The organism is Streptomyces sp. NPDC091292 (assembly GCF_044757265.1).
Taxonomy (GTDB): domain Bacteria; phylum Actinomycetota; class Actinomycetes; order Streptomycetales; family Streptomycetaceae; genus Streptomyces.
Genome location: NZ_JBIVUQ010000018.1, coordinates 1 through 56,069, shown reverse-complemented (window position 1 = coordinate 56,069; position 56,069 = coordinate 1). Strand labels below are relative to the sequence as shown.

The 56,069-nt window shown below is 72.3% G+C and carries 52 protein-coding genes (1 of these 52 running past the window's edge); 28 read left to right on the top strand and 24 right to left on the bottom strand.

The features are described 5' to 3' along the window. The 5 genes in view from ACIQNU_RS34205 to ACIQNU_RS34185 are tightly spaced (each overlapping or abutting the next) and all read left to right on the top strand, a layout consistent with a single transcriptional unit that may run on beyond the window. Window positions 1-1,020, top strand: the 3' portion of a protein-coding gene (locus tag ACIQNU_RS34205; RefSeq protein WP_401373795.1) for an L-fuconate dehydratase. 339 nt of this gene lie to the left of the window's left edge; 1,020 of the gene's 1,359 nt are visible here — the last part of the coding sequence; its start codon lies beyond the left edge, outside the window; its stop codon occupies window positions 1,018-1,020. Continuing rightward, window positions 1,017-1,805 carry an SDR family NAD(P)-dependent oxidoreductase gene (locus tag ACIQNU_RS34200; protein ID WP_401373793.1) on the top strand — a complete coding sequence of 263 codons (789 nt, stop codon included), beginning with the start codon at window positions 1,017-1,019 and terminating at the stop codon, window positions 1,803-1,805. The genes ACIQNU_RS34205 and ACIQNU_RS34200 overlap by 4 nt, the downstream gene beginning before the upstream one ends. Then, the gene (locus ACIQNU_RS34195; protein ID WP_401373792.1) at window positions 1,802-2,830 is read left to right on the top strand and encodes an aldo/keto reductase; all 1,029 of its coding nucleotides are present in this window, start codon (window positions 1,802-1,804) and stop codon (window positions 2,828-2,830) included. The genes ACIQNU_RS34200 and ACIQNU_RS34195 overlap by 4 nt, the downstream gene beginning before the upstream one ends. Beyond that, window positions 2,827-3,138 (top strand): L-rhamnose mutarotase, encoded by a 312-nt coding sequence (locus ACIQNU_RS34190; protein ID WP_401373790.1) that lies wholly within the window; start codon window positions 2,827-2,829, stop codon window positions 3,136-3,138. The genes ACIQNU_RS34195 and ACIQNU_RS34190 overlap by 4 nt, the downstream gene beginning before the upstream one ends. Then, window positions 3,138-4,013 carry an amidohydrolase family protein gene (locus tag ACIQNU_RS34185; protein WP_401373788.1) on the top strand — a complete coding sequence of 292 codons (876 nt, stop codon included), beginning with the start codon at window positions 3,138-3,140 and terminating at the stop codon, window positions 4,011-4,013. The genes ACIQNU_RS34190 and ACIQNU_RS34185 overlap by 1 nt, the downstream gene beginning before the upstream one ends. Here ACIQNU_RS34185 and ACIQNU_RS34180 read toward each other — a convergent pair. After that, window positions 3,986-5,428 (bottom strand): lipase maturation factor family protein, encoded by a 1,443-nt coding sequence (locus ACIQNU_RS34180; RefSeq protein ID WP_401373787.1) that lies wholly within the window; start codon window positions 5,426-5,428, stop codon window positions 3,986-3,988. The two genes, ACIQNU_RS34185 and ACIQNU_RS34180, sit on opposite strands and share 28 nt — an antisense overlap. 110 nt (window positions 5,429-5,538) lie before the next feature. Here ACIQNU_RS34180 and ACIQNU_RS34175 point away from each other — a divergent pair, with 110 nt between their 5' ends. Continuing rightward, entirely contained in the window at window positions 5,539-7,614 is a 2,076-nt protein-coding gene (locus ACIQNU_RS34175) for a SpoIIE family protein phosphatase (RefSeq protein WP_401373786.1), read from the top strand. 63 nt (window positions 7,615-7,677) lie between these two features. On the opposite strand, the gene ACIQNU_RS34170 is transcribed toward ACIQNU_RS34175, so the two are convergent. Beyond that, window positions 7,678-7,842: a hypothetical protein gene (locus tag ACIQNU_RS34170; RefSeq protein ID WP_401373784.1), complete on the bottom strand. Its 165-nt coding sequence runs from the start codon at window positions 7,840-7,842 to the stop codon at window positions 7,678-7,680. A 222-nt stretch (window positions 7,843-8,064) separates the two neighbouring features. Here ACIQNU_RS34170 and ACIQNU_RS34165 point away from each other — a divergent pair, with 222 nt between their 5' ends. Next, window positions 8,065-9,231, top strand: coding sequence for a sensor histidine kinase (locus tag ACIQNU_RS34165; RefSeq protein ID WP_401373783.1), 1,167 nt, complete (start codon window positions 8,065-8,067; stop codon window positions 9,229-9,231). Further along, the gene (locus tag ACIQNU_RS34160; protein WP_401373782.1) at window positions 9,219-9,872 is read left to right on the top strand and encodes a response regulator; all 654 of its coding nucleotides are present in this window, start codon (window positions 9,219-9,221) and stop codon (window positions 9,870-9,872) included. Before ACIQNU_RS34165 ends, ACIQNU_RS34160 begins: the two co-directional genes overlap by 13 nt. 20 nt (window positions 9,873-9,892) lie before the next feature. Here ACIQNU_RS34160 and ACIQNU_RS34155 read toward each other — a convergent pair whose 3' ends face one another. Further along, window positions 9,893-12,475, bottom strand: a complete 2,583-nt coding sequence (locus tag ACIQNU_RS34155; RefSeq protein ID WP_401373780.1) for an ABC transporter permease — start codon at window positions 12,473-12,475, stop codon at window positions 9,893-9,895. 8 nt (window positions 12,476-12,483) lie between these two features. Beyond that, window positions 12,484-13,284: an ABC transporter ATP-binding protein gene (locus ACIQNU_RS34150; protein WP_401373778.1), complete on the bottom strand. Its 801-nt coding sequence runs from the start codon at window positions 13,282-13,284 to the stop codon at window positions 12,484-12,486. A 170-nt stretch (window positions 13,285-13,454) separates the two neighbouring features. Here ACIQNU_RS34150 and ACIQNU_RS34145 point away from each other — a divergent pair, with 170 nt between their 5' ends. After that, window positions 13,455-14,315: an Fpg/Nei family DNA glycosylase gene (locus ACIQNU_RS34145; RefSeq protein ID WP_401373776.1), complete on the top strand. Its 861-nt coding sequence runs from the start codon at window positions 13,455-13,457 to the stop codon at window positions 14,313-14,315. A gap of 27 nt (window positions 14,316-14,342) precedes the next feature. Here ACIQNU_RS34145 and ACIQNU_RS34140 read toward each other — a convergent pair whose 3' ends face one another. Both ACIQNU_RS34140 and ACIQNU_RS34135 read right to left on the bottom strand, forming a co-directional pair. Then, entirely contained in the window at window positions 14,343-15,038 is a 696-nt protein-coding gene (locus ACIQNU_RS34140; RefSeq protein ID WP_401373774.1) for an anti-sigma factor family protein, read from the bottom strand. Window positions 15,039-15,221: 183 nt separating this feature from the next. Beyond that, on the bottom strand, window positions 15,222-15,680 hold the full coding sequence (locus ACIQNU_RS34135; RefSeq protein ID WP_401373951.1) for a hypothetical protein: 459 nt from the start codon (window positions 15,678-15,680) through the stop codon (window positions 15,222-15,224). 708 nt (window positions 15,681-16,388) lie between these two features. On the opposite strand from ACIQNU_RS34135, the gene ACIQNU_RS34130 reads away from it, so the two are divergent. Continuing rightward, the gene (locus ACIQNU_RS34130; RefSeq protein ID WP_401373772.1) at window positions 16,389-17,657 is read left to right on the top strand and encodes a CapA family protein; all 1,269 of its coding nucleotides are present in this window, start codon (window positions 16,389-16,391) and stop codon (window positions 17,655-17,657) included. On the opposite strand, the gene ACIQNU_RS34125 is transcribed toward ACIQNU_RS34130, so the two are convergent. Then, complete coding sequence (locus ACIQNU_RS34125) at window positions 17,654-18,301, bottom strand: TetR/AcrR family transcriptional regulator C-terminal domain-containing protein (protein WP_401373771.1); 648 nt, start codon at window positions 18,299-18,301, stop codon at window positions 17,654-17,656. The genes ACIQNU_RS34130 and ACIQNU_RS34125 overlap by 4 nt on opposite strands. 158 nt (window positions 18,302-18,459) lie before the next feature. On the opposite strand from ACIQNU_RS34125, the gene ACIQNU_RS34120 reads away from it, so the two are divergent. After that, a complete protein-coding gene (locus tag ACIQNU_RS34120; protein WP_401373769.1) occupies window positions 18,460-19,953 on the top strand; it encodes an FAD-dependent monooxygenase in 1,494 nt (497 codons plus the stop codon). Window positions 19,954-20,006: 53 nt separating this feature from the next. Next, a complete protein-coding gene (locus ACIQNU_RS34115) occupies window positions 20,007-20,426 on the top strand; it encodes a RidA family protein (protein ID WP_401373768.1) in 420 nt (139 codons plus the stop codon). 30 nt (window positions 20,427-20,456) lie between these two features. On the opposite strand, the gene ACIQNU_RS34110 is transcribed toward ACIQNU_RS34115, so the two are convergent. Then, a complete protein-coding gene (locus ACIQNU_RS34110; protein WP_401373767.1) occupies window positions 20,457-20,918 on the bottom strand; it encodes a universal stress protein in 462 nt (153 codons plus the stop codon). A 108-nt stretch (window positions 20,919-21,026) separates the two neighbouring features. Between ACIQNU_RS34110 and lysX the strand changes: the two genes are divergently transcribed. After that, on the top strand, window positions 21,027-24,332 hold the full coding sequence (lysX, locus tag ACIQNU_RS34105) for a bifunctional lysylphosphatidylglycerol synthetase/lysine--tRNA ligase LysX (RefSeq protein WP_401373765.1): 3,306 nt from the start codon (window positions 21,027-21,029) through the stop codon (window positions 24,330-24,332). A 92-nt stretch (window positions 24,333-24,424) separates the two neighbouring features. After that, entirely contained in the window at window positions 24,425-25,288 is an 864-nt protein-coding gene (locus ACIQNU_RS34100; protein ID WP_401373764.1) for a polysaccharide deacetylase family protein, read from the top strand. 51 nt (window positions 25,289-25,339) lie between these two features. On the opposite strand, the gene ACIQNU_RS34095 is transcribed toward ACIQNU_RS34100, so the two are convergent. Then, window positions 25,340-26,002, bottom strand: a complete 663-nt coding sequence (locus ACIQNU_RS34095; protein WP_401373762.1) for a class F sortase — start codon at window positions 26,000-26,002, stop codon at window positions 25,340-25,342. A gap of 344 nt (window positions 26,003-26,346) precedes the next feature. On the opposite strand from ACIQNU_RS34095, the gene ACIQNU_RS34090 reads away from it, so the two are divergent. Then, window positions 26,347-26,844, top strand: coding sequence for a hypothetical protein (locus ACIQNU_RS34090; RefSeq protein WP_401373760.1), 498 nt, complete (start codon window positions 26,347-26,349; stop codon window positions 26,842-26,844). A gap of 111 nt (window positions 26,845-26,955) precedes the next feature. Here the strand turns inward: ACIQNU_RS34090 and ACIQNU_RS34085 are convergent, their stop codons facing one another. The 4 genes from ACIQNU_RS34085 to ACIQNU_RS34070 all read right to left on the bottom strand — a co-directional run bounded on the left by ACIQNU_RS34085 (window position 26,956) and on the right by ACIQNU_RS34070 (window position 29,440). Continuing rightward, window positions 26,956-27,561: a hypothetical protein gene (locus tag ACIQNU_RS34085; protein WP_401373759.1), complete on the bottom strand. Its 606-nt coding sequence runs from the start codon at window positions 27,559-27,561 to the stop codon at window positions 26,956-26,958. 166 nt (window positions 27,562-27,727) lie between these two features. Further along, on the bottom strand, window positions 27,728-27,997 hold the full coding sequence (locus ACIQNU_RS34080; protein ID WP_401373757.1) for a hypothetical protein: 270 nt from the start codon (window positions 27,995-27,997) through the stop codon (window positions 27,728-27,730). A 97-nt stretch (window positions 27,998-28,094) separates the two neighbouring features. After that, window positions 28,095-28,859, bottom strand: a complete 765-nt coding sequence (locus ACIQNU_RS34075) for a hypothetical protein (protein WP_401373755.1) — start codon at window positions 28,857-28,859, stop codon at window positions 28,095-28,097. Between the two features lie 17 nt (window positions 28,860-28,876). Continuing rightward, a complete protein-coding gene (locus tag ACIQNU_RS34070) occupies window positions 28,877-29,440 on the bottom strand; it encodes a hypothetical protein (protein ID WP_401373754.1) in 564 nt (187 codons plus the stop codon). 284 nt (window positions 29,441-29,724) lie between these two features. Between ACIQNU_RS34070 and ACIQNU_RS34065 the strand changes: the two genes are divergently transcribed. The 3 genes from ACIQNU_RS34065 to ACIQNU_RS34055 all read left to right on the top strand — a co-directional run bounded on the left by ACIQNU_RS34065 (window position 29,725) and on the right by ACIQNU_RS34055 (window position 33,920). Then, on the top strand, window positions 29,725-30,678 hold the full coding sequence (locus tag ACIQNU_RS34065; protein WP_401373752.1) for an SCO0930 family lipoprotein: 954 nt from the start codon (window positions 29,725-29,727) through the stop codon (window positions 30,676-30,678). A 291-nt stretch (window positions 30,679-30,969) separates the two neighbouring features. Beyond that, entirely contained in the window at window positions 30,970-31,782 is an 813-nt protein-coding gene (locus ACIQNU_RS34060) for an SAM-dependent methyltransferase (protein ID WP_401373750.1), read from the top strand. Continuing rightward, window positions 31,779-33,920, top strand: coding sequence for a putative bifunctional diguanylate cyclase/phosphodiesterase (locus ACIQNU_RS34055; protein WP_401373748.1), 2,142 nt, complete (start codon window positions 31,779-31,781; stop codon window positions 33,918-33,920). Before ACIQNU_RS34060 ends, ACIQNU_RS34055 begins: the two co-directional genes overlap by 4 nt. Before the next feature lie 156 nt (window positions 33,921-34,076). Here ACIQNU_RS34055 and ACIQNU_RS34050 read toward each other — a convergent pair whose 3' ends face one another. Then, window positions 34,077-34,973, bottom strand: coding sequence for a LysR family transcriptional regulator (locus ACIQNU_RS34050; RefSeq protein ID WP_401373747.1), 897 nt, complete (start codon window positions 34,971-34,973; stop codon window positions 34,077-34,079). Window positions 34,974-35,067: 94 nt separating this feature from the next. Between ACIQNU_RS34050 and ACIQNU_RS34045 the strand changes: the two genes are divergently transcribed. The 5 genes from ACIQNU_RS34045 (at window position 35,068) to ACIQNU_RS34025 (ending at window position 40,368) form a co-directional block, all read left to right on the top strand. Then, a complete protein-coding gene (locus ACIQNU_RS34045; RefSeq protein WP_401373745.1) occupies window positions 35,068-35,775 on the top strand; it encodes a succinate dehydrogenase in 708 nt (235 codons plus the stop codon). Between the two features lies 1 nt (window position 35,776). Continuing rightward, window positions 35,777-37,723, top strand: a complete 1,947-nt coding sequence (locus ACIQNU_RS34040; protein WP_401373743.1) for a fumarate reductase/succinate dehydrogenase flavoprotein subunit — start codon at window positions 35,777-35,779, stop codon at window positions 37,721-37,723. Next, a complete protein-coding gene (locus ACIQNU_RS34035) occupies window positions 37,720-38,469 on the top strand; it encodes a succinate dehydrogenase/fumarate reductase iron-sulfur subunit (protein WP_401373742.1) in 750 nt (249 codons plus the stop codon). The genes ACIQNU_RS34040 and ACIQNU_RS34035 overlap by 4 nt, the downstream gene beginning before the upstream one ends. Window positions 38,470-38,686: 217 nt before the next feature. After that, window positions 38,687-39,478, top strand: coding sequence for a GNAT family N-acetyltransferase (locus ACIQNU_RS34030; protein WP_401373740.1), 792 nt, complete (start codon window positions 38,687-38,689; stop codon window positions 39,476-39,478). Beyond that, entirely contained in the window at window positions 39,475-40,368 is an 894-nt protein-coding gene (locus tag ACIQNU_RS34025; protein ID WP_401373739.1) for a lysophospholipid acyltransferase family protein, read from the top strand. The genes ACIQNU_RS34030 and ACIQNU_RS34025 overlap by 4 nt, the downstream gene beginning before the upstream one ends. Before the next feature lie 22 nt (window positions 40,369-40,390). Here ACIQNU_RS34025 and ACIQNU_RS34020 read toward each other — a convergent pair whose 3' ends face one another. Then, on the bottom strand, window positions 40,391-41,410 hold the full coding sequence (locus ACIQNU_RS34020; protein WP_401373737.1) for an MsnO8 family LLM class oxidoreductase: 1,020 nt from the start codon (window positions 41,408-41,410) through the stop codon (window positions 40,391-40,393). Window positions 41,411-41,516: 106 nt separating this feature from the next. Here ACIQNU_RS34020 and ACIQNU_RS34015 point away from each other — a divergent pair, with 106 nt between their 5' ends. Further along, a complete protein-coding gene (locus ACIQNU_RS34015; protein WP_401373736.1) occupies window positions 41,517-42,005 on the top strand; it encodes a hypothetical protein in 489 nt (162 codons plus the stop codon). Between the two features lie 16 nt (window positions 42,006-42,021). On the opposite strand, the gene ACIQNU_RS34010 is transcribed toward ACIQNU_RS34015, so the two are convergent. Further along, window positions 42,022-42,237 (bottom strand): dodecin, encoded by a 216-nt coding sequence (locus ACIQNU_RS34010; RefSeq protein ID WP_401373734.1) that lies wholly within the window; start codon window positions 42,235-42,237, stop codon window positions 42,022-42,024. A gap of 194 nt (window positions 42,238-42,431) precedes the next feature. Between ACIQNU_RS34010 and ACIQNU_RS34005 the strand changes: the two genes are divergently transcribed. After that, on the top strand, window positions 42,432-43,694 hold the full coding sequence (locus tag ACIQNU_RS34005) for an extracellular solute-binding protein (protein ID WP_401373732.1): 1,263 nt from the start codon (window positions 42,432-42,434) through the stop codon (window positions 43,692-43,694). Window positions 43,695-43,772: 78 nt separating this feature from the next. On the opposite strand, the gene egtD is transcribed toward ACIQNU_RS34005, so the two are convergent. The 7 genes from egtD to ACIQNU_RS33970 all read right to left on the bottom strand — a co-directional run bounded on the left by egtD (window position 43,773) and on the right by ACIQNU_RS33970 (window position 50,807). Further along, entirely contained in the window at window positions 43,773-44,735 is a 963-nt protein-coding gene (gene egtD / locus ACIQNU_RS34000; protein ID WP_401373731.1) for an L-histidine N(alpha)-methyltransferase, read from the bottom strand. Beyond that, the gene (gene egtC, locus ACIQNU_RS33995; protein ID WP_401373729.1) at window positions 44,732-45,487 is read right to left on the bottom strand and encodes an ergothioneine biosynthesis protein EgtC; all 756 of its coding nucleotides are present in this window, start codon (window positions 45,485-45,487) and stop codon (window positions 44,732-44,734) included. Before egtC ends, egtD begins: the two co-directional genes overlap by 4 nt. Continuing rightward, window positions 45,487-46,851 carry an ergothioneine biosynthesis protein EgtB gene (gene egtB, locus ACIQNU_RS33990; protein WP_401373727.1) on the bottom strand — a complete coding sequence of 455 codons (1,365 nt, stop codon included), beginning with the start codon at window positions 46,849-46,851 and terminating at the stop codon, window positions 45,487-45,489. Before egtB ends, egtC begins: the two co-directional genes overlap by 1 nt. Next, complete coding sequence (egtA, locus tag ACIQNU_RS33985; protein WP_401373725.1) at window positions 46,848-48,131, bottom strand: ergothioneine biosynthesis glutamate--cysteine ligase EgtA; 1,284 nt, start codon at window positions 48,129-48,131, stop codon at window positions 46,848-46,850. Before egtA ends, egtB begins: the two co-directional genes overlap by 4 nt. A 232-nt stretch (window positions 48,132-48,363) precedes the next feature. Then, window positions 48,364-48,834 (bottom strand): type II toxin-antitoxin system PemK/MazF family toxin, encoded by a 471-nt coding sequence (locus ACIQNU_RS33980; protein ID WP_401373724.1) that lies wholly within the window; start codon window positions 48,832-48,834, stop codon window positions 48,364-48,366. Window positions 48,835-48,883: 49 nt separating this feature from the next. Beyond that, window positions 48,884-50,404 (bottom strand): flotillin family protein, encoded by a 1,521-nt coding sequence (locus ACIQNU_RS33975; protein WP_401373723.1) that lies wholly within the window; start codon window positions 50,402-50,404, stop codon window positions 48,884-48,886. Window positions 50,405-50,588: 184 nt separating this feature from the next. Continuing rightward, on the bottom strand, window positions 50,589-50,807 hold the full coding sequence (locus tag ACIQNU_RS33970; protein ID WP_401373722.1) for a hypothetical protein: 219 nt from the start codon (window positions 50,805-50,807) through the stop codon (window positions 50,589-50,591). Window positions 50,808-51,345: 538 nt separating this feature from the next. Between ACIQNU_RS33970 and ACIQNU_RS33965 the strand changes: the two genes are divergently transcribed. Continuing rightward, a complete protein-coding gene (locus tag ACIQNU_RS33965; RefSeq protein WP_401373950.1) occupies window positions 51,346-52,332 on the top strand; it encodes a LacI family DNA-binding transcriptional regulator in 987 nt (328 codons plus the stop codon). A 92-nt stretch (window positions 52,333-52,424) separates the two neighbouring features. Then, entirely contained in the window at window positions 52,425-53,861 is a 1,437-nt protein-coding gene (locus ACIQNU_RS33960; RefSeq protein WP_401373947.1) for an aldehyde dehydrogenase family protein, read from the top strand. An 84-nt stretch (window positions 53,862-53,945) separates the two neighbouring features. Here ACIQNU_RS33960 and trxA read toward each other — a convergent pair whose 3' ends face one another. Then, window positions 53,946-54,335 carry a thioredoxin gene (gene trxA, locus ACIQNU_RS33955; protein WP_401373720.1) on the bottom strand — a complete coding sequence of 130 codons (390 nt, stop codon included), beginning with the start codon at window positions 54,333-54,335 and terminating at the stop codon, window positions 53,946-53,948. A 159-nt stretch (window positions 54,336-54,494) separates the two neighbouring features. Here trxA and ACIQNU_RS33950 point away from each other — a divergent pair, with 159 nt between their 5' ends. Then, window positions 54,495-55,919, top strand: a complete 1,425-nt coding sequence (locus tag ACIQNU_RS33950) for a dihydrolipoyl dehydrogenase family protein (protein WP_401373719.1) — start codon at window positions 54,495-54,497, stop codon at window positions 55,917-55,919. Window positions 55,920-56,069: the final 150 nt, after the last annotated feature.

Genomic DNA, 56,069 nt, shown 5'->3' with positions numbered 1-56,069 from the left:
CCCGAGAAGGGCGTGATGCACATGGCGATCGGCGCCGTCGTGAACGCCGTGTGGGACCTCGCCGCCAAACGCGCCGGCAAGCCCCTGTGGCAGCTACTCGCCGACGCCGAACCGGCCTGGCTGGTCCGGCAGATCGACTTCCGCTACATCACCGACGCGCTCACCCCCGAAGAGGCCCTTGACCTGCTCACCCGGGGCAAGGAGGGCGCCGCCGCACGCGCCGAAGCGCTTCTGCGGCGCGGCTACCCCGCGTACACCACCTCACCGGGCTGGCTCGGCTACAGCGACGAGAAGCTGACCCGGCTCGCCGCGCAGGCGGTCGCCGACGGCTTCACGCAGATCAAGCTGAAGGTCGGCGCGGACCTCGACGACGACGTACGGCGCTGCCGGGTCGCCCGGTCCGTCATCGGGCCCGATGTGCGGATGGCGATCGACGCCAACCAGCGGTGGAACGTGGACGAGGCGATCCGCTGGACCAAGGCGCTCGCCGAGTTCACGCCCTACTGGGTCGAGGAGCCCACCAGCCCCGACGACATCCTCGCCCACGCCGCCATCCGGCGGGCCGTGGCGCCCGTCAAGGTCGCCACCGGAGAACACGTGCAGAACCGCATCGTGTTCAAGCAGCTCCTCCAGGCGGGCGCCATCGACGTCCTCCAGATCGACGCGGCCCGCGTCGGCGGCGTCAACGAGAACCTGGCGATCCTGCTGCTCGCCGCGAAGTACCGCGTCCCGGTCTGCCCGCACGCGGGCGGTGTCGGCCTGTGCGAACTCGTCCAGCACCTGTCGATGTTCGACTACGTGGCACTCACCGGTACCACCGACGACCGCGTCATCGAGTACGTGGACCATCTGCACCAGCACTTCCTCGACCCGGTCGTGATCCGTGACGGTCACTACGCGGCACCGACCGCGCCCGGATTCTCGGCCACCATGCGGCCGGAGTCCATCGCGGAGTTCACTTTCCCCGGCGGCACCTTCTGGACCGCCGACCTCGCCCAGCGGAAGGGAGCGGCGGCATGAGCCGGCCCCGAGACCTGCACGATGCGCAGCCCCAGGACTTCACGGGTCTGTCGGCCCTCGTCACCGGCGGCGCCTCCGGCATCGGCCGCGCCACCGCCGATCTGCTCGCGGCGCGCGGCGCCCGGGTCGCCGTACTCGATCTGAATCCGGAGCAGGTCGACAAACCGCTCACCGCATTCCGCGCCGACGTCTCAGACGACGCGTCCGTCCGCGCCGCCGTCACCGAGGCGGTCGCCGCACTCGGCGGCCTGGACATCCTCGTGAACAATGCGGGCATCGGCGCCCAGGGCACCGTCGAGGACAACGACGACGACCAGTGGCACCGCGTCCTCGACGTGAACGTCCTCGGCATCGTCCGCACCACCCGCGCCGCACTCCCCGCGCTGCGCGCATCGGACCGCGCCGCGATCGTCAACACCTGCTCCATCGCCGCGACCGCCGGACTGCCGCAGCGCGCCCTCTACTCCGCGTCCAAGGGCGCCGTCCTCTCCCTCACCCTCGCCATGGCCGCCGACCACGTACGCGAGGGCATCCGCGTGAACTGCGTCAATCCAGGCACCGTCGACACCCCGTGGGTCGGCCGGCTCCTCGACGCGGCGGACGACCCGGACGCCGAACGCGCCGCCCTCGCCGCCCGCCAGCCCACGGGGAGGCTCGTCTCGGCCGGTGAAGTCGCGGGCGCCATCGCCTACTTGGCGAGCCCGCTGTCCGGCGCGACCACCGGCACCGCGCTCGCCGTCGACGGCGGGATGCAGGGGCTGCGGCTGCGGCCCGTGGGCCAGTGACCGGCGTGCGGACCCGGACCCTGGGCCGCAGCGGCGTCGAGGTGACGGACCTGTCGTTCGGCGCCGCCGGTATCGGCAACCTGTACACGGCCGTGGACGACGCCCAGGCCGGGGCGGCGCTCCGGGCGGCCTGGGACGAGGGCGTCCGGTACTTCGACACCGCCCCGCACTACGGCATCGGCCTGTCCGAACGGCGCGTCGGCGCGGCCCTGCGCGACCGGCCCCGGGACCGGTACACCCTCTCCACGAAGGTCGGCCGCCTCCTCGAACCCGTAGAAGGAGGTGCGGCGTACGGGGACGACCTGGCCCACGGATTCGCCGTCCCCGCGACCCACCGCCGCGTGTGGGACTTCAGCGCCGACGGCGTCCGCCGCTCCCTGGAGGACAGCCTCACCCGGCTCGGCGTGGACCGCGTGGACGTCGTCTATCTGCACGACCCCGACGACCACGCCGAGCAGGCGTTCCGCGAGGGCTATCCGGCGCTGGAGAGACTGCGCGCCGAAGGGGTCGTCGGCGCGATCGGCGCCGGGATGAACCAGACCGCGATGCTGACCCGGTTCGTGGTCGACACCGATGTGGACGTGGTCCTCTGCGCGGGCCGCTACACCCTCCTCGACCAGCGCGCCCTGTCCGACCTGCTGCCCCGGGCCGCCGAACGCGGCACCTCCGTCGTCGTCGGCGGCGTGTTCAACTCGGGCCTCCTGGCCGACCCGCGCCCCGGGGCCACGTACGACTACGCCGCCGCGCCCGGCGACATCCTGGACCGCGCCTACCGGCTGCGGGACATCGCCGCCCGGCACGGCACCACCCTGCGCGCCGCCGCGCTCGCCTTCCCGAGGGCGCATCCCGCCGTCGCCAGCGTGCTGGTGGGCACCCGATCGGCCGCCGAAGTCCGGGACACGGCCGAGCAGTTCCGGGCCGGGGTGCCCGCCGGGTTCTGGGACGAACTGCGCGCGTCCGGACTGCTGCCCGAGGACGCCCCTGTACCCGTAACCGGACCCGTCCCCCCGGAGGAAGAGTCGTGAGAGTCGCCCTGCACACCAAGGTCCGCGCCGACCGCGTCGAGCGGTACGAGGCCGCCCACCGCGAGGTCCCCGCCGAACTCACCGCCGCGATCCGGGCCGCCGGGGCCACCTCCTGGACCATCTGGCGCAGCGGCACCGACCTCTTCCACGTCCTGGAGTGCGAGGACTACGCCCGGCTGCTCGCCGAACTGGAGCCGCTGCCCGTCAATGTCGCCTGGCAGGCCCGGATGACGGAACTCCTCGACGTCGCCCACGACTACTCGGCGGACGGCGCCGATGCGGGCCTGCCCGTCGTCTGGGAGCTGTGATGGCCACCCGGACGAGCCCACGGGTCATCGACGCCCACCACCATGTGTGGGACCTGTCCGTGCGGGACCAGGAGTGGATCACCGGCCCGGACATGGCGCCGATCCGGCGGTCCTTCTCGCTCGCCGACCTGGCACCCGAGGCACGGGCGGCCGGGGTCGACGCCACGGTTCTCGTCCAGACGGTCACGGTCGCCGACGAGACCCCGGAGTTCCTGGCGCTCGCGGCGGACAGCGACCTGGTCGCCGGAGTCGTCGGCTGGACCGATCTGACCCGGCCCGACATCGCCGACACGCTCGCCGCGCTGCTGGAACTGCCGGGCGGGGAGCGCCTGGTGGGCATCCGGCACCAGGTCCAGGGCGAGCCCGACCCCGAGTGGCTGCTGCGCGCCGACGTCCACCGGGGACTGACCGCCGTCGCCGAGGCGGGCCTCGTCTACGACCTGCTGGTCCTGCCCCACCAACTTCCCGCGGCCGTCCGCGCAGCCGCGTCCCTGCCCGGCCTCACCTTCGTCCTCGACCACGCCGGGAAACCGCCCGTCGCCGCCGGTGACCTCACCCCCTGGGCCGACCACGTCCGTGCCCTCGCGGCCCTGCCGCACACGGTCTGCAAACTCTCGGGGCTGGTCACCGAGGCCGACTGGCACACCTGGACCACCGACCGGCTGCGCCCGTACGCCGACACCGTCCTCGACGCCTTCGGCCCCGGCCGGGTGATGTTCGGCTCCGACTGGCCGGTGTGCACCCTGGCCGCCTCGTACGGCCAAGTCGCCGACGCGGCAGGGGAGTTGACCGAGGAGCTGGGCGCCGACGAACGCGCGCTGGTCTTCGGCGGGACCGCCGCCCGCGTCTACGGCCTCGGAGACGGCCCTCGGTGAGCCGTGGACTCCAGCCGGGTCGGCGGCAGGAAGTCCCGTACGTACGTCCGCTCCCAGCAGGCGCCGGTCGCCCGCAGCTCCCGCCACGTCGTGAACCGGTAGCGGAACAGCCGGGCGCGGACGTACACGGGCGGCGCGTCCGGCGGGAAGGGCGAGCGGTGCAGCAGCCGCAGTGTGTCCTGGTCGTTCTCCAGAAGCCGCTCCACCAGGGGCCCGAACCAGGACCGGGCATAGGCGGGCGAGAGCGCCGCGAACCACATCATCCAGTCGAGCCGCAGATGGTAGGGCGCGAACTGCCGGGGCCACCGCCGTACGTCACCGGGCTTGCCCTTGAACTCGTACGGGCGCCAGTCCCCGTCCTCACGTGCCACCGGGTCCGCCGTGCCCTCGACGACGATCTCCTGCCGGATCCGGCTGATGCTGCCGAACGCGCCGTAGGCGTTGACGAGGTGCAGCGGGTCGAAGGAGTAGTTCATCAACTGGCGGCGCGCCACCAGATTGCGCGCCGGACGGTAACTGAGCGTCACGACGAGCGCGGTCACCGCGAGGACGACGATCTCGTACCAGAGCGGTGCTTCCGGCAGTGAGTGGGCGCCGGTGAGCGGGGAGAAGTCGATGGCGGACAGGGCCAGCGCGATCGTCGTCCAGTTCAGCCAGGAGAAGTTCCCCGACAGGACCAGCCACAACTGGGTGAGGACCATCAGGGCCGCCGCGCCGGACGCGATCGGCTGCGGAGTGAACAGCAGCAGGGGTACGACCAGTTGCGTGACGTGGTTCGCCGCCACCTCCGCCCGGTGCAGCGGCTTCGGCAGCCGGTGGAAGAACCAGCTCAGCGGCCCCGGCATCGGCTGGGTCTCGTGGTGGTAGTACAGACAGGTCAGCTTCCGCCAGCAGGTGTCGCCGCGCATCTTGATCAGGCCCGCGCCGAACTCGACACGGAACAGCACCCACCGCAGCAGGAAGAGGACCAGGACCGGCGGCGCCACCTCGTCATTGCCGAGGAACACCGCCAGGAAGCCCGTCTCCAGGAGCAGGGACTCCCAGCCGAAGCCGTACCAGGTCTGCCCGACGTTCACGATCGACAGGTACAGCACCCACGGCACCGCCCACAGCAGCATCGCGCCCCACAGCGGCAGCAGCCCGTCCACGCCCGCGAGCAGCGCCGCCGCCACCGCGCAGCCCGCCCAGGCCCAGAGCGCGAAGAACCGGTCCGAGTAGTGCAGTTGGAACACGCTCGGCGCCCGCCGGGCCGGGGTACGGGCCACATACCGGGGCACCGGCAGCATCCCGCGCTCCCCGATCAGCGCCCGGAACTGGAGCGCGGCCCCCAGGAACGCGGTGAGGTACACCGCCGCGAGCGTCCGCTGGAACAGCAGCCGGGCGAGCCAGTAGTCGGGTGCCGTGAACCACTCCACACCCCCATTGTGATCCACTCCCGCCGGGTGCCACCTGCCCGCGACCGCCCGTGGGTCCACTCGGACCCGGACAAGTCGAAGAATCGGACAAGGGGTGACAAAGTGGCCCCATGGTTGATCGGGGAGCGAGTGACCTGTCACTCCCGGACGACTGGCCCGCTCACCCGGCACCGATCCTGGCGCTCAACCGCATGGGCAGTTGGGACTGGGACCTCGACAGCGGCGCCATGCACCTGGACGCCATGGCGTACGAGCTGTTCGACATGGAACCGCACGAGTTCGACGGCCGCCCCGCCACGCTGGCCACCCGGGTCCCGTCGGGCGACGCGCACCGCCTCGACGCCCGGGTCGCGCAGGCCCTGAAGAGCGGCGGTGTGCTCTACGGCGCCTACTTCCGGGTCCGCCGCCGCGACGGCACCCTGCGCTGGACCCGCACCCAGGCGTACATCAGCCGCGACGCCACCGGTCGGCCCCGCCGTATCGTCGGGATCGTCCGCGACGCCACCCACGAGCTGAGCGACAGCACCGTCCGCCGGGAGCGCACCGCGCAGGACGCGGGGCGGCGGCGCAGGACCAGCGTCGCCCAGGTCGCCACCGCCGCGCTCGCCCACGCCAGGACCGTCAAGGAGGTCATCGACGTACTCAAGGACACCCAGAGCCTCACCCATCTGGGCGTGACCAGCCTGGTCATGGGCCTGGTCGAGGCCGGCCGGATCAAACTCGTCGCCGAGGGCCCGTCCGGCAGCTTCGTCCCGGGCACCCGGGTGACCCGCGTCGAGGAGCCGTACCCCATGGGCGAGGTGGTGCGGACCCTCGCGCCCCGGTTCATCGAGTCGCCGGAGGACTTCGCCGAGTCGTACCCGGTGCTGTGGCCGCACATCACCGACCTCGGCATCACCTCGGCCGCGTACCTCCCGCTCATCGCGCAGGCCCGGCCCATCGGCGCGCTCGGGCTGCTCTACCACGACAAGTACGGCTTCACCGAGGAGGAGCGGGACGTCCTCGTCACGCTCGGCAGCAGCATCGCGCAGAGCCTCCAGCGGGCCATGTTCTACGAGCAGGACAAGGACCTCGCCGAAGGGCTCCAGCAGGCGATGCTGCCCCGCACCATCCCGACCGTGCCCGGCGCCGACATCGCCGTGCGCTACCGCGCCGCGTCCATCGGGCGGGACATCGGCGGCGACTGGTACGACGTGATCCCGCTGCCCGGCGGCCGGGTCGGCGCCGTCATCGGCGACGTCCAGGGCCACGACACGCACGCGGCGGCCGTCATGGGCCAGCTCAGGATCGTGCTGCGCGCCTACGCGGCCGAGGGCCACCACCCCGCGACGGTCATGGCCCGCGCCTCCGTCTTCCTGCACGAACTGGACACCGACCGCTTCGCGACCTGCCTGTACGCGGAGGTCGACCTGTCGACCGGGGTCGTCCAGTTCGTCCGCGCCGGGCACCTCGACCCGCTGGTCCGGATGGTCGACGGCACCTGCCGCAGGGTCCCCGTGGACGGCGGGCTGCCACTCGGTCTCTCGGCGGAGTTCGGCCGCCTCGACTACCCGGTCGGCACCCTCGAACTCGACCCGGGCCAGACCCTGCTGCTCTGCACCGACGGGCTCGTGGAACAGCCGGGCGCCGACCTCGACGACGGACTTCAGGCGCTCACGACGCTCGTCGGCGCCGGATCCCGCGATCTGCGGCGCCTCGCCGACGAGCTGTGCCAGGCCGCCGACGACTGGAGCGCCGAGGACGACGTGGCCCTGTTGCTGCTGCGCCGCCGGGGCACCGGAGCCCCGCAGTCCGGCGGCCGGCTGCGCCAGCACGTCGAGCCCGGGGACCCCGGGGCGCTCACCGGGGCCCGGCACATGATCAGGGCCGCCGTACGGGCCTGGGGCGCCGGGGAGCGCGCCGATGACATCGCACTCGTCGCCGACGAGCTGATCACCAACGCCCTCGTCCACACCGAGGGCGCCGCCGTCGTCACCCTGCGCGTCATCACCGGGGCCGATCGGCGGCTGCGCGTCGAGGTCGAGGACGCCTCCAGCGCCCTGCCGCGCCGCCGCGACGCGGGCGACGCCGGTGTGTCCGGCCGGGGCCTGCTCCTGGTCGACCGCCTGGTCGACGCGTGGGGCGTGGAGGCGCGGGGGACCGGCAAGTGCGTGTGGTGCGAGTTCACGGTGCCGCCCCGGCGCTGACCGGCGTGAACGGTTCGGTGGCTCGCCGCCGAGGGCCGCCGGCGATGTCTGCCGCCGCCGGACTCAGGACCGCTTCGGACGCGTCAGGTACAGCGCCAGCCCCGACGCGAGTGCCACCACTCCGGTGCCGATGCTGAGCAGCGCCTGCTGCGTTCCGTCGAAGAGGATGCTGGTGGAGATGTTGACGGCGACGGCCGCGAGGAGCAGCAGCCAGAGCAGGGCCTTCATGAGGGTCCTTTCACCAGGGGTGTCGTGTCACCGGGGGTGTCGTGGTCGAGATCCGGTCATGGAAGGTTCTGTGGAAGGTTCCGTGACCGGGGTCAATCCTGCCCGGAGCGGCACGGGACCTTCGATGGGGTGCCCCACCCGACCCGTGGTGTAGCGCGCTACACCCTCCAGGGGGAGCCCGCTCTCCTCCGCCGCCCCGACCAGTCGTTTAGCCTCGTCTGCATGTGGGAGACGGTGCGGCGGGCGGGGGCGGCGACACGGCTGCTGATGGTGTCGGCGGCGCTCGCGATCTCCTCGTACCTCTTCCTCGCGGTGCTGATGTTCACGGCGGTCGCCACGGTCATCGTCATCGGCGCGGGCGCCCTGCCGGAGACGGTCCTGATGCTGCGCCGGATCGCCGGGATCAAACGGCGCCAGATCGCCGACGCGACGGGCGTCCCGGTCCCCGAGGCGTACGCACCGCTCACCGGCGGCCTCAGCGAACGCATCCGCGCCGCGCTCAGGGACCCGGGCACGTACCGCGATCTGCGCTGGCTCTGCGCCCACTTCGTCTACGGGCTCTTCCTCGCGTACTTCTCGCTGGTCGTCTGGTCCGTCGGCCTGTTCGTGGACGGTGTGTGGTGCGGGCTGCTGCGCCGCCGCGCCGTCGTACTGCCGCTGATCGGGCGCCTCGCCGACCTCAGCGTCTTCTGGTCGCGCGCCCTCCTGGAACCCTCACCGGAGGCCCGCCGCAGCGCCGACCTCGCCGCGCGCGTGGCGGAACTGACCGTCACCCGTGAGGGCGCCGTCGCCGCGCACGGCGCCGAACTCCGCCGGATCGAACGGGACCTGCACGACGGTACGCAGGCCCGCCTGGTCGCCCTGTCGATGCGGGTCGGCCTGGCCCGCCGCGCGTACGACACCGACCCCGCCATGGCGCGCAAGCTGCTGGACGACGCCCAGGACCAGGCCGAGGAAGCCCTCACCGAGCTGCGCCATGTCGTACGCGGCATCCATCCGCCGATCCTCACCGACCGGGGACTCGTCGGCGCGGTCCGGGCGCTCGCGGCGGGCAGCGCCCTGGACGTCGAGGTCGCCGAGAGCGGTCTGGAGGGCGAGGCGCGCGCTCCGGCGGGTGTCGAGGCGGCGGCCTACTTCGTCGTCGCCGAGGCGCTGACCAACGCCGCCAAACACAGCGGAAGCCCGCGCGCCCGGGTGGAACTCGCGCGCCTGGACCGCGCGTTGAGGATCACGGTGCGGGACGAGGGGCGGGGCGGTGCGGACGAGTCGGCGGGCAGTGGGCTGCTCGGGATGCGGCGCCGGGTCGCCGCGTTCGACGGCACCGTGGAAGTGACCAGCCCCGCCGGGGGCCCGACCGTGATCGAAGTGGAGCTGCCGTGCGTGTGGTGATCGCCGAGGACAACACCCTGCTCAGAGAAGGCATGGTGCTGCTGCTGACCTCGGTGGGCCATGAGGTGGTGGCCGTCGCGTCCAGCGGCCCCGAGGTGCTGCCCGCCCTGCTCACGCACCGCCCGGACGCCGCCGTCCTCGACGTCCGGATGCCGCCGGGCTTCCGCGACGAGGGGCTGCGCGCCGCGCTCGACGCGCGCCGCGAGATCCCCGGACTGCCGGTCCTGGTGCTCTCGCAGTACGTGGAGGAGACGTACGCCGCCGAACTCCTCGGCGGCGGTGCGAGCGGTGTCGGCTATCTGCTGAAGGACCGCGTGGGGCGCGTCGACGAGTTCCTGGACGCCCTGGAGCGGGTCGCCGCCGGCGGCACCGCGCTGGACCCGGAGGTCGTCACGGAACTCATGGCGCGCCGCCGCGACGACCCCCTCGACTCGCTGACCCCACGCGAGCGCGAGGTGCTGCACCTCATGGCGGAGGGCCGCGACAACTCCACCATCGCGACCCTCCTGGTGGTGACCGAGCGCGCCGTCAGCAAGCACATCGGCAATGTCTTCGCCAAGCTGGACCTGCCGCCCAGCGACAGCGGACACCGACGGGTCCTCGCGGTCCTCGCGTACCTCAACAAGAAGCACACCGGCTGACACCCCCGGGGGCCCTTTCGTCACTCCCCGGTGCTCACCGCGTCGACCGGCCGGGCCCGCAGCGCGGCCCGCGTGGGCACGCCGACCGACAGCCGGCCGAGTACCGCGACGAACGCAGCGACCCCCGCCCACACCAGCGGCTCCACCTGCGGCACGGCCCGCCCGGTCATCGCCAGGCTCGCGCCGACCGCCGGCGGCAGGGCGATCAGCACCCCGACCACGACCGCCGTGACGATGACCACCCACGACTCCATCGCCATCATCCGCCGGGTCTGCCGGGTGCTCGTGCCGATCAGCCGCAGCATCGCGAACTCCCTTCCCCGGCCCATGGTCGCCATCACCAAGGTGTTCACCACGGCGATCAGGACATACAGGAGGAGCACCGCGTTGGCGGTGAGGGTCGTCCACGACTGCTGGGTGATGTCGGCCTCCTGCGCCGCCGCGAAGTCGCCTGAGCCCCGCACCGTCAGGGTCGGCGTGTCCCGCGCGAGACGGTCGAGCGCGGCCGTGACGCGCGCGTCGTCGGCGGTGCCCTTCGTGGTCACCAGAAGTGCCGCGTCGAGACCGGTCGTGGTGTGCCGGGTCAGCAGACCGTGCGGCACGGTCACGTCGCCGAAGCCCAGACCGTTGCCGTACACGGCCACCACGCGGAGCTTCTTCCGTACCCCGTCGCCCAGGTACACATCGGCGGTGTCGCCGACGCCGAGGCGCGCGGTGCCCGCCGCCGTCCAGCTCAACGCGACCGTGTCGCCCCGCAGTTCACCGAGGCTGCCCTCCCGTACGTCGAGGTCGAGCGTCCGCTCCAGGCGCGCCGGGTCGACACCCTGGGCGCTGAACGGCTCGGTCTGGTACTTGTCGATCTCCTTGTAGTGGAGCATGACCCGCGAGCGCGCCACCGGCGTCACCGTGTCGACCCCGGGTATCTCCCGTACGGTGTCGGCGAGTTCGGGCGAGAGCCCGGTGCCCTCACCGGTCAGGACGTGGTCAGCGACGACTCCGCTCGCGGCCTGCCGCTCCGCCTCGGCCGTGACGGTGGACAGCGTCGAGAGCTGCATCAGCGCCATGGCGGCGGCGAGCGCGAGCGGAACCACCGCGGCGCTGAGGCGGCGCGCGTTCGCGGTGCTGTTGGCGGCGGCCAGATAGCCGCTCACCCGGGACCGCCTCAGGAACGGGCCCGTCATCCGCGCCGCGAGCTTCACCGCGAGCGGACCGATCAGCCCGAAGCCGATCATCAGCAGCATCAGCGATCCGCCGGCCCCGGCGAGCGCGAGCTGCCCGGGAACGAACAGCGGCACCACGACGGCCGAGCCGAGCCCCAGCAGGATCAGCGCCCACCCGACGGCGAGCCGCGTCCGCCCCAGGCCGCGCGGCTCGGCCTGCGACTCGCTCAGCGCCTCCACCGGGCGGATACGGGCCACCCGGAACGCGGCGATGTACCCGGCGAGCCGGGCCCCGGCGACGCACAGCACCACGGAAGCGAGCGCGGGCAGCGGGTTCGACGACAGCGCGAAGTCCGCCGGGAGCACCCCGGCCCGCGCGAACGCCGCGCGCAGCCCGTCGGCGACCAGGAACCCGGGCACCGCGCCGAGCAGCGCGCCGACCGTCCCGACCAGCAGGATCTCGCCGCCGATGAGCCGGTGGATCTGCCGGGGCGTCGCCGCCACGGCCCGTAGCATCGCCAGCTCCCGCCGCCGCTGGTGGATCGCGAGGCCGAGCGTCGAGGACACCACGAAGATCACAACAGCGAGCGCGGTCCCGCCGAACGACGCGGACAGCCCCACGAGGAACCCCCGCGACTGCCCCACGTCCAGGAACTCCAGGTCACCGACGTCCCGTCCGGTGTGGACGGCCGTGTCCTGGACGGCCCGGCCGATCCGCGCCGCCAGGTCGTCCGGGTCGGTCCCGGGGTCGCCGAACACGCCGATCGCGGTGACCTGGTCCGCCCTCGGCGCGAGTTGTGCGGCGCGCGCGTCGGTGACGAACACAGCGGACTGCCGTGCGAGCCGGGGCGCCGTCACGAGCCCGGTGATCCGGTACGTGGCCGGCGTCGTACCGACAGTGAGCCGGGCGGTGTCCCCGACACCGAGCCCCGCTTCGCGCGCGAGGACGGCGTCGAGGACGGCGTCCCGGTCACCGGCGGGCGCCTGCCCCCCGGTCAGCCGGAACGGCGCGAGGACGGCCGACGACCAGCCGTGCCCGTACAGCGGACGGCCCGGCGACACCGTGTCGCCCCGGGCGTCCGTGAGCGTCATCCCGACCGTGCGTTCCGGTACGACGGACCGGACGCCGGGCACCTCGGCGACCTTCTCGGCCGTGGCGGCGGGCAGGGTGGCCCGCTCCGCGTGGAACGGGTCGAAGTCCTCCTTCACGGGCAGCGTCTGCGCGCCGCCGACCATCACGGTGGCGCCCGCGTACCGCTCCGGTGCGACACCCGACGTGAGCCCGGACATCAGCAGGATCCCGCAGGCCGTGACCACGGCGGAGCCGCAGAACAGCGCGGTGAACGCGGCGACGAACCCGCCCTTGCGGTGCTTGACGGTCGCCCAGGACACATCGAACAGACGGCGCGACGACCTCGCGGCGCCCGGCTTCCGCTTCCCCATGGCGCGCCTCACCACTCACCGAGGTGCGTCATACGGTCGGCGACCTGCTCCGGCGTCGGCCGGTCGAGACGCCCCGCGATCCGGCCGTCCGCGAGGAACACCACGGAGTCGGCGTAGGAGGCGGCGACCGGGTCATGGGTGACCATCAGGACGGTCTGGCCCACCTCGTCCACGATGTGCCGGAACAGCCGCAGTACTTCCTGTCCGGTACGGGTGTCCAGGGCGCCGGTCGGCTCGTCGGCGAGGAGCGCGTCGGGGCGGGTGACCAGGGCGCGGGCGATGGCCACGCGCTGCTGCTGACCGCCGGAGAGCTGGTGCGGCCTCCGGTCGATGTGCTCGCGCATCCCGACCCGGTCGAAGATCTCCGCCAGCCAGGACTCGTCCACGGGCGTGCCGGCGAGCCGGGGGACCAGGGTCACGTTCTGTCGCACGGACAGCGCCGACAGCAGGTTGTACGCCTGGAAGACATAGCCGATCCGCTCCCGGCGCACCGCTGTCAGCGCCGCCTCACCCAGCCCGGACAGATCGATGCCGCCGAGGAAGACCTGACCCGACGTGGGCCGGTCGATCCCGGCGAGGCAGTGCAGGAAGGTGCTCTTGCCCGAGCCCGACGGGCCCATCACGGCGGTGAAGGACCCGCGCGGCACATCGAGCGAGACCTCCCTCAGAGCGGTGACCGCGCTCCCGCCGCTGCCGTAGGTCTTCGTCACGGACCGCATCCGCAACGCGACCCCCTCCGGCGGCGCCCCGTCGGCGGCCCGCCCCGCGCCCGCGAGGCGCGCGCCCGCCCTGCGCCGTACTGATGTCATGACTGTTTCGTCCTCCCGTAGTTCCGGAGTTCCGGCGGGAAAAACGCTAGGTACGGGGGATAGGGCGGGACGATCCCGCAGAGTCCCGTATCCGGGGTGGAGCCTGCTACACCTCCGCGCGACCTGGGACCGGGAGGGCGTCCGGGGCGGGGCCGTGTGACGCTGGGGGTATGCCTGAACTGCCTGAGGTCGAAGCGCTCAGGGGCTTCCTCACCGAGCACCTGGTCGGCCACGAGATCGTACGGGTGCTGCCCGTCGCCATCAGCGTGCTCAAGACGTACGACCCGCCCCCGACCGCCCTCGAAGGGCGCGAGGTCGTCCGGGTCGGCCGGTACGGGAAGTTCCTGGACCTCGACACCGGAGGGCTGCACTTCGTCACGCATCTCGCGCGCGCCGGCTGGCTGCACTGGAAGGACCGGCTGCCGGACGGGCCGCCGCGCCCCGGCAAGGGCCCGCTCGCCCTGCGGGTCGCCCTGGAGACCGGGGCGGGCTTCGACCTCACCGAGGCGGGTACGCAGAAGCGGCTCGCCGTGTACGTGGTCCGGGACCCGGCCGAGGTCCCCGGCATCGCCCGGCTCGGCCCCGACCCGCTCGACGACGCCTTCGACGAGGCCGCGTTCGCCGGGCTCCTCGACGGCGAGCGGCGACAGCTCAAGGGCGCGCTGCGCGACCAGAGCCTGATCGCGGGCATCGGAAACGCCTACAGCGACGAGATCCTGCATGCCGCGAAGATGTCCCCGTTCAAGCTGGCCTCGTCACTCACACCCGCTGAACTCCACACCCTGTACGGGGCGCTGCGCTCGACCCTCACCGAAGCGGTCGAACGGTCCCGGGGCGTCGCGGCCGGGCGGCTGAAGGCGGAGAAGAAGAGCGGGCTGCGGGTGCACGGCCGCGCGGGCGAGCCGTGCCCCGTGTGCGGCGACACCATCCGCGAGGTGTCCTTCAGCGACTCGTCCCTCCAGTACTGCCCGACCTGCCAGACGGGCGGCAAGCCACTGGCGGACCGGCGGATGTCACGCCTGCTGAAGTAGGGGCGGATGGGTAGGGGCGGATGTGTCTCACCGTTCGACGGTGACCAGGTGTCGGCCGCTGGTCGTCCGGATCACGAAGTGGTCGATGTCGGCGCGGTCGAGTGCCGTGCCGCCCCGGGTGATCAGGGGTGCCTCATGGCCCTCGATGCCCGGGTTGCCGTAGCCGCCGACCGGCACGGACCAGGTCGTCACGGTCTGCTCGGTGCCGTCCTTGCCCACCGCGACCAGCTCGCAGATCTGCGGCCCCGCCACCCGCCCGAGCCGCAGCCCGACATCCGTGCCCCAGGCCCGGTCGACCAGGGACACGGAGGCGGTCACCCCGGTCGCCGGATCGGTCACGGTCCCGGACGCCTCGGACACCCTGGACACGCCGGGTTCATCGGTCCCCTGGAGCGCGACCGCCCCGGCCGGGGCCGCGATGATCAGCGCGGCGGCGACCGCGAGCAGCCGCAGCCGCCGGCCCCGCAGCCTCGCCCGGAGCGCCGCGACCTCGTCGAGCAGCCGGTCGAGCAGATCGGCCGAAGGGCGTCCCACCGGCAGGGGTTCGGTGGCGGCGGGCCCGGCGTAGGGGGAGAGCACCGAGGCGACCCGCGCGAACTCGCTCAGCCGGACGGCGCACAGGACGCAGTCCGCGAGGTGTTCCTCGAAGCGGAAGGTGTCGGCCGGTTCCAGGACGCCGAGCGCATAGGCGGCGACGTCCCGGTGCCGCTGCTGCGGGCTCATGGGCGATCCTCGGAATCGAAGTCTGTGTGCCGCACTCGAATACGGAACAGCTTGTGGATCTGCTCAAGTCCCGTGCGAATTCACGGTGTATTCACGATCAAGGGGAGGTGTGTGGGGCGTGTGGTGCGGGGGCGGGAGCGCCGGGCCGGGCGCCTGGAGTGCGGAACAGGGGGCGTCCGGGGGTCAGAACAGGTGGATCGCCAGGTGGCCGAGCGGCACCCCGAGCTGCCACGCCGGGATCCATGCCTGTTCGCTCTCGTCCACGGACAGCCCGCTCCGCTGCCACTGCAACCCCGTGTCCAGGTCGGTGGCCAGCAGTTCGGTCTGCTCCAGCCACTGCCAGGCGGCGCGGGCGAGCCGGAGATCCGGATTGGCCGCACCCCGCTCGCGCTCGTCCTCGCCGAGGCTCGCGAATCTCTCGCGCACCCACTCCTGCCACGGGTGCCCGTACGCCGTCAGGGACAGCCACTCGTCGAACTGCGAGACGACGCGGATACCGGAGAGTTCGTTCTTCAGGTCGGACAGATAGGCGGTGAGCGCCAGCGTCTGCCGGCCGGCCCGGAATTCGAGCGTGCTGGACGGGACGAGGTCGCCGGTGCGGAGCACTTCGTCCGCGATGTACTCGGCGTAGAGCCAGGCCATCGGGACCACCAGCTCGTGGCCACTCGTACCGTTCGCTTTGTCGGGCAGCACCGCTCCACCTTCTCTCGGACGTACGCGCCCCTGCCGGGACCCCTTGCCGGGTCCCGACGACGAGCCTTCACCGTGAGACACGGTGATGGGTCCGGCTTTGCTCAACTTGACTGTGTGCTTTCGCCCGCGCCCCCCGGGCCCGTTCTCCCGTGGGACGGCAGGTAGTTGCTGTGGTCCATGGGGCGGGGGAGCCCCGGCACCCGGCCGACCGAGCCCTCACATTACGGCCGTCGGTGGCGGAATGTGACCGCGAAGCGTGAACCACCCCCGGCGAAATCCGGCCACCGGGGCGCCCCACTCGCACCGCATTCGGGGGCAGTCGAGCGGGGTCCGCTCTCCGCTCGGGCGCCTCGTGTGCCGTCGGCAGGCCCTCCTGTCGCACCAGACGCACCGGAACACATGTCTTCCTCACCCTCCGTGGCGCCAAGGGCACACATAGCCCCCGAGGTGGAGGTGATCGTCACGCACCGGAACAAGGCTCGATCGAAACGTGAGTTCCGTCACATCACCTCTCCCGGACCTCTCCCGAACCCCTCCCGAGCCGCCGCGTCTCATCGGGCGACCGTCGCGGCATGGTCCCTTGACTTCCCCTTTGCATCCTTATGGATTCATAAAGTCGGAAAATACGCATAACGCGATGTGATGGGGAGACGGCCGATGGGCACGCGCACACGACAGACCGTCACGGCCCTGGCCGTGCTTCTGCTGGGATCGGCCGCCGGGGGTTGCGCCGGACCGGAGAGCGGGCCTCCGTCCCGGGAGCACGCGTCGCCGGGGATGCAGGCGTCGCCGGGGGAGCGTCCTTCGGCGCGCGGGCATGCCCCGTCCGGTCACCCCGCCCCGTCCGGACACCACGCGCCGCCCGGCGCCGCGGGCCCCGGCGCCGCGTCGTCCGCTCCCTCGGGACCGCGCGGCTTCACCCTCGCCGCCGCCGGCGACGTCCTGCCGCACGACTCGGTCATCCGCCGGGCCGCGTCCGACGCGGACGGCGACGGCTACGACTTCCGCCCCATGTTCGAGGGCGTCAAATCCGTCGTCTCCGGGGCGGACGTGGCGATCTGTCACATGGAGACGACCTATGGCGCGGACGGCGACTACTCCGGCTATCCGCAGTTCAAGTCCCCGCCGGAGGTGGCCACGGGCCTGCGGGCCACCGGCTACGACTCCTGCTCCACGGCCTCCAACCACACCCTCGACGACGGTGTCGACGGCGTCCGCCGCACCCTGGACGCCCTGGACCGCGCGGGCGTCCGGCACGCGGGCTCGGCCAGGCACGCGGCCGACGCCAAGCGGCCGACCTGGTTGCAGGGCGGTTCCGCCAAGATCGCCCACCTCGCGTACACCAACAGCACCAACCGCTCGGTGCCCGAGGGCAAGACGTGGTCGGTGAACATGCTCGACCACGACAAGATCCTCGCCGACGCGCAGGCCGCCCGGAAGGCGGGCGCCGACGTGGTGGTCGTCTCGCTGCACTGGGGCACCGAGTGGCAGGACGAACCCGACGAGGACCAACTGACGATGGGCCCCGAGCTGACGGCGTCCCAGACCGACGGCCGCCCCGACATCGACCTGATCCTCGGCACCCACGCCCATGTCCCGCAGGCGTACCAGAAGGTCAACGGCACCTGGATCGTCTACGGCATGGGCGACCAGATCGCCGGTGACATGGTCAACGACAAAGGCGCCTGGGACTCCCGGGGCAACCAGGGCACCATCGCCCGCTTCACCTTCGCCCCGCCCGCCGAGCCGGGTACCCGCTGGGTGGTGAAGAAGGCGGAGTTCGTCCCGACATGGTTCGACACGGACGCGGGGCGCGTGTACAACCTCGCCACCGACGACGACGCCCCCGGAGACGTACGCGACCGCATCAGCGAGGTGGTCCTGAGCCAGGGCGGGGGCGACGACGGCCTGAAGATGGGCCGTTAGTCCCTCGGGGGCGCGTCCGCTTCCGCCACCCGCAGCCGTACCCCGGCGACGATCGTCCGCAGGCCGTCGTCGAAGCGGGTGTCGGCGTCCAGGGCGTCCATGCCGGCGAGTGCGGCGGCCAGATCGGCGAACTCCGGTGCGTCCGTGCCCGGCACCCCGCTGATGTCCGTCGTCCACGCGCCGGCGGCCATCAGTTCCTCCCGCGCCTGCTCCTCGATGGTGTGGCCGAGGACGTAGTGGAGCACGGAGAAGAGGGTCGTGGCCGCCTGGTCGCGGGGCAGGCCGGCGTCCAGGAAGGCGCGCAGATACGCGTTGCCGACGCGCAGGGTGTGCGGCTGGAGGACGAAGGTGCCCGCGTGCAGGCGGGCACCGTCGCGGTGCGAGCGCAGGGCGGCCCGTACGCGGTGCGAGACCTCGACCACCCGGCGGTCCCACGGCTCGTCCGGGTCCACGTCCTCGATCCCGGCGATCACGTGCTCCGCCATGGCGTCGAGCAGGGCCCGCTTGTCCGCGAAGTGCCAGTAGAGCGCGCCCGGCGCGACGTTCAGATCCGTCGCGAGCCGGCGCATGGTGAGCCCCGCCAGGCCCTCGGCGTCCAGCACCCGCAGGGCCCCCGCCAGCACATCCGCGCGTTTCAGCCGCATGGCTTCCTGTCTCCGTTCCTCAGCGTCCGCCGTCCTGTCCGCTCCGTCGCGTCCCCGGCGGTCGGCCTTGACGCGGCGGCTCGGACCATCCTAACTTAAACAGCGTTCAACATGAACACCGTTCAAGTGCGCCGTTCAAGTAACGGAGGAGTGCCGTCATGAGCAGGCAAGTCGTCATCGCGGGCGCGGGGCCGGTAGGGCTGTGGCTGGCCGCCGAGCTGCGCCTCGCGGGAACCACCGTCACCGTCATCGAGCCCCGCTCCGCACCCGATCCGCAGTCGAAGGCCCTCACCGTGCACCCCCGGACCGTGGAGATCCTGGTGTCCCGAGGCGTCGACGGGCCCTTCCTCGCCGAGGCCCTGCGCATCCCGAGCGGCCACTTCGCGGTCCTGCCCAGCCGCCTCGACTTCCGGCGGCTCGACACCCGCCACCCCTACACGCTCTCCCTGATCCAGGCCCGCACCGAAGAACTCCTGGAGGAGCTGGCGCGGTCCCGGGGCGCGGACGTCCGGCGCGGGCACCGCGTGACCGGCCTGACCGAGCGGGAGGACGCGGTCACCGTCCACATCGAGGGACCCGGCGGCCCGTACACCGAGGAGGCGCTGTACGTGGTGGGGTGCGACGGGACACGCAGCACCGTCCGCGAGAGCGCCGGCATCGACTACGTCGGTGACGACTTCACCGTCCTCGGCTGGCTCGCCGACGTCGTCCTCGCCGAGCCGCCGGCCGATCTGGTGTTCAGCACCACGGGCCGCGACGGACTCCTCATGGCCGTACCGCTGCCGGGCGGACTGCACCGCATCGTGGGCGGTGTGCCGCACGACGTGCGCCGCGACTGGCCGGGCGAACTGACCCTGGAGGAGGCGCGCGCCAACGCCGTCACCGCGGCGGGCACCGACTTCGGCATGCACTCCCCGGCCTGGCTGTCGCGGTACGGCAACACCTCACGACAGGCCGAGCGGTACCGCGCGGGCCGGATCCTGCTCGCCGGCGACGCCGCCCACCAGCACATGCCCGCCGGGGGAGTCGGCCTCAACGTCGGTGTGCAGGACGCCACGAACCTGGGCTGGAAACTCGCCGCGACCGTCAACGGCTGGGCGCCCGAAGGGCTGTTGGACACCTACCACGCCGAACGGCACCCCGTGGGCGCCGACCTGCTGGAGAGCAGCCAGGCGCAGACCGCGCTCATCAGCGCCTTCTCGCCCGAGGGCCAGGCGCTGCGGTCGTTCCTCGCCCGGCTCGTGGGGGAGCTGCCCGGACTCGAACTGGCCCTGGCCGAACGGCTCTCCGGGCTGTACGTCCGCTATCCCGCGCCCGACCCCGACGCCCATCCCCTCACCGGCGTACGCGCGCCCGACCTGGCGCTGGCCGGTCCGCCCGGTCTGCTCTCGGCCCTGCTGCACCCCGGCCGCCCCGTCCTCCTGGACCTGCGGAACACGCCGGACGGGCCGCCGCTCCCCGAAGTCCCGAAGGAGTTCGACCTCGTCCGCACCGCCCTCGCCGAGGACCGGCCCGCCTGGGCGGGGATCACCGCCGCCCTGATCCGGCCCGACGGCCATGTCGCCTGGGCGACCGGGGAAGAGGACGGCGACCGGCTCACCGCCGGGGTCCGTACGGCCCTCGCGTCGGCCCATCGCCACGCCACCGCTTGAGCCCCGTACCCGCCCGCCCGCCCAGGACCCCGTACCGAAAGGCACGCACCCTCATGGCCACTGACACGACCCCGGAGCGGATCGACCCGCCCACCCTCGCCTCCCCCGTGATGGGGCTCTACTCCCACGTCGTCGTCGCCCCGGGCACCCGCTTCGTCGCCATCGCCGGACAGGTCGCCCTCGACAGGGATGGCACCCTCGTGGGGCCCGGCGACCACGTCCGCCAGGCCGAGCAGGCGTTCCGGAACTTCCGCCACGCCATCGAAGCGGCCGGCGCGACCCCGGATCAGCTCGTGAAGAACACCATCCATGTCGTCGGCCACCGCCCGGAGCTGATCGAACCGATCTTCGCGGCGGGCCGACGCGCCTTCGACGGGCACTGGCCGCTGTCGGCCAGTACCTATCTCGGCGTCCAGTCGCTGGGCCTGCCGGAATGGCTCATCGAGGTCGACGGGTTCGCCGTTCTCCCGTAGCCCCTTGCGGTAGCTCAAGGAGGTGGCCGGTTACGGCACCACCGTCACCGGCCAGCGGCCCGCCTTCACCAGACGGATCGCCACCGAGCCGACGATGCGGTGCCCCGCCTGCTCCGACGCGCCGACCACGACGGCGTCCGCCTTCAGCTCGTCGGCGGCCGTCACCAGCCCGTTGTAGGGGTCGCCGCGGAAGGTGTGGAACTCCCAGCGCACGTCGAATATGTCCTTCACGCGCTCCGCCGCCGTCCTGATCTCCTGGATCAGACCCTCGGCGATCTCCTCGGTCGCGTCGGCGACCGGCACCCCCAGTGCCGCGCCCGCGGCCATCACGGGCTGTACGTAGACCACCGCGAGCAGGGCCCGCTGGCGGCGCGCGAGACCGCCGGCGTAGGACGCGGCCCGCAGGGACGAGTCCGAACCGTCCACACCGACGACGATCACCTTGGGGCCGTCAGTGCCCCGTTCGAATTGAGGGGGCTGCTGTTCGCTCACGCCGTGAGGCTAGCGGACGGCTCCCGTCCGAGCTCCAGGGGCCCGCGTGGGTCAATCGCGCCGTCGCTCGACGGGCGGTACGGCCCCGCCCTTCCTAGAGTCGGGACCATGACGGTCAGCGCGGAGGTGAGGGGGCCGATACCCACCCGCGACGGCGCCCTGGCCCGGGTCCCCGAGGTGTTCGCGATCTGCTTCGGCGCCCTGGGCCTGTTCTGCGCGCTGCTCGCCGTCTTCGCCCCGCTGCGCGTGGTCGCGGAACCGGTCCGGGACTTCCTCGACACGATCACCGTGCCCGTCAGCCCGAACCTCGCGTACGCCGTCTTCCTGCTGCTCCTCGCCGCCGCCACCGCCGCCCGCAAGAAGGCGGCCTGGTGGCTGGTCGTCGTCTATCTGTCCCTGATCGTCCTCACCGACGCGCTCGGCATCTTCGTCGGCTACTACGGCGACGCCGTGTCATCCCTGTTCGTCTGCGGCATCGGACTCGTCGTCCTGATCGCCGCCCGCAAGGAGTTCTACGCCACCTCCCGCCGGGGCGCGCTGCGCCGGGCCCTGACCGTCCTCGTCCTGGGCCTCGCCGTCGCGATCCTCGTGGGCTGGGGGCTCGTCGAGCTGTTCCCCGGCACCCTCATCGAGGGCGACCGACTGCTGTGGGCCGCCGACCGGGTCTGCGGCGGCCTCGTGTCGAGCACGTCCTTCTCCGGCCGCCCGCCCCGCCCGCTGATGTTCTTCCTCGGTCTGTTCGGCGCGCTCGCCCTGCTCAACGCCGCCGCGACCCTCTTCCGTTCGCAGCGCATGGAAGCCGCCCTGCACGGCGACGAGGAACCCCGCATCCGCGCCCTGCTGCGCGTCTACGGAGCGCAGGACTCCCTCGGCTACTTCGCCACCCGCCGCGACAAGGCCGTCGTCTTCTCGCCCTCCGGCAAGGCCGCCGTCACCTACCGCGTCGAGGCCGGGGTCTGCCTCGCCAGCGGTGACCCCGTCGGCGACCGCGAGGCATGGCCGCACGCCATCGACGCCTGGCTCGACGTCGCCCGTGTGCACGCCTGGGCGCCCGCCGTGATGGGCGCGTCCGAGGACGGCGCCAGGGCGTACGCGCGCGCCGGGCTCGGGGCACTCGAACTCGGCGACGAGGCCATCCTGTACGTCGCCGACTTCGACCTCGACGGCCGGGACATGCGCACCACCCGGCAGGCCGTCGGCCGGGTCCGCCGCACCGGCGCCACCTGCCGGATCCGCCGCCACGCCCAGCTCACCGACGCCGAGATGGAGGACATCGTCGACAAGGCCGACGCCTGGCGGGACACCGAGACCGAACGCGGCTTCTCGATGGCCCTGGACCGGCTCGGCGACCCCGAGGACGGCGACTGCCTGCTCGTCGAGGCCCTGGACGCGGACGGCCGTCTCCTCGCCCTGCTGTCCTTCGTGCCCTGGGGCTCCGACGGTGTCTCGCTGGACGTGATGCGCCGCGACCGCACCGCACCCAACGGCGTCATGGAGTTCATGGTCGCCGAGCTGTGCGCCGCCGCCCGGCCGCTCGGCGTCCGGCGCATCTCCCTCAACTTCGCCGTGTTCCGCTCCGTGTTCGAGGAGGGCGCCCGGATCGGCGCGGGCCCGGTCCTGCGGCTCTGGCGCGGCCTGCTGCTGTTCTTCTCACGCTGGTGGCAACTGGAGGCGCTGTACCGGTCCAACGCCAAGTTCCACCCCGACTGGTACCCCCGCTTCATCTGCTACGGCGACGCGGGCTCCCTCGCCCGGATCAGCCTCGCCTCCGGCATCGCCGAGGGGTTCGTCGCCGTACCGTCCCTGCGCAAACTCTGGGGCAAGGGCCACGCCCGGCCCGCCACCCGGCCCGCGGGCACCGCACACCTCCCCCCGCTGTCCGCACTCGGCCTCACCGAGCCCCCGGACGCCGCCGCCGCGGACCCGACGGCCGCCCTGCCCGAACAGGTCCGTGTGCGGCACCGCAAACTCGACGCCCTGCGCGCCGCGGGCACCGACCCCTACCCGGTGGACCTGCCACCCCGCACCCACACGCTCGCCGAGATCCGCGCCGCACACCCCGGCCTCGCCCCCGGCACCCGTACCGGCGAACACGCCACCGTCGCGGGCCGCGTCATGCTCGTACGGGACTTCGGCGGCCTGGTCTTCGCCGTGCTGCGCGACTGGTCGGGGGATCTCCAGATCGCGCTCACCCGGCAGGACTCCGGGGCCGCGCTCACCCGCTTCACCGCGGACACCGACATCGGCGACCACATCGTCGCCACCGGCGAGACGGGCACCAGCGCGCACGGCGAGCCGACCCTGTTCGTCACCTCGTGGCGGCTCGCCGGGAAGTGTCTGCGCCCGCTGCCCGACAAGCGACGGGGCCTGACCGACCCCGAGGCCAAGGTGCGCCGCCGCGCCGTCGACCTGTTCACCTCACCGGACGCCCGCGCCGTGGTCCGCGCCCGCTCCGCCGCCGTCCAGGCCCTGCGCCAGGGGCTCGTGGAGCGCGGCTATCTGGAGGTCGAGACGCCGATCCTCCAGCCGGTCCACGGCGGCGCCACCGCCCGCCCCTTCACCACCCACATCAACGCCTACGACCTCGACCTGTATCTGCGCATCGCCCCCGAGCTGTACCTCAAGCGGCTGTGCGTCGGCGGCATGGAGAAGGTCTTCGAACTGGGCAGGACCTTCCGCAACGAGGGCGTCTCACCCAAGCACAACCCCGAGTTCACGATGCTGGAGGCGTATCAGGCGTTCGCCGACTACGACGTGATGCTCGACCTCACCCGCGAGCTGATCCAGGGCGCCGCCACCGCCGCCCTCGGCGCCCCGGTCATCCGCAGGACCGGCGCCGACGGCCGGGTCGCCGAGCACGACATCTCAGGACCCTGGCCCGTACGGACCGTGTACGGCGCACTGTCCGACGCGCTCGGCGAAGAGATCGACGCCGACACACCCGTGGGGGACCTGCGCCGCCTGTGCGACCGGACCGGCGTCCCCTATCCGCCGGACATCGGACACGGCGACCTCGTCCTGGAGATGTACGAACGCCTGGTCGAGGAGAGGACCGGGGCGCCCACCTTCTACAAGGACTTCCCGACCGAGGTGTCCCCGCTCACCCGGCAGCACCGCACCGATCCGCGCCTCGCCGAACGCTGGGACCTCGTCGCCTTCGGCACCGAACTCGGCACCGCCTACTCCGAGTTGACCGACCCCGTCGAACAACGCCACCGCCTCACCGCCCAGTCCCTGCGGGCCGCCCGGGGAGACCCGGAGGCCATGGAGCTGGACGAGGACTTCCTCGACACCCTCGAATACGCCATGCCGCCCACCGGCGGACTCGGTATCGGCGTCGACCGGCTCGTGATGTTCCTCACCGGGCTGACGATCCGTGAAACACTCCCGTTCCCGCTCGTCCGCCGTCGCTGAGCGCGGGTCACCACTGGTTCCATCGGGTGTTTTCGGACGCCGCTCCGGTGTTGATGAACCACACGGCCCAGGGCCCGTGCGACGGATTATTCATGAAAGACGATCGGACCACACCGGCGCGCCGGGCGCTGCTGCGCGGCACCGCGCTCCTGGGCCTCGCGGCCACCGCGGGCTGTTTCGGCACCGACCGGGCACGCACCCCCGCCACCTCCGGCGTGAGCGGCAGCCCCTCGGCGAGCGGCGGACCGGCCGGCGGCTCCCAGGCGGCCAAGCCCCTGAATCCCTCGACCTACCGGCTCCAGCCCCTCACCGGGTACGGCCCTGTGACCCGTGCGCCGGAGAAGCCATCGGTGCGTAAGGCGCCGATCCTGCAGTTGAACGGTGCGGGCCGTGGCATGGTGCTCACCTTCGACGACGGCCCCGACGCCGACTACACCCCGCACATCCTGAAGACCCTGCGCCGGTACAAGGTCCGCGCGATGTTCTTCGTCTGCGGGGAACAGGTCGGCATGAACGACGACCTGTTGCGGGAGATGGCCGACGAGGGCCATGTGATCGGCAATCACACCTGGACCCACCCGTTGCTGACGACGCTGTCCCGGTCCTCGATCCGCTCCGAGATCAGCCGCACCAGCGACATCGTCGAGAAGACCATCGGCGAGCGCCCGCTCTGGTTCCGCGCCCCCTACGGCGCCTGGAACCGCAACGTCTTCCAGATCGGCGCCGACCTCGGCATGGAACCCCTCGCCTGGACCGTCGACACCGTCGACTGGGAGACCCCCGGCACGGCCGCGATCACCCGGGCCGTCGTCCAGGGCGCGGGCCCCGGCGTCATCGTCCTGTCGCACGACGCGGGCGGCAACCGCTCGCAGACCGTCGAGGCCCTGCGCACCTGGCTGCCGAAACTCATCGACGAGGGCTACGACCTGACGCTGCCCCGGCGCCGGGACGTCTGAAGCGGGCCGGCACCTGAAAAGGGCTTTCGCCCGCCGGGTCCTGACGTCCTTTCACTGGACGCCGACCAGGCGGGCGAACACCACGACGTTTCCGTCGTAACCACTCTGCTGGGAGAATCCGCCACCACAGGTGATGACCCGAAGCTCGGCATGCCCGGTGTTTCCGTAGACACGGTCGCCCGGGAAATTCTGCTTCTGGAAGACCTCGATTCCGTAGATCTCGAAAACCGCGATCTTCTGGTCCTTGCGGCGGACATCGATCTTGTTTCCCTTTTTGAGGGCGCCGAGTCCGTAGAAGACGGCGGGACCCTGTTTGTTGTCCACATGGCCGACGACGACCGCCGTGCCCTTCTCGCCCGGTGACGACGAACCGCTGTACCAGCCGGCGAGATTCGGGTCCTCGGGCGGCGGGGCGTCCACCCAGCCGTCCGCGTCCAACCCCACCGGTACGATCGGCGCGTCCACCTGGATCGCCGGGATACCGACCCGGTCGGCCGCGGAGAACGGCAGCGTCTCCTGCTCCTTGACGGTGTCGTCGGCCTGCGCCCTGGTGTCGGCAGCCGCCGCCGTGGCGGGCTGCGGAGGGCCTACGTCGAATTCGCCCGACCCATTGCGTATGAGGGCGAGGCCGGTCAGCAGAACAAGCGCTATCACGCCCCACGGCGCGCGCTTCTTCTGCCGTTCCTCCTCTTCCGCCGGCTGGGCCAAAGACATTCCCGATCCCCTCTCGACACGACCGACACGCGGCCGGTCACGCCTGTGATGCGCGTACCGGAAACGCTAAGCGCAGCGCGCGCGGTCAGCGACAGAGCAGCGGCGAACGGGTGGCGGGTTCGACGGTCGTGCGCCATACGAGGCGGCGCCGGAAGGAAATTTCTGACGGTCCGTGACCTGCGGCTATGAGGGCCGCCTCGCATTCCCTTCGGCGTGTCCTCTCACCAGGACGGACGAACCTCGACATGCGGCTCTTCCCCCGCCCGTCAAGGGTCGGACTGGGAGGCGCTCTCGCCGATCGACCGGGGATGTTCCCCGGGGCGTCTTCCGCGGAGGACATACCCATGCGTAGATATCGCGCCCTGGCGGTCTCGGCCGCCGCGGTCGCCGCGGTCGGACTCGCCGCGCCCACCGCCGACGCCGGCGGGCCGAGCGACCTGAGCAACATCGTCGCCACGCCCAGCGCGGTCGCCCCCGGCGGCCAGCTCACGATCACCGTCGACGGCGGTTCGTGCGACAACGGCACCGTCGAGTCCCCGGCGTTCCCGCGGACCCGGCTGAGCGGCTTGGGCCGGGTCGGCAGCAACAGCGCGACGGCCACCGTCACCGTCGACCGCGACGCGCGCGCGGGCACGCACGAGATCACCGCCGACTGCAACGGCCGGCGGCTGACGCGGCCCAACGCCTTCACCGTCCTCGGCGGGGTGCGCGGCGGCATCGGCGGCGGCACCGAGACCGGCGCGACCCGTACGGACATGGCGATCGGCGGTGGACTCGTGGCCGCGGCGGCGATCGGCGGCGGGGTGTTCTGGATGCGCCGGCGCGCCGAGAACCAGGTGTGAGCGCGTCCGGCGCGGGCGCGTTCCCCGGCACGTGACAGCGCTTCGCCCCGGACCTGGGTGGTTCCGGGGCGAAGCGCTGTGGAACGGGAGGGGCGGGGAGGGAGGGGCGGTTCAGGAGTTGTCGTCAGCCGCGCGTCGGCGCGACAGGTAGTACGTGGCGCCGATGGCGCCCGTGATGAGCGCGGTGCCCAGGCCGATCTTCTGGAGGTCGAACCCGGCGACGGTGCCACCGATCCCGGCGCGGACACCGTGCCGCGCCGACTCGTACTCGCCGTCGCGGCCGTAGTCCTGGCGGTCCCGCCCGTGGTCCTCACGGTCGCGCCCCGAATCCTCGCGGTCGCGCCCCGACTCCTCGCGCTCCGGCCGGCCCTGAGCGATCGTCAGCTCGACATCACGGCTGGAGCCGCCCGAGCAGCGGAACTTCACGGAGTACTTGGCACCCTGCCGGGCGTCCCGGTCGACGGTCGCGGGCGCCGGCCGGCCGTCCTTGCGGAGGGTCACGGTGTCGAAGATGCCGGCCGTCACCGTGGTGTCGCCCTCGCAGCCGCTGGCGTTGAGCATGACCCGGCCGCCCGCGGCGATCGTCCGGGGCTCGGCGCCGACCTGGAACGGGTCGGAGTCGTGGTCGCCGGTGATGAGGGCGGACGCGGCCGGGGCGGTGAGGGCTATGGCGGTGACGCCCAGCACGGCGGCCGAAGCGACGCGTGTCGCGCGCATGGTGGATCCTCCGGTCCCCGAGGGGCAGCCGCGGATCTGTTCCGCTCGTGTCGGTCATGCACCTCGATGTCCGAAACGCTAGGTACGCGCGCGGGGGACCGCGATCGGGGTCGCGCGAATGGGGCAATCGGCTGCGCCGCAAGGGGGACGGCAACGGCGTGGCGCCTCAGGAATCGCCCGGTCGCCCTGGCTCGGAACCGTCTTCCGCACCGTCCTGCGAGTCCGCCGCGCCCCACACATGCGAGCCCCCGCCGCGCCACTCCACGAGATGCGGGTCGTCGAGCGCCATGTCGGCGTCGCCGAGTCCCGCGCGGCGCAGGAACTCCACCAGGTCACGGTCGTTCCGGGCGACGCCGACGGACTCGCCGCGCACGGTGACGCGCCGCCCGCCGTCGGGGGCGGGCGGTCCTACGACGATCGGTGCGTGCCAGCTCATGCCACCAGAGTGCGCCGGGCGCCCGCCCGGCGCACTCCCGTATCCGGAACCGGCGCACTCCCGTTACCGGGCGCCCCGGCCCCGGCACGCGGTGACCTCAGCCGCCGATGTGCGGGAACAGCATCAGGAAGGGCTCGGCGCCCGCGGAGACCCCACGGGTGTACGGGGTGTCGAAGTCCCAGATCAGGAACAGGAGGAAGGCGATGAGCGCCGAGAAGATCCCGGCGAGGATCAGCTCTCTCGCGGTGCGCCTGATCTGGAGCGCGAACACCATGCCGATCGTCACCAGCGCCCCGGCGATCAGGCCGAACCAGACCACACCCGGCATCGTCGCGCCCGTGGAGTCCGCACGGGCGCTGCGTGCGTCGTCGGCCGCCGTCACCTGGTCGAGAAGCGGCTGGTACGCCTGTGCCTCGAAGTCGGTCTTCGGCTCGTAGTCGGTGACGTCGTGACGGACCTTCTCCAGCAGGGCGCTGCCCCGGTCGGTGAGCCGGCCGTGGTCGACCATGCTGTCCCACTCGGTCGTGACGACCTGGCGGACATAGGCGTCGACATCGGCCCGGATGCGGTCGCGGACCTCGGCGGGGTAGGGGCGGACCCGTTCGTGGATCTCGTGCAGCGCCTGTGCCTCGGCGCGTACGTGGTCCTGCGCGGCGCTGCGGGCCTCCCAGACCCCGGCGATCGCCAGACCGAGGACGATGGCGTACACGACGCCGATCATCATGGTGATGTACTCGATGACGTCCGGGGTCTCGGTCGGGTCGTCGTCCTCCCCGATCCTTCGGCTCTGCACGACGGTCACGGTCAGCACGACGGCGCACACGGCGACCATCGCCAGGACAAGAACAAGCCATTCCGGCATGGGAACCTCCGTGCGGGTCAGCGCGGGCGCAGCGCGGCGACGGCGAGGATCGCGGGCGCCGTGATGAGCAGGGTCAGGGAAACCAGGGACGGGCCGCCGCGCGGCGGCGTACGGCGGGCCGTGGGCCGGTACTTGGGATAGCTCACGGGCGCCGGTGTGATCCGGACCTCGGGCGTGGGTTTCGGTGACGGCTTCGGCGGCGCGGGCTTGGGCGCGGGTGCCGGGGGCGGCGGTGGCGGAGGTGCCGGGCGAGGTGGTACGGGGCGCGGCGCGGGCGGTGGTGGGGGAGGCGCCGGTTCGGGTGGCGGGGTGGGTTCGGGTGTGGGTTTGGGTGTCGGCTTCGGTGTCGGCTTCGGTGTCGGCTTGGGCGGGGGAGTCACCGGGCCCGCCGAGCAGGTGACCCCGTCGCCGGAGACCGCCACCGCGCCGGATCCGGCACCGCCGTCGATCGAGGCGTAGGCGCAACTGTCGGCGGGGGCGACGGCTTCGGCGACCGAGGGGGAGCCGAGCGTCCAGGCCAGCGCCAGGGGCGCCAGGACACGTATCAGAAGGTCGGAACGGGTCCGTCTGTATCCATGCACGACGGAAGCATGGGCGTCCCGTGACCCCGCCGCGTGCGGCTCGGGCACGAATGCCCCGAACGGGCGGACCTGGCTGGTCAGAGGTTTGGAGTCGCCGTACGCGGGTTCCGCACCCGGGCCCCCGAGGTGGGCGCGGGACCGGTGGACGGGACTCGGGTCCGCGCACCGGCGCGCAAAGAAATCCGCGCGCCGGTTGAACGCCGGGCCCACCCCGGGCCGTACCTAGGGCCACGAGCGGCGCACCCCGCGCCGCACAACCGCTCAGCGGGAAGCAGGAGTTCACCATGAAGACCTGGCGGAGCGCTTCACTCGTGGCGTCAGCTGCGGCCGTGCTGGCGCTGACGACGGCGTGCGGTCAGGAGAACGGCGGCGACCAGCCCACGAACGGGCAGAACGTGGGCAACGCCGCCCCGGCGGCGGGTGGTTACGGCTCGGGCAGCGGCGACGCGGCGGCCACGGCGGGCGCCGGCGCCGACGGAAAGGACGCGGCAGCCGCGGGCAACACGAAGGCGGCGGGCCAACTCGCCGTCTGGGACAGCAAGGAACTCGGCGAGGTCGTCACGGACAACGCCGGATTCACCCTCTACCGCTTCGACAAGGACACGGCCCAGCCCCCGAAGTCCAACTGTGACGGGGACTGTGCGACGGCCTGGCCCGCGGTGCCCGCCGACGGCGCGGAGCCCGCGGCCGGGGTCGACGAGACCCTCCTGGGCGAGGTCACCAGGACCGACGGCACCAAGCAGCTCACCCTCGACGGCTGGCCGATGTACCGCTACGCGAAGGACACCAAGCCCGGCGACGCCAACGGGCAGGGCGTGGGCGGCACCTGGTTCGCGTCGGCCCCCGACGGCAGCAAGGCCAAGGCCGCCGCCGATCTGCCGGGCCTGTCGACCCGTAACGACCCGAAGCTCGGTGAGATCGTCGTCGACAAGAACGGGATGACGGTCTACCGCTTCATGAAGGACTCGGCGTGGCCGATCAAGTCCAACTGCACCGGCGCCTGCATCGAGAAGTGGCCCGCGGTCGCCCCCGTCGACAAGAACGACACCAAGGGCGTCCAGAAGAAGGGCCTGATGAGCTTCACGCGCCCGGACGGCGTCAAGCAGATGACCGTCAACTGCTGGCCGATCTACACCTTTGCGAACGACAAGGCCCCCGGCGACACCAACGGCCAGGGAGTGGGCGGCACCTGGTACGCCGTCTCGCCCACCGGCAAGCCGATCGGTGTGACCAAGTAGCCACGACGACAGGTTCCCGGCCCCCTTCCCCCGGCCCGTAGGACCGCCGGTCCGTTCCTTCCGCACCGCTACGGAAGGTACGGACCGGCTCTTTCGGTTCTCTTCGGAAGACTTCGCAATGCTTCGGAGCCTTTCGAGTTGTTTCTGTCCAGTTCCCATCTTTGTTCCATCGGCACGTGCCGGTGGCAGTGACCGAGAACGGACCGCCAATTTCCGTTTTGGCTCGCTCCGTTGGCGGGCGATCAGTAGCCTCAGCTCGAACACCGGATCGCCAACGCCTAGGAGACTGTGATGGACCGACCCGTCTGGGCTCCACCGGGCATCGACATCTCGGTGCCGAGCGTGTCCCGGATCTACGACTTCTACCTGGGCGGTTCGCACAACTTCGAGGTCGACAGGGAAGCGGCCCGCAAAGCCATGGAGTTCCTTCCGGGGCTCCCGAAGATCATGCAGGCGAATCGTGCCTTCATGCGACGCGCCGTCCGTTTCGCGGTGGCCGAGGGTGTCACACAATTCCTGGACATCGGCTCAGGAATCCCCACATTCGGCAACGTCCACGAGGTCGCCCAGGCGGCCGGCCCCGGCTCCCGCGTCGTCTACGTCGACCACGACCCCGTGGCCGTAGCGCACAGCAGGGCCGTCCTGGACGGAAACGAAGAAGCTGACGTCCTCATGGCCGATCTGCGCAAGCCCCGTGAGATCCTGACCGCCGAACAGGTCGACCGGCTCATCGACCTCGACCGGCCCGTGGCCCTGCTTCTCGTCGCGGTCCTGCACTTCGTCGAGGACAGGGACGATCCGTACGCTGCTGTCGCAGAGCTGCGGGACGCGCTCGCACCGGGCAGTCTGTTCGTCGTCACACACGCGGCCTACGAGGGGATTCCGGTCGAGCAGGAGCAGGCCGCGGGCACCGTCAACGTCTACAAAGACATACGCAACCCACTGATCATGCGCACGCGCGAAGAGATCGCGCGGTTCTTCGAGGGATACGACATGGTGGAACCCGGGCTCGTGCCGATGTCCCGCTGGCGGCCCGACACCGCTCCCGAGGAGGAGGATCCGTACTCCTTCTCCGGGTTCGTGGGCGTGGGGCGCAAGGCGTGACCGCGGAGCCGGACGGTCCGGAGGACAGACTCCGCAGGTTCGCCACCATCTGGAGCCGGGCGATCTATCCGGTCACGGCGACCTCGGTGACCCGCCCCGAGCTGGCGGACCAACTGCTGCCGCTCGCCCGGCGGTTGCGGGACGCGCTGCGGGCCCGCGCCTTCGACGCCGCCGAGGGCAAGGCCGTCGGCGCCGCCCTCGTGGAAGGGCACTGCACCGACCCGGAGGCGCTGAGCCGCACCCTCGACGTGGTCGAGGCGTACCTCGTGCTGTACTGCGGCGGCGACGGCTCCCAGGAGGAGTTGCAGGCCCGCTCGGCCCGGCTCCAGCACGCGGCGGCGGCCGGCTTCGCCCACGCCCTGCGCGAGCGCACCCTCGTCGAGCAGGAGGCCATCGCGAAGGCCGCGCTCAACGCCCACACCTCCGTGGCCGACGCCCTGCACGCCAGCGAGGCCCGCTTCCGCGCCGTCTTCGAGGGCGCCGCCATAGGGATCGGCATCGCCGCGCTCGACGGCACCGTCCTCGAAGTGAACGACGCCCTTGTACGGATGTTCGGCGCCGGCGAGCGTACGGTGCGCGGGCGCAAGGTCGTGGAGTGGACCCACCCCGACGATCCGCCGCAGGTCTGGCAGCTCTACAAGGAACTCATCCGCGGCGACCGCGAGCACTACCGCATCGAGAAGGCGTTCCAGCGCCCCGACGGCACCGCCCTGTGGACGAATCTGACGGTGTCCCTGCTGCGGGACACGGACGGCCGCCCGCAGTACCAGCTCGCCCTCATCGAGGACACCACCGAGCGTCGCCTGCTCAATCTGCGGCTGCGGTACGAGGCGACCCACGACGCCCTCACCGGGCTGCCCAACCGGACCCTGTTCTTCGAGCGTCTGGAGAAGGCGCTGTCCGCCGGCGAGGGGATGCGCTTCGGGCTCTGCTACCTCGACCTCGACGGCTTCAAGACCATCAACGACAGCCTCGGACACGCCATCGGGGACCGGCTCCTGGTCGAGGTCGCCGACCGCCTCCAGGCGTGCGCCACCGCGCCCGGCGAGATGGTCGCCCGGCTCGGCGGCGACGAGTTCGTGGCCCTCACCACCGGCCCCGACACCGAGTCCGAGGTGGACGAACTCGCCGGGCGCATCCTGAACGCCCTGGCGACCCCGATCCGGCTCGACGGCCGGGAACTCACCGTGCGCGGCAGCATCGGCATCGTGGAGGGCCCGGCCGGGGAGCGCGGCGCGGCGGAGGTGCTGCGCAGCGCCGACATCACCATGTACCGGGCCAAGTCGGCGGGCGGCAACCGCTACGAGATGGCCGACGACGAGGCCGACGCCCGGACGATCACCCGGCACGGGCTCACCACGGCGCTGCCCGCGGCGCTGGAGCGCGGTGAGTTCTTCATCGAGTACCAGCCGCTGGTACACCTCGGCGACGGCAGCGTCAGCGGGGCCGAGGCGCTGGTGCGCTGGTCGCATCCGCAGCACGGGGTGCTCGGGCCCGACCGGTTCATCCCGCTGGCCGAACGCACCGGGCTCATCGTGCCGCTCGGCCGCTGGGTCCTGGAGGAGTCCGTACGGCAGGCCTGCGTCTGGCAGGAGCGGTACGGCGTCGACCCCGCCGGGCCGCTGCGGATCAATGTGAACCTGTCGCCGTGCCAGCTCACCCACCCCGGGCTCGTCTCCGACACGGTCGAGATCCTGGAGCGGGCCGGGCTCGCCCCCGGCGCGCTGTGCCTGGAGGTCACCGAGTCCGCGCTGATCGGCGCCGACGACGACCTGCTCAAACCGCTGCGACGGCTCGCCGAGATGGGCGTCGACATCGCCCTGGACGACTTCGGTACGGGCTATTCGAACCTGGCCAATCTGCGCCGGCTCCCGGTGAGCGTCCTCAAGCTGGACCGCTCCTTCACGCAGGGCATGCAGCAGTACCCCGCGGATCCGGTCGACTTGAAGATCGTCGAGGGCATCGTCTCGCTCGCCCACAGCCTGGACCTCGCGGTCACGGTCGAGGGCGTGGAGACCGGAGCCCAGGCCGAACAACTCCGCGACCTGGGCTGCGACACGGCCCAAGGCTGGTACTACGCCCGTCCGGGCCCCCCGGACCGCCTCCACGACCTGGCCCTGGTGGACGCGACGGGCTGACGCGGAGGGAAGGGTACGGGCGGGGAGAGCACCCATGGTGGGGAGCGCTCCTGCGCTCCATTCTTTCCGCCGCGGCGGCGAACGGCCACGACGGTGAGGGTCCGGCGGTGTTCGCGACGGCCTCGGGCGGGACGGCCCGCGCAGCGGGGCCTCAGGTCACCGGTCAGCTCTCTGCAAGAGCAAGAGCATCCGTTGGAGTTCCCGTGCCGCCCTCGGCGGCGCCACGTCGCTTCGGTGGGCCAGGGCGATCGTGCGGTGGAGGCCGGGGCGGGCCAGGGGTGTCACCCGTAGGCCACGGCCCGCGCGGGTGGCGACCATGCGCGGGACGACGGCCACGCCCAGTCCGGCCCGTACGAACCCCAGTACGGCGTCCATCTCGCCGCCCTCGACCGCGAAGTCCGGCTCGAAGCCCTCGGCGCGACACGCTGCCACGGTCAGCTCCCGCAGGTCGTAACCGTGCCGGAACATCACCATCCGCTCGCCCTCCAGATCGGGGATGCGTACCGTCCTGCCGCGCCCCGGCGCCTGCGCGTCGGGCGACGACACCACCACCAGGTCCTCCCGCAGCACCTCCACGGTGGTCAGCGCGGGGGACGGCGTCGGCAGCGGCAGTACCACCAGCGCCAGATCGAGCGCACCCCGCGCCAGCTCCCGGACCAGATCGTGGGAGCCGCCTTCCTCGATCATCAGCTGGATCCCGGGGTACCGGTCGTGGAAGGCGCGCAGCACATCGGGGAGCAGCCCCGTACAGACGCTCGGGGTCGCCCCGAGGCGGACCCGGCCGCGCCGGAGCTGGGCCAGTTCCTGGACCTCGTGCCGGGCCGTGTCCGCGTCCGCGAGGATCCGCCGGGCCAGCGGAAGCAGCGCCTCACCGGCGTCCGTCAGCGTGATGTTCCCGCGCGCCCGCAGGAACAGATCCGCCCCCAACTCCCGCTCAAGCGACCGGATCTGCTGCGACAGCGAGGGCTGGGCGACATGTACGTGCTCGGCGGCCCGCGTGAAGTGCCGGGTCTCGGCGACCGCGACGAAGTACTGGAGCTGCTGCAACTGCATACCGCCACCGTACAGCCACGATAGGGGGAGCCTATGGAAATGAGCCGTTCCATGTCTTGGACCGATCGGGTGCCCCCGGCCTACCGTGCGTGACATGGCACTGGCAACACGGACGGACCGACGGCCGTCCATGACGCGTCACCTCTGGGACTCGTCCGTCGGCAAGAAGACCGTGATGGCCGTCAGCGGCCTGATCATGCTGGCGTACCTGGTCGCCCACATGTTCGGCAACCTCAAGATCTTCTTCGGCGCCGGCTCCTTCAACGAGTACGCGCACTGGCTGCGCACCCTCGGCGAGCCGCTCCTGCACTACGAGTGGGCCCTGTGGGTCGTCCGCGTGGTCCTCGTCGTCGCCGTCGTCGCCCACGCCGTCTCCGCGTACCAGCTGAGCCGCCGCGACCTCAGGGCGCGCCCCAGCAAGTACGTGCACAAGAAGCCGCGCGCGAGCTATGCCACCCGGACCATGCGCTGGGGCGGGATCATCCTCGCCCTGTTCATCGTCTGGCACATCCTCGACCTGACCACCGGAACCGCCCACCCCGGCGGCTTCGAGCAGGGCCGCCCCTACCAGAACGTCGTGGACACCTTCTCCACCTGGTACGGCAACACCGTCTACATCGGCGCGATGCTCGCCCTCGGGCTGCACGTCCGGCACGGGTTCTGGAGCGCCGCGCAGACCCTCGGCGCGGGCAGCCGCGGCCGGGACCGCGCCCTGAAGACCGTCGCCAACGTCCTCGCGCTGCTGCTGACGGCAGGCTTCGTCGCCGTGCCCGTCGGCGTCATGACCGGATTGGTGAGCTGACATGAGCTATGCCGAGTACACGACCGGTGCGCCGGTCGCCGACACCAAGGCGCCCCAGGGGCCCGTCCACGAGCGGTGGGACACCCGCCGCTTCGAGGCGAAGCTGGTCAACCCGGCCAACCGCCGCAAGCACACCGTCATCGTCGTCGGCACGGGCCTGGCCGGCGGCTCGGCGGGCGCGACCCTCGCCGAACAGGGCTACCACGTCGTCCAGTTCTGCTACCAGGACTCCCCGCGCCGCGCCCACTCCATCGCCGCGCAGGGCGGCATCAACGCCGCGAAGAACTACCGCAACGACGGCGACTCGGTGCACCGCCTCTTCTACGACACCGTCAAGGGCGGCGACTTCCGGGCCCGCGAGTCCAACGTCCACCGCCTCGCGCAGATCTCCGTCGAGATCATCGACCAGTGCGTCGCCCAGGGCGTGCCCTTCGCCCGTGAGTACGGCGGCCTGCTCGACACCCGCTCCTTCGGCGGCGTCCAGGTCTCCCGTACCTTCTACGCCCGCGGCCAGACGGGCCAGCAGCTCCTGCTCGGCGCGTACCAGGCGCTGTCGCGGCAGATCGCCGCCGGCAATGTCGAGATGCACGCCCGCACCGAAATGCTCGACCTGATCGTCGTCGACGGCCGGGCCCGGGGCATCGTCGCCCGCGACCTGATCACCGGGAAGATCGACACGTACTTCGCCGACGCCGTCGTCCTCGCGTCAGGCGGCTACGGCAACGTCTTCTACCTGTCGACCAACGCCATGAACTCCAACGCGACGGCGGTGTGGCGCGCGCACCGGCGCGGCGCCCTCTTCGCGAACCCCTGCTTCACCCAGATCCACCCCACCTGCATCCCGCGCACCGGCGACCACCAGTCCAAGCTGACGCTGATGAGCGAGTCCCTGCGCAACGACGGCCGGATCTGGGTGCCCAGGGCGCAGGGCGACACCCGCCCCGCGAACGAGATCCCCGAGGACGAGCGCGACTACTACCTGGAGCGGATCTACCCGTCCTTCGGCAACCTCGTCCCCCGCGACATCGCCTCACGCGCCGCGAAGAACGTCTGCGACGAGGGCCGCGGCGTCGGCCCCGGCGGACAGGGCGTCTACCTCGACTTCGCGGACGCGATCACCCGCATGGGCAAGGCGAAGGTCGAGGAGAAGTACGGCAACCTCTTCGACATGTACGAGCGGATCACCGCCGAGAACCCGTACGAGGTGCCGATGCGGATCTACCCCGCCGTGCATTACACGATGGGCGGCCTCTGGGTCGACTACGACCTCCAGACCACCGTGCCCGGCCTGTTCGCGATCGGTGAGGCCAACTTCTCCGACCACGGCGCCAACCGGCTCGGCGCGTCCGCGCTGATGCAGGGCCTCGCCGACGGCTACTTCGTGCTGCCCTCCACCATCAACGACTACCTCGCCCGCAACCCCCACCACACGGCCGTCACCGACGAGCACCCCGCCGTCCAGGAGGCCGTGGCCGACACCGAGGACCGCCTGCGCCTCCTCCTCGCCGTCGACGGCGACCGTACGCCCGACTCCTTCCACCGTGAACTCGGCGAGCTGATGTGGGAGTTCTGCGGCATGGCCCGCACCGAGACGGGGCTGCGCAAGGCCCTGGAGCGCATCCCGCAGATCCGCGAGGAGTTCTGGCGCCGCATCAAGGTCCCCGGCACCGGCGAGGAGTTCAACCAGTCCCTGGAGAAGGCCAACCGGATCGTCGACTACCTGGAACTCGCCGAGCTGATGTGCCTCGACGCACTGCACCGCGCCGAGTCCTGCGGCGGCCACTTCCGCGAGGAGTCCCAGACCCCGGACGGCGAGGCCGAACGCCACGACGACCTGTTCTCGTACGCGGCGGCCTGGGAGTTCACCGGGACCGGCGCCGCCCCCACCCTGCACAAGGAAGACCTCGTCTTCGCGTACGTCCACCCCACTCAGCGGAGCTACGCATGAAGCTCACCCTGCGCGTCTGGCGCCAGAAGAACGCCGGCGCCGACGGCGCGATGTCCACGTACGAGGTGGACGGCGTCTCCGCCGACATGTCGTTCCTGGAAATGCTCGACACCCTCAACGAGGAGCTGATCCTCAAAGGCGATGACCCCGTCGCCTTCGACCACGACTGCCGCGAGGGCATCTGCGGCGCGTGCAGCCTCGTCATCAACGGCGACGCCCACGGGCCCGAACGCACCACCACCTGCCAGCTCCACATGCGGTCGTTCCGGGACGGCGACACGATCGACATCGAGCCGTGGCGCGCCTCCGCGTTCCCGGTCGTGAAGGATCTCGTCGTGGACCGCTCGGCCTTCGACCGGATCATCCAGGCGGGCGGCTACATCACCGCGCCGACCGGCGCGGCGCCCGAGGCGCACGCCACGGCCGTGCCCAAACCGGACGCCGACTTCGCCTTCGAGCACGCCGAGTGCATCGGCTGCGGCGCGTGCGTGGCGGCCTGCCCCAACGGCGCGGCGATGCTGTTCACCTCGGCGAAGATCAACCACCTGAACGTCCTGCCCCAGGGCGCGCCCGAACGCGAGACCCGGGTCCTCGACATGGTCGCCCAGATGGACGACGAGGGCTTCGGCGGCTGCACCCTCGCCGGGGAGTGCGCCACGGCCTGCCCCAAGGGCATCCCGCTCTTCTCGATCACCTCGATGAACAAGGAGTGGCTGCGAGCCGTCAAGGGCACGGGCCGCAGGTAACCCGTACGAGGGCGGCACGTCGCGGCAGGTGGCGGGGGAGTACCGGAAGGAAAGCCCCCGCCCCCAGCCATTCAACAGCCCCACACCGCGACGCTCATCCTGAGTCACGTCCACGCCAGCGAACACCGGCACAACGGTAACCAGGGGCCGATCTCCCCACGGCCCCCGTGATCTGCTCGTGCCCGTGCACCGCTCATGCCTGGACCAGGAGAGTCCCATGACCGTCCCCACCCTCCCCACCCCGGTCGCGCCCCCGGCGCCCACACCCCCGGCCGCCGAAAACCGCTACACGGTGACCCTCGCCCGCGACGAGGCCGACGTGCGGGCCGCGCAGCGCCTGCGCCACGACGTCTTCGCCGGCGAGATGGGGGCCCGGCTCACCACCCCGGAGCCGGGGCACGACATCGACCCGTTCGACGCGTACTGCGACCACCTCCTGGTCCGTGACAACACCACCGGGCAGGTCGTCGGGACCTACCGGCTGCTGCCGCCCGAGCGCGCCGCCGTCGCGGGCCGGATCTACTCCGAGACCGAGTTCGACATCACCGGGCTCGACACCATCCGCCCGAACCTGGTCGAGGTCGGCCGCTCCTGCGTGCACCCCGACCACCGCGACGGCGCCGTGATCGGTCTGATCTGGGCGGGCATCGCCCGGTACATGATCGCGGGCGGCCACGAATGGCTGGCGGGCTGCTGCTCCGTGCCGCTGGCCGACGGCGGCGCCCTCGCCGCCGCCACCTGGGACCGCGTCCAGGACAAGCACCTCGCGCCCGAGGAGTACCGCGTACGGCCGCTGCGCCCCTGGACCGCCGAGGGCGTCGTACGGCCCGCGGGACGCACCGAACTGCCCGCCCTGCTCCGCGGCTACCTGCGCCTCGGCGCCTGGGTGTGCGGCCCCGCCGCGCACGACCCGGAGTTCGGCGTAGCCGACCTGTACGTCCTGCTGTCGATGCGCCGCGTCAACCCCCGCTACCTGCGCCACTTCCTCTCGCTCGTCCCGGCCTGGTGAGCGTCTGGCTGCCCAGCGCACCCTGCACCCCGCAGGCGTGCGCCGCGCCCGCCCGTTCCGGTACCGCCGTACCGCGCGCCGTGCTGCGGCTACTGGCGTTCCTGACCGTCCTGGCCACCGGGATCGCCCTGATCCCGGTGGTCGCCCGCTGCGCGCCCGCGCGGCGCGACCGGCTGGTGCGGCGCTGGTGCCGGATGCTGGTGCGGGCCATGGGCATACGCCTACGGGTCACCGGTACCGCCGTGCCGGACGGGGGAGTGCTGCTCGTCGCCAACCACATCTCGTGGCTGGACATCCCGCTGCTCGCGGCGGTCCGGCCCGCCCGGATGCTCGCCAAGACGGAGATCAGGGCCTGGCCGGTCGCCGGGGCGCTCGTCGCACTCGGCGGCAGCCTCTTCATCGACCGCGACCGGCTGCGCGCCCTGCCCGGGACGGTCGCCACGATCGCGTCGGCGCTGCGGCGCGGCGCGGCCGTCGCCGCCTTCCCCGAGGGCAGCACCTGGTGCGGCCGGGCCCAAGGCCCCTTCCGGCGCGCCGTGTTCCAGGCGGCGCTGGACGCGGGCGTCCCGGTGCAGCCGGTCCGGCTCGCCTACCGCACGGACGGCGGGGTTCCGAGCACCGCGCCCGCGTTCGTCGGCGAGGACAGTCTCGGCGCCTCGCTGTGGCGGGTCGCGACCGCACGCGGGCTCGTCGCCGATGTAGAGGTCAGGCCGGTGCTCGCGGCCGGCGCGGTCGCGCACAGGCGTGAACTCACGGCCGCCGCCGAGATGTCGGTGACCGGCGTACGGGCCCCGCATCCCGCGCCGTACCGCATTCCGGCACCGGCGGCCCGCCGCCCCCGCCTCAGGCCACTGCGGGGTCCGGGTCGCACACCCACCGCCGTTCACTGACCGGAGGGTGGCGGGATCGGTTCTAGGGGGCGGTCCGTCCCGCGAGGCGGGCCAGCCTCCGCAGGGAGTCCAGCAGGGCCGTACGGTCGTACGTACTCGTCGTGACCAGAATCTCCTGCGCCCCGCTCTCCTTGAGCAGCGTCTCCAGCTCCTCGGTCACCTGCTCCTCGGTCCCGTACACATGGCCCCGCAGCCCGGACTCGTAGAAACCGCGCTCCTTCTCCGTCATCCGCCCCGCCGCCCACAGCTCCTCGACGTGCTCGGCGGGCAGGAGCGGCGGGAAGGTGCCGTGGGTGCGCGAGTACGCCATCGACCACGCCTCCGGTACGAGGAGACGGCGGGCGGCCTCCTCGGTCGCGGCGACCGCCACCGTGCCCGACACCGTCACATGGGGCTCGGCGGCCCACTCCGACGGGCGGAACGCCTCCCGGTAGCGGTCGATCGCGCGCAGCATCCGCTCACGCCCCCGGAAGTCCCCGACCACCAGCGGGAGCCCGGCATCGGCCGCGACCAGCGCGCCCTCGCCGGTCGCCAGGACGAACGGCGGCACGGTCAGGCCCTCCGGCGGGCGCGCGTGCACCCGGGTCGGCGAGGTGCCGCGGAACCAGCCGAGGAGGTCGGCGAGTTGCCCCGCGAAGTCCTCCGCGTCGTCCTTGTCCCGGCCCAGCGCCTTGCGCACCCCGTCCGTGAACCCCACCGAGCGGCCCAGACCCATGTCGATCCGGCCGGGGAACAGCGACTCCAGGACGCCGAACTGTTCGGCCACGACCAGCGGCCGGTGGTTCGGCAGCATCACCCCGCCGGTGCCCACGCGGATCGTCCGGGTGGCCGCGGCGACCGCGGCGGCGAGCACCGTCGGCGCCGACCCCGCGACCCCGGGCACCCCGTGGTGCTCGGCGACCCAGAAGCGGTGATACCCCAGCCGCTCGACATCCCGCGCCATCGCCACGGTGTCCCGCAGCGCCTCCGGGGCGTCATGGCCCTCACGGGTACGGGAACGGTCCAGGAACGACAGCGGGGTCGATGCGATCAGAGCACTCACGACTCCTTCAACGTCCGGGCCGCGCCAGGATTCCCGCACCCCGGCACGCACCCAGGCAAGCACCCCGGCCCACGGCCCTTCCCACGGCCCCGCATAGGGTGGTCCCGTGACGGAAAATACCAGGCCACTGGCCCTGTTCGATCTGGACGGGACCCTCGCGGACACCGCGCACCGGCAGCGGTTCCTCGAACGGTCGCCGCGCGACTGGACCGCCTTCTTCGCCGCGGCGCCCGACGACCCGCCGCTGCCGGAAGGCGTCGCCCTGGCGCTGGAGTACGCGCGCGAGTGCGAGGTCGCCTATCTGACGGGCCGCCCCGAGCGGTGCCGCGCGGACACCGTCGCCTGGCTCGCCGCACAGGGGTTGCCGGACGGCCGGATCTGGATGCGCCGGAACGACGACCGCCGCCCCGCCCGCCGTACCAAGCCGGAGATCCTGCGCCGTCTGGCCCGTGAGCGTGAGATCCGGGTCTTCGTGGACGACGACGAGCTGGTGTGCGACGAGGCCGAGCGGGCCGGGGTGCGGGTCGTCCGCGCGCGGTGGGCCGTCGAGTCGGCCGCGCTCAAGGACGCCCAGGAGCGCGAGGGCCGAACGTGACGCCCGCCCTGGGGTCTCAGTCCCCTTCGTCGATGCGGAAGCCCACCTTGAGGCCCACCTGATAGTGCTCGATCTGCCCGTTCTCGATCTGGCCGCGCACCTGGGTCACCTCGAACCAGTCCAGGTTCCTCAGCGTCTGCGACGCCCGGGTGATCCCGTTGCGAATTGCCTGGTCGACGCCCTCGTGGGAGGTGCCGACGATCTCGGTGACCCGGTAGGTGTGGTCGGACATGGAGGGGTCTCCTCTCCGCCTGGGCGCGGGGTGTCACTCCACCGTAATCGTCCGGACCGCGCCCAGCCTCTTGACCTGCGGCTTGGTACATACCAAACTCCTGCCCACCCGTATGGGCACCCGAACGAGGTGCCCGTCCCCCCACGTCGGGTTCGATCCGCCCTGTCCGCAGGCAGCAGAAAGCGAACCACGTGATGCCCCGCCGCCGTACCCTCCTCTCCCTCGCCCTGGGTTCCACCGCCGCCCTCACCACAGGCTGCGGTCTGTTGCCGGGAGGGGACAGCGGGCGGCGCACGGTCACCGTCTGGATGATGAAGGGCAGCGCGTCGGACGCGTTCCTCAAGCGCTTCACGACCGCGTTCGAGGAGGAACACACCGAACTCCAGCTCGACATCCGCATCCAGGAGTGGACGGGCATCGGCGAGAAGGTCGCCGCCGCGCTCGAATCCACCGAGGGCGGGGGGCCCGACGTCATCGAGGTCGGCAACACCCAGGTCGCGCAGTACGTCGACCAGGGCGGCCTCCTCGAACTCACCCTGGAGTCCGCGCGCGACCTCGGCATGGACGACTGGCTGCCCGGCCTCGCCGAACCCGGCCGCTTCAACAACCGCCAGTACGGCATCCCCTGGTACGCGGCCAACCGGGTCGTCATCTACAACAAGGACCTGTTCGAGCGCGGCGGCGTGAAGAAGAACCCGACCACCCGCGATGAATGGCTCTCCCTCACCAAGTCGCTCAACGACGGCGGCACCCAGGGCATCTACCTCGCGGGTCAGGACTGGTACACCCTCTCCGGCTTCATCTGGGACGAGGGCGGCGACCTCGCCAGCGACCGGTCCGGCGGCTGGGAAGGCACCCTCGAATCGGCCGCCGCGCTGCGCGGCATGGACTTCTACGGCCGCCTCCAGGCGCTCGGCGACGGACCCAAGGACGCCGACGAGGAACACCCGCCCCAGGCCGAGGTGTTCGCGCGCGGGGACGTCGCCCAGATCATCGCCGTGCCCGGCGCCGCCCGGACCATCGAGCAGAAGAACCCCGACCTCAAGGGCAAGCTCGGCTTCTTCCCGATCCCCGGCAAGTCCGCGAACCGGCCCTGCCCCGTCTTCACCGGCGGCTCCGACCTCGTCGTCCCCGAGAACACCGGCGACCGAAGAGCCGCGGTCGCCGTCATCGAGGCGCTGGCCGGCGAGCAGTGGCAGACCGACCTCGCCAGGACCATGGACTACGTGCCGAACAAGACGACGCTCGCGCCCGCCGTCGCCGGTGAGCCGGGCGTCGCGGCCATGGCGGAGGGCGCCGCGCACGGCCGCGCGACGCCCAACTCGCCGGTCTGGGCATCCGTCGAGGCGGACAACCCCATCAAGGCGTACATGTCGAAGGTACTGGCGGGCGGCGACCCGAAGACCGAGGCACGGGCCGCGTCGGAGGCCATCACCAGGGCGCTGAGCGGCTCCTAGAGCGCTTCTGACGGCCCGACGGGACGGCGAGGCACCCTCGGGCACCTCCAGCACCCTCAGCGCCCGCTAACGCGCCCGCTACCGCGCCATGCTCAACGACAGAGCGAACCGCCCTCCCCGGTCCGTCCACCAGTGGGTGCGCTCCAGGTCGGCCGCGGCGAGTTCCGCCCGTACGCCCTCCTCGCGGAACTTCGCCGAGATCTCCGTGCGCAAGTCCTCGCCGGCCGCGAAATCGACGGCGAGGTCGAGCGCGGGGACCTTCACGGTCAGCGCGGTGCGGGCGCGCAGCCGCATCTCGATCCACTCGTGGTCCCGGTCCCACAGGGCGACATGCGCGAAGTCGTCCGGGTCGAAGTCGGCGCCGAGTTCGCGGTCGACGACGGTGAGCACGTTCTTGTTGAACGCCGCCGTCACACCCGCCGCGTCGTCGTACGCGGCGACCAGCACCGACTCGTCCTTCACCAGGTCGGTGCCGAGGAGGAACGCGTCGCCGGGTGACATCAGGGACCGCACCGAGGACAGGAATTCCGCCCGTTCGGCGGGCAGCAGATTGCCGATCGTGCCGCCGAGGAACGCGATCAGCCGGGGGCCCGGGGTGTCCGGGAGCGTGATCCCGCGCGTGAAGTCGGCGATCAGGGCGTGCACGTCGAGCCCCGGGCGCTCCGCGATCAGCGCCTCACCGGCGTGCACGAGGGCGCTCTCGCTGACGTCCACGGGTACGTACATCCGTAGCGCCGACAGCTCGTCCAGGAGGTGCCGGGTCTTGTCGGAGGAGCCGGAGCCCAGCTCGACCAGGGTGTGCGCCCCGGTCGCGGCGGCGATCTCGGCGGACCGGTCGAGCAGGATCTCGCGCTCCGCGCGCGTGGGGTAGTACTCGGGAAGTTCGGTGATCTCCTCGAAGAGTTCGCTGCCGCGCGCGTCGTAGAACCACTTCGGCGGCAGCGACTTGGGGGTACGGGACAGTCCGCCCAGGACATCGGCGCGCAGTGCGGCGCCTGTGGCGTCCTCGGGCAGGATGCGGGTGGTGCGGAACGGGCTCACGCGGCGTGCTCCTTGAGCGGGGTCAGCAGGACTTCGGCGCGGTCGGCGGTGAGCAGGGTGTGATCGGGCACCTGCCGCCAGCGCGTGTCGTCGTCGTACGGTTCGGAGGCGACGACCGTGCCGCTTCCGGGGGCGGCGAGGTACCAGAGCGTGTCGCCCCAGGCCGTCGCCGCGACGGTGTCGCCGTCGGTGAGCAGCAGGTTGAGCCGCGAACCGGGTGCCGCGGCGGCTGTCTCGGTGACGGTGTCGGCGAGCGCCTCGCCCGCCGTGTCGCCCGCCGTGAGGCGGTGCAGCACGAGCGCCCATATGAGGGCCGAGTCGCAGCGGGCCTCCATGGACAGGAGCGCGGCGGGCGGCAGCGCGGCGGACAGCCCGGCGAGGGAGTGCGGCCAGCCCGCGACGGCGCCGTTGTGGCTGAACAGCCAGGGCCCCGAAGCGAAGGGCGCGGCGCCGGCCTCACCGTCCGCGCCCGCCTGCGTCGCGTCCCGCACGGCGGCGAGCAGCGCCCGGGTGCGGACGACCCGGGCCAGATCGGCGAAGGACTGGTCACCCCAGATGGGCCCCGGGCGCCGGTAGCGCGCGGGCACCGGATCCCCGGCCGCGTACCAGCCGACGCCGAACCCGTCGGCGTTCACCGTGCCGTGGCGCTGCTGCCGGGGCGCCCAGGACTGGCGGTACAGGGCGTGCGGCGGCTCGACCAGGATCTCGCCGAGCGCGATCTCCGGCCCCAGATAGGCGACATGACGGCACATCAGGCACCCTCCGGTCGCACACCGTCGGCCACGCCGTCGGCGGGCGTGACGTCCCGGGCGGTACGGAACCCGGAGAAGATCTGCCGCCGCACCGGATGGTCCCAGTTCCGGAACGTCCCCCGGCAGGCCACCGCGCCGACGGCGAACGAGCCACCGCGCAGCACCTTGTAGTCACCGCCGAAGAACACCTCCGAGTACTCGCGGTACGGGAACGCGACGAACCCCGGATACGGCAGCAGATCGCTCGACGTCCACTCCCAGACGTCCCCGATCAACTGCCGTACACCCAGCGGGGAAGCGCCCTTCGGATAGCTGCCCGCGACCGCAGGGCGCAGATGCCGCTGGCCCAGATTCGCGTGCTCGGGCGTCGGATCGGCGTCGCCCCACGGGTAGCGCGTCGAGCGGCCGGTCGCCGGGTCGAACCGGGCGGCCTTCTCCCACTCGGTCTCCGTCGGCAGCCTGCGGCCCGCCCAGCGCGCGTAGGCGTCGGCCTCGAACCAGCCGACGTGCAGCACCGGTTCGTCCGCCACCACCGGCTCGGTCACACCGAACCGGCGGCGCAGCCACTGCCCGCCCTCGCGGCGCCAGAACAGCGGCGCCGTGATCTCGTGCGCGCGGATGTGGTCCCAGCCACGCGGATCCCACCAGCGCTCGTCGTCGTACCCGCCGTCCTCGACGAACGCCCGGTACGCGCCGTTGGTCACCGGCGTCGTGTCGATCACGAACGGCGGGACGAGCCGGTGGTGCGCCGGGCGTTCGTTGTCCAGCGCCCAGGGCTCCGTGGAGGTACCCATGGTGAACCGGCCGCCGGGGACGAGGACTTCGGCGGGTCCGGTGAAGCCGGGATCCGGGTCCGGGTCCGGTGCCGTCAGCGCGACGGGCCCGGTGCGGAGCTGGTGCGTGATCAGCATCGTCTCGTCGTGCTGCTGCTCGTGCTGCGCGATCATGCCGAACGCGAAGCCCGCGTCGGTCAGCGGCGACCCGTGGAACGGATGCGCGTCGAGCACGTCGAGCGCCCGGCCGCGTACCTCGGCGGCATAGCGGCGGGCCTCCGCCGGAGGCAGCAGCGGCAGCGAGGGGCGCTCGGCGCGCGGATGCTCGAACGCGTCGTACAGCGGGTCGATCTCGGGCCGTATCGCGTCCCGGCCCGCGACCGCCCGTAGCAGCCACTGCTCCTCCTGGTTGCCGATGTGCGCGAGGTCCCACACCAGCGGCGACATCAACGGCGACACCTGCGCGGTCAGTTCGGCGTCCTCGACGGAGTCCGTGAGCAGCGCGGTACGGTCGCGCGCGCTGAGCAGCGCCGACCTGGCGAGGGTCCGCAGCGCCTCGGGATCGGTGGTCGTGGTGGCGGACTCGGTCATGGGAGCAGGTCCTTCCCGTGCGCGCGGAATCGTTCGATCAGATCGTCGGCGGGACACCGGCCGCGGGCTACGTACCGCTCGGTGTACGCGGCCACGGCGTCCCGTACCTCCTGGCCCGCGCCGATCCGGGGCAGCGCTTCGAGCGCGGCGGTGAAGCAGGTCACCGCCGCGTCCCGCAGCTCCGGGTCGGTGAGGGCGAGCTGTGCGGCGGTCAGCCACAGTTCGTTGCAGGGCGCGGGCAGCGGGCCCGCCCGTTCGGCCAGGGACTTCACGCACCGGTACGCCGTCTCGGCGGCCTGCGCGTCGTCGAACAGCGCGGTCACCACGGCGAGCGGGACGATCCAGCCGTCATCACCCGGTTGGGCGTCGATCATCCGGAGCTCCAGATGGCCGCGCGGCCGTACCGGCGGGAACAGGGTGCTGACGTGGTAGTCGAGGTCGTCGCGGGTCGGCGGCCGGGGCGCGCCGCCGCGGATCCAGTCACGGAAGGACAGACCCTCGGGGATGAGCCAGGGCCCGTCGTCGGTGCGTACGCACATCACCGGGGCGTCCAGGACGTGCCGGGCCCACGCGGAGCGGGGCTCCGCGTCCAGCGGCGGCGCGGCGGAGCGGCCCGGATCTATCCCGGCCCACAGGGCCTGCCGGGTGGAGCGCCAGCCGGTCGGGTGACCGTCGCACAGGGGTGAGTTCGCGAACGCCGCCACCAGGACGGGCCCCAGCAGATGGGACAGCCGCCAGCGGTGGCCGAGTCCGAGCGGTCCCGGCTCCTCGTACCCGGCGTCCAGACACACCTGAACGGACGCCGACGAACACATCATCCGGCGGCCCGCCGGGCCCGTTCGGTCCAGATAGGTCTCCATCGCGTCGTAGCGCCGCTCGCGCAGCAGCCGGGACGGCGGACGCCAGGGGTCGGTGCCGAGCCCGGTGAGGACGAGGTTCCGGGAGCGCAGGAGGCCGCGTACGGCGGCGAGGTCGGCCGATACGGCCGACACGCACTCCAGCAGGGAAGCGGCGGGAGCGGAACTCAGTTCCAGCTGGCCGCCGGGTTCGACGGTGAGCGCCGAACTCAGGGGCAGATCCCGCAGTGCGGCATAGGCCGCTTCGAGGCGGGCGGGTGGTACGGGGTCGTGCGTCGCGCGGGGGGTGTGGACCAGCCATTCCAGCTCGACTCCGACGGTGCGGGGCGGCCCGGTCTTGAAGCAGATGCCGTGGACGAGTGCCTCCACGTCGGCATCCGTGGGCAACGGTCCGGACCGCGTACAGTCGTCTCCCTCGGTCATGTCGGGATCCTCCTGATCCTCGGGTGGAGAACCATGGGCCGGCCGGGCCGGGGGTGGCCCGGGGCGGCACTCGTCCCAGCCAAGACGCTCCTCGCGAACCGCACAAGAGCGCACATCGGCCGTCGAACCTCTGTTCGTCGGAGGTGTGTATGGGGGTGTGTGCGGGGGTGCGTACGGAGGCGTGTGCGGAGGTTCGCGGGGGAGTGTGCGCGGGCGCGCGTGGCGGCGCCCGTCAGGTCCAGCCGTAGCGCTCCCGCAGCCGCAGGACCACCAGATTGAACCGCATCCGGTCCAGCGCGCACGCCTCCCGGCGCATGCCGTCCTCGTGCAGGCGCAGCACCCGGTCCAGATCCACCCATGAGTCTCTGCCCTCTCGGTCCCACGGCCCGCTGCCGATCGGCACCCACTCCCGGTCGTGATCGTGCCGCCTGCTCGACAGCTGTACGGCCAGCAGGGTGCCGGCCGCTTCGCGGGCGACGACGAGCACGGGCCGGTCCTTGCCGCGGCCGTCGTTCTCCTCGAACGGTACCCACGTCCAGACGATCTCGCCGGGATCGGGATCGCCGTCGTGCTCCGGTGCGTACGCTGTACGCACCCGGCCGACGGAGTGCGGCTCCGCCTCGGTGGTGGCGGTCGGGCCACTGCGGCCCGGGGTCTCGGTGGCGGGCTCGGCGGCGGGCTGGTTCTCGCGGTAGGCAGTCACGCGGTCACGGTAGAGCGGTGGCCGATCGCACCGGCCACCGCCCTCCCCGTCAGACCTCCTCGTCCTGCACGGGCACCTTCTGGGTAAGGGGGGCCGTCCCGGGGAAGCCGTTGACCGCCGCCGCGCCGCCGCCCCGGCCCTCCATCTCGCCCGTCCCGTTCGCCCCGCTCGTCTCGTTCATCGAGGCGAGCAACTGCCGGGCCAGGCCAAGTCCCGTACCGCCCATGGTGAGTGCCTTCGCGAACAGGTCGGAGAGACCGTCGGCGCCGTTCAGCAGGACCATGTGGTCCACGCTGCTGAAGGCGCCCGCGCCCGCCGCGACGATCTGCGGCCAGTTCTCGGCGAGTTGCTGCGCGACCACCGCCTCCTGGTTCTCGGCGAGCGCCGCCGCGCGCGCCTTGATGGTCTCGGCCTCCGCGAGACCCTGCGCCCGGGTCGCCTCGGCCGCCGCCAGACCCTTCGCCCGCGCTGCCGCCGCCTCCGCCTCACCGGTCGCCCGGGTCGCCGTCGCCGCCGCCGCGCCGCGCGCCTCGGTCGCCTGGGCCTCGGCGGCAGCCGCCGCCTTCACCCGGGTCGCCTCGGCGCTCGCGGCCAGTTCGGTCTCCTTCGCCTTGGCCTGCGCCGCCGAGATCCGGGCGTCGCGCTCGGCCTCGGCCAGGGTCCGCTTCTCGTACGCCGATGCGTCGGCCGGTTTGCGTACGTCGGCCTGGAGCTGCTGTTCGCGCCGCTGGGCCTCCAGTTCGGCGACCCGGGTCTCCTGGACGACGACCTCCTGCCGGGCCGCCGCGTCGGCGAGCGGCCCCGCCTGCCGCGACTTGGCGCCGGCCTTGTCGCGCTCCGCCTGATAGCCGGCCTGAAGGATCTCGCTGTCCCGGGTGGCCTCCGCCATCCGTGCGAACGAGGCCTGTTCCGCCTCCGTGGCCAGCCGGTTGGCCTCCGCCTGTGCGATCCGGGCGTCCCGCTGCACGGCCGCCGCGTGCGGCATCGCCAGGTTCTTGATGTACCCCGTGGGGTCCTCGATCTCGTGGATCTGGAGCGAGTCCACGATCAGCCCGAGCTTCTCCATCTCGGTGCCGCACGCCGCCCGGGTCTGCCCGGTCAGCTTCTCGCGGTCCCGGATCATGTCCTCGACCGTCAACCCGCCGACGATGGACCGCAGATGACCGGCGAAGACGTTGTGCACCCGCTCCGCCATCAGCTTCTGCTGGTCGAGGAAGCGGCGCCCCGCGTTGGCGATCGACACGAAGTCGTCGCCCACCTTGAAGATGACGACGCCCCGCACCTTGAGCGGGATGCCCTGGTGGGTCACGCAGTCCACGGACAGTTCGGTCTCGTTGAGGTCGAGCGACAGCTTGCGCACCGCCTGGACGCCCGGCAGGACGAGCGTTCCGCGCCCCGTCACGATCCGGAAGCCCATGCCCTCCTCAAGGCCCTCGGTGCGGTGTTTGGAACCGGAGATGATCAGAGCCTCGTTGGGTTCGGCGACCCGCCACATCAACTTGAACAAGGTCACCACCACGATCAGCGCGAGGACCGCTGCCCCCGCCACGACGCCGACGAACATCGGCATTCGCCCCCTTGGCCTGGTGCCCTGTCGGCACCGAACGTCGGGAGTGTGCTCCTGGGCAAGGGCCGCGAGAAGACGCTGACGGATCCTTGCCGCAATCTTGACGCGGAGGCGTTGCGAGACCGTTGCGGGGGCGCGGACAGGGCCGGTGTCGGGCCGTCAGTCGTGAGTCGTCAGCCGTCAGTGGTCAGCCGACGTACGCCGGCGCCACATATACCGTGCGCGGCGGCAGATGCTCCACGATCATGACCACGGTGCCCGTCTCGATCCGCTCCTGCCCGGACGCCGGGTAGGCGAGGAAGTGCTCGGCGCCGCCACGGATCCGGACGATCACCTCACCGACCAGACCGGGCCCGATCGTGCCGGTCACGCGTCCCATCAACCCCACCATCGACGGCTCGCCCATGGCCACACCCTACGGTGCGTTGCCCGGATCCGGGTCGGTGCTGCGTCGGTCAACTCGCCTGACCTGGAGGGTTGTTGGCGGTAGGCGCCGGGGGCACGGGGCTTCGGGTGCGGCAAGGTTACCGCAGAGTAGACCCAATTCCTTGATGACCATGGCCGGTTCCAGGTAGGCCGAAAACGCTGTGCCAAGCCATGGAAGGATGCGGTGCGTCATGGTGCAGATACCCGAGCAGCCCGTCATACGGGAGCCCGCGCAGTCCTTACCGCGAGAGGCCGGACTTCCGGTGCCGCGAGAGCCCGCGCCGCCGCGTGAGCAGCCCCGTCCCGTCCCGCGGGAGTCCGCCCCGCCGCCTCCGCGGCAGCCCTCGCCGCCGCCGCGCCGCGGGCGTGAGGCCCCGCCGCCTCAGGCGCGCGAACCGTCCCACCCGGTGCCGCTGGAGCCCGCGCGACCGTCCTCCCCGCTGGCCTCGCTGGCCTCACCTCCGACGCCCGCCACCACCACCCCCGCCCCCTGGTCGCCCGCCCGGCCCCACGGCCCCGTGCCGACCAGCGCCGATGTCGCCCGGCTCGCGGGCGTTTCGCGGGCCACCGTCTCGTACGTCCTGAACAACACCAGCGCCGTCCGCATCAGCGAACCCACCCGGCGCCGGGTCCGCGAGGCGGCGAAGGAACTCGGCTACGTACCGCACGCGGCGGCCCGCAGTCTGCGCGCGGGACACAGCCGTATGGTCCTCATGCCCACACCGAACGTGCCCGTCGGCCCGCTCTACAGCCGGTTCCTCAGCGAACTCCAGTGGGCACTGGGCCGGTTGGACTACACGGTCGTGCAGTACGGCCTGGTCGGGCTGGCCGGAGACGAGGCGGCGCGCGCCTGGGCCGAGCTGCGACCGGTGGCGGTCCTCGCGCCCGGCGCCCGTGAACTCGGCCCGGAGGGCGTCGCGTTACTGAAGCGGTCGGGCGCCCGAGCGGTCGTCACCTTCGGGCCCACGCAGGTCGACGGCGCGCACGCGATGCTGATGGACCAGCGCGAGGTGGGCCGCAGCGCGGGCACCCATCTCGCGGCACCGGGCCGCCGCCGGATCGGAGTGGTGATCCCCGAGGAGTCCGGACTCGAAGAGTTCGCCCGCCCCCGCGCCGACGGCGTGCGGGAGGCGGCGGAGAGCCTGGGCGCCTCGGTCGTGGAACTGCCGCTCGCCTACGACGAGTCGGCCGCCGCCCGGCTCGCGGGCCGCTGGCGCTCCCTCGGCCTGGACGCCGTGTTCGCGTACAACGACGAGTACGCGATGCTGCTGATGCGGGCGCTCCAGGACGAAGGGGTCCGGGTGCCGGACGAGACCGCCGTGGTCGGCGCCGACGACCTCATGCTCGGCCGGCTGCTGCGTCCCCGACTCAGCACCGTCCGCATCGAGTTGCCGTCCGGTCAGGAACTCGCCGAACTCGTCGACCGGGTGGTCCGCGACCCCGGCACCGCGCCGCTCGTCAGGGAACTCCTCGGCGCGACCGTGGTCCGGCGGGAGTCGAGCTGAGACGCGCGCCACTGGCCGGGCGGAGCCCGACCACTGATCCGCAGATCCGTAATCCGTAGATCCATGGACATGTGACCGATCGGAGATCCGGTATGGCCCTGCTCGACCCGCAGAACTGGCAGTCCCGCACGTTGTCGGGCGGTGCGTACGCCGTCACCGAGCCCGCCACCGGTGACACCCTGGGCACCGTCACGCTCGCGTCGCCGCCGGATGTCACGGCCGCCGCGGAGGCCGGCGCGGGCGCGCAGCCCAGTTGGGCGGGCCTGCCGCACTTCGAGCGGGCCGCCGTGCTGCGGGCAGCGGGCGACCTGTTCACGGCGCACGCCGACGAACTGCGGGAGTGGCTGGTCCGCGAGTCCGGGTCGATACCCGGCAAGGCGGACTTCGAACTGCACGTCGCCGCCCAGGAGTGCTACGAGGCCGCCGCACTGGCCTCCCGCCCCGCCGGACAGGTGCTGCCCAGCGAGGCACCCCGCCTCTCGTACACGCGCCGCGTCCCCGTCGGTGTGGTCGGGGTCATCGCCCCGTTCAACGCCCCGCTGATCCTCTCCATCCGCTCGGTGGCCCCGGCACTGGCCCTCGGCAACGCGGTCGTCCTCAAGCCGGACCCACGTACGGCCGTCTGCGGGGGGCTGGCGCTCGCGGCGGTGTTCGCGGCGGCCGGGCTGCCTGAGGGGCTGCTGCACGTCCTGCCCGGCGGCGCGGAAGCGGGACAGGCGCTCGTCGCCGACCCGCGTACGCCCGTGATCTCGTTCACCGGCTCGACGGGGGCGGGCCGCGCCGTCGGCGAGGCGGCGGGCCGCCATCTCAAGCGCGCGCACCTGGAACTCGGCGGGAACTCGGCGCTCGTCGTCCTGGAGGACGCCGACATCGACGCCGTCATCTCTACGGCGGCCTGGGGCTCGTTCTTCCACCAGGGCCAGATCTGCATGACGACGGGCCGCCACCTCGTGCACGCCTCGCTCTACGAGGAGTACGTGGAACGGCTCGCCGCCAAGGCCGACTCCCTGGCCGTCGGTGACCCGCACCGCGACCAGGTCCACCTGGGACCGGTCATCGACGGCGGCCAGCTCGCCAAGATCCACGGCCTGGTGGAGTCCAGCACGGCACGCGGCGCGAAGCTCGCGGCGGGCGGCACCCACGAGGACCTGTTCTACCGCCCGACCGTCCTCGCGGGCGTGGACGACGACACACCCGCCTACGCGCAGGAGGTCTTCGGACCCGTCGCGCCCGTACGGTCCTTCACCACCGTGGACGAGGCGGCTGCCCTCGCGTCGGCGGGCGAGTACGGCCTGTCGCTGGGCATCGTCACGCGCGACACCGCGCGCGGTCTCGCGCTCGCCGACCGGATACCCACCGGCATCGCCCACATCAACGACCAGACGGTGAACGACGAGGCGGTGGCGCCGTTCGGCGGGGTCGCCGCCTCCGGCACGGGCGCGCGGTTCGGCGGCGACGCCAACCTGGAGGCGTTCACGGATCTGCGGTGGACGACGGTACGGGGGGATGTGGCGGGCTACCCCTTCTGACCACGCACGACAGCCGGCGCCCCGGGGATCACAACGGGGCGCCGGCCGTACCGGCTGCGGTCTTGTGGGCGACGCCGCGCCCGGTCAGGCGCTCTGCGGGCCCTCGCCCTTGGCCTCGGCCTCCGCGATGGACTTGCGGACGTCGTCCATGTCGAGCTTCCGGGCCTGCCCGATGACGTCCACCAGAGCGGACTCGGGAAGGGCGCCCGGCTGGGCGAAGACGGCGACCTGGTCGCGCACGATCATCAGGGTCGGGATCGACTGGATGCCGAACGCCTGGGCAAGCTCCGGCTGCGCCTCCGTGTCGATCTTGCCGAAGACCAGGTCCGGGTTGGCCTCGGCGGCCTTCTCGTACACGGGCGCGAACTGCCGGCACGGTCCGCACCAGGACGCCCAGAAGTCGATCAGCACGAAGGGGTTCTCCGTGACCGTCTGGTCGAAGTTCTCCTTGGTCAGCTCCACGGTGCTGGTCATGTCCTGCATCCCTCTTCCTGGTGTCCGGTTACTGGTCCGGTGACGCCGCCTTGCACAACGGCACCGGGAGGCGGCCTATTCCGCGCGCCGTACCGCGACGCGTTTCCCCGCGCGCGTACCCGTGTGGCCACGGGGCACACCTGCGACCAGACTGACCCCATGACGGAAACGATCGAGTACGACGTGGTGGTGCTGGGCGCGGGCCCGGTGGGGGAGAACGTCGCCGAGCGGACCCGGGCGGCGGGGCTGAGCACGGCGGTGGTCGAGAGCGAACTGGTCGGCGGCGAGTGCTCCTACTGGGCGTGCATGCCCAGCAAGGCGCTGCTGCGCCCCGCCATCGCGCGCGCGGACGCGCGCCGCACGCCCGGCCTCGTCCAGGCGGTGCAGGGGCCGCTGGACGCCCGTGCCGTCCTCGCCCACCGGGACGAGCAGGTCTCGCACTGGAAGGACGACGGGCAGGTCACCTGGCTCGACGGCACCGGGGCCCGGCTCTACCGGGGGCAGGGCAGGCTCGACGGGCCGCGCCGGGTCACCGTGACCGGTTCGGACGGCGAGGTCCAGGTGCTGACCGCGCGCCACGCGGTCGCCGTGAGCACCGGCACCCGCGCGGTGGTGCCCGACCTTCCGGGCGTCGCCGACGCCAAGCCGTGGACCAGCCGTGACGCGACCAGCGCGGACCGGGTGCCGGGGCGGCTCGTGGTGATCGGTGGCGGCGTGGTCGGCGTCGAGATGGCGACCGCCTGGCAGGCGCTGGGCTCCCAGGTCACCCTGCTGGTACGCGGTGACAGGCTGCTGCCGCGCATGGAGCCGTTCGCCGGTGAACTGGTCGCCGACGCCTTGCGCGAGGCGGGGGCCGATGTCCGTATGGGCACATCGGCGACCTCGGTGGTACGCGACGGGGCGACCGTCACCGTCACGCTGGACGACGGCGAGCGCATCGAGGGCGACGAGGTGCTGTTCGCCACCGGCCGCGCCCCGCGCACCGACGACCTCGGCCTCGACACGATCGGCCTGGCGCCCGGGTCGTGGCTCACCGTGGACGACTCGTGCCAGGTCGAAGGACACTCCTGGCTCTACGCGGTCGGTGACGTCAACCGCCGGGCGCTGCTCACGCACCAGGGCAAGTACCAGGCGCGGATCGCGGGCGCCGCCATCGCCGCGCGGGCCCAGGGGGTGCCGCTCCTGGAGACGGACCGCTGGGGCGCGCACGCGGCGACCGCCGACCACGCGGCCGTGCCGCAGGTCGTCTTCACCGACCCGGAGGCCGCCGCCGTGGGTCTCTCGCTGGCCGAGGCCGAGGCGGCGGGCCATCGGGTCCGCGCCGTCGACTACGACCTCGCGTCCGTCGCGGGCTCGGGTCTCTTCGTCGACGGCTACCGGGGCCGGGCCCGCATGATCGTCGACCTGGACCGCGAGATCCTCCTCGGCGTCACCTTCGTGGGTCCCGGTGTCGGCGAACTCCTCCACTCGGCGACGGTCGCGGTCGCGGGCGAGGTCCCGATCGACCGGCTGTGGCACGCGGTTCCGGCGTATCCGACGATCAGCGAGGTGTGGCTGCGGCTCCTGGAGACGTACCGGGGTTGAGCCGGACGGAGTCGGAGATTCCGTACATCCGGGCCCGGATCGCTGGTTAGGGTGGCGAGCTAGGGTCTTTCGTTTGGATCAGGCCGGATCAGGGAGCGGGGTCTGGTGCCGTGCATCGCAAGGCGGAGGAGGGAGTCAGGGCGGCGCCCT

Coding starts and splice junctions, on each gene's coding strand:
- ACIQNU_RS33975 (WP_401373723.1), bottom strand. CDS start 50,404: ATGCCGATGTTCGTCGGCGTCGTGGCGGGGGCAGCGGTCCTCGCGCTG.
- trxA (WP_401373720.1), bottom strand. CDS start 54,335: ATGACCAGCACCGTGGAGCTGACCAAGGAGAACTTCGACCAGACGGTC.
- ACIQNU_RS34090 (WP_401373760.1), top strand. CDS start 26,347: ATGCGTAGATATCGCGCCCTGGCGGTCTCGGCCGCCGCGGTCGCCGCG.
- ACIQNU_RS34035 (WP_401373742.1), top strand. CDS start 37,720: ATGAAGCTCACCCTGCGCGTCTGGCGCCAGAAGAACGCCGGCGCCGAC.
- ACIQNU_RS34170 (WP_401373784.1), bottom strand. CDS start 7,842: ATGAAGGCCCTGCTCTGGCTGCTGCTCCTCGCGGCCGTCGCCGTCAAC.
- ACIQNU_RS34135 (WP_401373951.1), bottom strand. CDS start 15,680: ATGGCCTGGCTCTACGCCGAGTACATCGCGGACGAAGTGCTCCGCACC.
- ACIQNU_RS34125 (WP_401373771.1), bottom strand. CDS start 18,301: ATGCGGCTGAAACGCGCGGATGTGCTGGCGGGGGCCCTGCGGGTGCTG.
- ACIQNU_RS34065 (WP_401373752.1), top strand. CDS start 29,725: ATGAAGACCTGGCGGAGCGCTTCACTCGTGGCGTCAGCTGCGGCCGTG.
- ACIQNU_RS34095 (WP_401373762.1), bottom strand. CDS start 26,002: ATGTCTTTGGCCCAGCCGGCGGAAGAGGAGGAACGGCAGAAGAAGCGC.
- ACIQNU_RS34145 (WP_401373776.1), top strand. CDS start 13,455: ATGCCTGAACTGCCTGAGGTCGAAGCGCTCAGGGGCTTCCTCACCGAG.
- ACIQNU_RS34140 (WP_401373774.1), bottom strand. CDS start 15,038: ATGAGCCCGCAGCAGCGGCACCGGGACGTCGCCGCCTATGCGCTCGGC.
- ACIQNU_RS34085 (WP_401373759.1), bottom strand. CDS start 27,561: ATGCGCGCGACACGCGTCGCTTCGGCCGCCGTGCTGGGCGTCACCGCC.
- ACIQNU_RS34185 (WP_401373788.1), top strand. CDS start 3,138: ATGGCCACCCGGACGAGCCCACGGGTCATCGACGCCCACCACCATGTG.
- ACIQNU_RS33950 (WP_401373719.1), top strand. CDS start 54,495: ATGACGGAAACGATCGAGTACGACGTGGTGGTGCTGGGCGCGGGCCCG.
- ACIQNU_RS34120 (WP_401373769.1), top strand. CDS start 18,460: ATGAGCAGGCAAGTCGTCATCGCGGGCGCGGGGCCGGTAGGGCTGTGG.
- egtB (WP_401373727.1), bottom strand. CDS start 46,851: ATGACCGAGTCCGCCACCACGACCACCGATCCCGAGGCGCTGCGGACC.
- ACIQNU_RS34130 (WP_401373772.1), top strand. CDS start 16,389: ATGGGCACGCGCACACGACAGACCGTCACGGCCCTGGCCGTGCTTCTG.
- lysX (WP_401373765.1), top strand. CDS start 21,027: ATGACGGTCAGCGCGGAGGTGAGGGGGCCGATACCCACCCGCGACGGC.
- ACIQNU_RS34030 (WP_401373740.1), top strand. CDS start 38,687: ATGACCGTCCCCACCCTCCCCACCCCGGTCGCGCCCCCGGCGCCCACA.
- ACIQNU_RS34200 (WP_401373793.1), top strand. CDS start 1,017: ATGAGCCGGCCCCGAGACCTGCACGATGCGCAGCCCCAGGACTTCACG.
- ACIQNU_RS34165 (WP_401373783.1), top strand. CDS start 8,065: ATGTGGGAGACGGTGCGGCGGGCGGGGGCGGCGACACGGCTGCTGATG.
- ACIQNU_RS34040 (WP_401373743.1), top strand. CDS start 35,777: ATGAGCTATGCCGAGTACACGACCGGTGCGCCGGTCGCCGACACCAAG.
- ACIQNU_RS34175 (WP_401373786.1), top strand. CDS start 5,539: ATGGTTGATCGGGGAGCGAGTGACCTGTCACTCCCGGACGACTGGCCC.
- ACIQNU_RS33960 (WP_401373947.1), top strand. CDS start 52,425: ATGGCCCTGCTCGACCCGCAGAACTGGCAGTCCCGCACGTTGTCGGGC.
- ACIQNU_RS34080 (WP_401373757.1), bottom strand. CDS start 27,997: ATGAGCTGGCACGCACCGATCGTCGTAGGACCGCCCGCCCCCGACGGC.
- ACIQNU_RS34060 (WP_401373750.1), top strand. CDS start 30,970: ATGGACCGACCCGTCTGGGCTCCACCGGGCATCGACATCTCGGTGCCG.
- ACIQNU_RS34005 (WP_401373732.1), top strand. CDS start 42,432: ATGCCCCGCCGCCGTACCCTCCTCTCCCTCGCCCTGGGTTCCACCGCC.
- ACIQNU_RS34075 (WP_401373755.1), bottom strand. CDS start 28,859: ATGCCGGAATGGCTTGTTCTTGTCCTGGCGATGGTCGCCGTGTGCGCC.
- ACIQNU_RS34100 (WP_401373764.1), top strand. CDS start 24,425: ATGAAAGACGATCGGACCACACCGGCGCGCCGGGCGCTGCTGCGCGGC.
- egtC (WP_401373729.1), bottom strand. CDS start 45,487: ATGTGCCGTCATGTCGCCTATCTGGGGCCGGAGATCGCGCTCGGCGAG.
- ACIQNU_RS34150 (WP_401373778.1), bottom strand. CDS start 13,284: ATGACATCAGTACGGCGCAGGGCGGGCGCGCGCCTCGCGGGCGCGGGG.
- ACIQNU_RS34115 (WP_401373768.1), top strand. CDS start 20,007: ATGGCCACTGACACGACCCCGGAGCGGATCGACCCGCCCACCCTCGCC.
- ACIQNU_RS34155 (WP_401373780.1), bottom strand. CDS start 12,475: ATGGGGAAGCGGAAGCCGGGCGCCGCGAGGTCGTCGCGCCGTCTGTTC.
- egtA (WP_401373725.1), bottom strand. CDS start 48,131: ATGACCGAGGGAGACGACTGTACGCGGTCCGGACCGTTGCCCACGGAT.
- ACIQNU_RS34050 (WP_401373747.1), bottom strand. CDS start 34,973: ATGCAGTTGCAGCAGCTCCAGTACTTCGTCGCGGTCGCCGAGACCCGG.
- ACIQNU_RS34045 (WP_401373745.1), top strand. CDS start 35,068: ATGGCACTGGCAACACGGACGGACCGACGGCCGTCCATGACGCGTCAC.
- ACIQNU_RS33970 (WP_401373722.1), bottom strand. CDS start 50,807: ATGGGCGAGCCGTCGATGGTGGGGTTGATGGGACGCGTGACCGGCACG.
- ACIQNU_RS34010 (WP_401373734.1), bottom strand. CDS start 42,237: ATGTCCGACCACACCTACCGGGTCACCGAGATCGTCGGCACCTCCCAC.